This window comes from Microtetraspora malaysiensis, assembly GCF_001528665.1.
Taxonomy (GTDB): domain Bacteria; phylum Actinomycetota; class Actinomycetes; order Streptosporangiales; family Streptosporangiaceae; genus Microtetraspora_A; species Microtetraspora_A malaysiensis.
The window spans coordinates 57,672-114,072 of the sequence record NZ_BBYJ01000016.1 but is presented as its reverse complement, the minus strand read 5'-3'; the positions used below and the strand labels follow the sequence as shown (position 1 = coordinate 114,072).

The following is a 56,401-nucleotide window of genomic DNA, read 5'->3' as shown; positions in this document are numbered from 1 at the left end:
CATGTCAACTGTGGAATGTAGGCTTGGCCCCATGAGCCTTCGCCACGCCATGCTCGGGCTGCTGGCCCGTGGTCCCGCCAGCGGCTACGACCTGTTGAAACTGTTCGAGATCTCGCTGTCCAACGTCTGGCCGGCGACGCAGAGCCAGCTCTACTCCGAGCTGGGCCGGCTCGCCGACACCGGCCTGGTCAAGGTCGTGGCCGAAGGGCCGCGCGGCCGCAAGGAGTATGCCATCACCGACGAGGGGCTGGCCGAGCTGCGGCACTGGATCACCGAGGTGGAGCCGAACCGGTCCCGGCGCAGCGACATGCTGCTCCGCGTGTTCTTCCTGAACACCGTCGAGCCCGAACAGGCGCGGCAGTACCTGCGCGACCGGGCCGCGGCGGCCGTCACCCAGCACGAGGGCCTGACCAGGATCCGGGAATTCATCGCGGACGAGCAGGACGCGCTGTCGGTCTACGGGCGGATCGCGATGGAGTGGGGGCTGCGCTTCAGCGCCATGCAGCAGGAGTGGGCCGAGTGGGCCACCGAGGAGATCGACCGGCTTCCCTCGCCTCCGTCCGACTGACCCGCTATGTCACATAGCAGGATCAAGGTGATGTCGAACCCATAAAGGCATCTTGTCGGCTATACCGGCATCAACGGAGATTTGCCAGAGTCCCCCCAGCCTCTGGAGGCTCTCCGTGTCACAACTACGAGCAGCCCTCATCGCCGCCGCCCTGGTCGCCGTGGCCGCCACCCCCGCCCACGCGGCCGACGGTCCCGCCATCACCGTCGAGCAGGGCCGCACCCAACCGGTCTTCTCGTACACCGACGCCATCCGCGAGCACGTCTACGTCGAATCGGAGATCGACAGCGACGGCGACGGGCGGCTGGACCGGGTCCGGGTCGACATCATCCGCCCCAAGGAGTCCGGCCCCGGCCTCAAGGTGCCGACGATCATCGACGAAAGCCCCTACTACGACAACTCCGGCCGCGGCAACGAGTCCGAACGCAAGGTCTACGACGCGAACGGGAACCTCGCCAAGTTCCCGCTGTTCTACGACAACTACTTCGTACCGCGCGGCTACGCGGTGCTCAACGTCGACATGATCGGCACCACCAAGTCCGACGGCTGCCCCGACGTCGGCGGGCGGGCCGACGTGCTGGGCGGGAAGGCCGTCATCGACTGGCTGAACGGCCGCGCCCCCGCCTACCACGCCGACGGCACTCCGGCGTTCGCCGACTGGAGCACCGGCAAGGCCGCCATGATCGGCAAGTCGTACGACGGCACGCTCGCCAACGCGGTCGCGGCGACCGGCGTACAGGGCCTGGAGACCATCGTCCCGATCTCCGCGATCAGCTCCTGGTACCGGTACCAGCGCTCCAACGGCGTGATTTACAACTACAACTACATGTCCTACCTGGCGAGGGCCGTCGACACCGACCCCGCCGCCAAGTGCGCCGCCGTACGGACTCGGCTGGACGCCGACGCCGACGACAAAACCGGCAACTACAACGCCTTCTGGGCCGAGCGCGACTACGTCAACGGCACCGTCGGCGACGTCTCCAAGGTCCGGGCCAGCGTCTTCGCCGTACACACGGTGAACGACCTGAACGTCAAGCCCGACCACTTCTCCACCTGGTGGGAGGCGCTCGCCGACCGGAACGTGCCGCGCAAGGTCTGGGTCGGCCAGTACCAGCACGTGGACCCCTTCGACTTCGAGGGACGCCGCGACCTGTGGGTGGACACGCTGCACCGCTGGTTCGACCACTGGCTGCTCGGGGTGCGGAACGGCATCATGGACGAGCCCCGCGCCGACGTGCAGGTCGGCCCCACCTCCTGGATCACGCAGCGCGACTGGCCGGCGCCGGCCGCGTCGACCACGTTCCTCCGCCCGGCGGCGGACGGCTCGCTCGGGCTCTCCCCGGGCAAGAACGGCGAGACCGCGACCTTCACCGACGTCCGCCAGTCCGAGGACGCGATGGTGGCCGACATCGGCACCGCCAAGCCCGGACGGGCGGCCTTCACCACCGGTGAGCTGCCCCGGGACCTGCGCCTGTCCGGCACGCCGGTCGTGGACCTGCGCGTCGCGCTCGACAAGCCCACCGCGAACCTGACCGCACTTCTCGTCGACTTCGGCGAGGACACCAGGATCGACTGGCGGCGCGGGCAGGGCATCACCACACTCACCGAGGAGAGCTGCCACGGCGAGAGCACCGCGGCGGACGACGCCTGCTACCGCAAGGTCGTCACCAACGTGGCCACCCGACCGCTGGAGATCGTCGCCCGCGGCTGGATCGACGCACAGAACCGCGACTCGCTCACCGACCCCTCCCCCTTGACCCCCGGGACGTACGCGCAGGTCACGTGGAAGACGCTGCCGCAGGACTACATCTTCAAGAAGGGACACCGGCTGGGCCTGGTGATCGCCGGGACCGACTCCACCTACAGCGGCGAGACCGCCACCGGCGCGAAGGTCACCGTCGACCTGCACAAGAGCAGAGTGCGGGTCCCGTTCGTGCTCGGCGTCGGCCACTCCCTGACCGACGGGGACGTTCCGAAGGGCACGGGCACGTGGCACGGCCCCCGGCAGATCGACCTGCCGGTGCCGGAGAACCACCTCTACTGATCTCCTGAGCACCCCCTGAGCCGCGCCGGGCCAGCGCTCCCGGCGCGGCTCCGCGCTTCCGAAGCCGGCGACTGATCGGCTCGGCGGTCAGCTACGCCTCGGGCAGGTCGGACGGCAGCGTCGGCAGCGGCCACCGGGGATCGATCCGCCAGGTCTCCGCGAACGGGCCCCGCCGCTCCTCGATCAACGCGATCACCTGGTCGCGGGCCTCCTGAATCGCGCGGTGTTCCGCGTCTCCGACGATGCCCAGGCGGCGGCCCTGGCGGTATTCGTCCTCGTCCTTCCACTGGTAACCGGACAGGTCCGGCTCCGCGACGAGGTCCAGTAGCAGGTCGAAGGTGTCGATCCCCCACTCGGTACGCCGGTAGGGGCGCTGGAAGTTCACGTACCAGCGCAGCAGGCGCTGCTCGGCGTCGAAGAAGCGCCCCACGCCGAAGTACTCCCCTGCCTGCTGGCTGCTCGTCCAGAGCGTGTCGCGCCAGGTCCACCGGCCGAGCCGCCACCGGCCGGAGGCGAGATCGGCGGGCATCCGATCCCTCAGGGCGGGATCCCCGGTCTCCAGGGAGGCGATCCATGTACGGGGCGCGAGACTCACGATCCCCGGCCAGTATCCGAGGGCGATCCGATCGCCGTCGTCCGCGAGCACCCGGTGAGGCGAGGCGGTCCAGACTCGCTCCCGGAAGACGTCCCGGCGCACGATGGTCTCGCCCTCACCGAACCGTGATCTGATCCCGGCCATATGCGGCTCCCACACAGCAGATGAGACGACGGGGGTTACGGCAGTCGTGCCCACGGTCCTGGCGGGTGCTCGGTTTTGGGGATCCAGAGCGACGGCTGCGGCTCTCGAACATGTGGTGGCGGGGAGGCAACGCCCGCCGTCCATCCCGGATCAGCCGGGGAATCGCAGGAAAACCGGATCGACCTGATCGGCGAGCCATACGTCGTTGGCGCTGAGCCGGAACTCGTGCCCGGCGGCGTGCATCGCGCCCGCGTCGACGACCAGCACCACCGGAACACCACGGCGGCCGCCCACCCGCTCGGCGGTCTCCCGGTCCACGGACAGGTGGACGTGATGCCGGTTCATCGGCCGCAGGCCCTGTTCCCGGATGGCGGCCAGATGGCGGCCCACGGTCCCGTGGTACAGCGTCGCGGGAGGCTCGGTCACCGGAAGGCCAAGATCCACCGGAACGGAATGCCCCTGACTGGCCCGGATCCGCCTGTCCTGTAACACGTACCGCTTTTTGTCGTTGGCGGCCACGACGTGCGCCAACTCCTCCGGGGCGATAGGGAAGCCGTGCCGGGCGGCGGCCTTCAGGAGGACATCCACCTCGACCCAGCCGCCGTCGTCCAGGGTGATGCCGATCCGCTCAGGCTCGTGGCGCAGGTGCTTGGCCAAATACTTCGACACGCGCACCATCCGCCGCTCGTCCATTTACGTCACTTCCCTCCGCGCTTCTCCGGAACAACCGGAACGCGATGCTTCCCGGTGACCGCGCCCTTCGAGTCTCCCCGGCCTACGGCCCCCGGCGTCAACAGGATTTCGACCATCGGAAGAAGCACCTACAGCCACCCGGAAAGTGATCTTTTGAGTACCCGCGGCGTCGCCGGGCCGGCCCGCGCCGGCCTCGACGACGCCGAGTTGGAACGTCGCAGGGAAGGAGGCACCGGCAGCAGGGGTCCCTTGCCGGATTAGAGAGAAGCGTCCGGCCGCGTACCGCCCTGCCAGCCCCAGTCGAACTGCGCCAAGTGATTCATCAGCCGTGTGATCAGGTCGCGGGTCTGATAGTGCAGCATCCCGATGTTGAGGTCGTTGGTTCCGATGACCGCCAAGACGGCGTCCTCGCCCACCGCGAACACCGCCAGGTAACCGTCGCTACCGCGGGCCACCGCCTCGCGGAACCGCCCGCGGCCCGTCGCCTGGGTGGCCTGACGGGCCAGGCCGAGAGTCGCCGCGATGAGTGCGGCGATCCTGGTCGGCTCCGCCTCGGGAATGTCGCAGCTGATCAGGAACCCGTCGCTCGCGGCGACCATGCTGCCGTGCACGCCGGCCATCTGCGTTCTGAGCTCGCGGAGTTCCGCGCGGACCCGCTTGTCGGGGGTCAGCTCTTCGATGCCCGGCCCGGTCATCCGGTCCCCCCGGCGGATCCGGATCCACCATCGCGGATCTCTCGATTCATCGCACCCCCGTTCATTGGGCCACTGCCCGGAGAAAAGACATGGTGTCGCGCCGCGGGTCGGACAGCGTGTCCGCTGCCCGGGGCATCGGCGAAGCCGAGGTGCCGTCCACCGACAGTAGCCGCAGGGTGATCAGCCGGAAAACTTCGACGGTCGTGCTGAAAACGCTGTGCTCAAGCTCCCACGCGAGGTCGCGCGGCGTGGAGCGTTCGCCCGTCCGGATGAGCAGGGCCCACTGAAACGCGGACACCTGCAGGCCGGGGGCCTCGATGTGCGGATTCCGCACCACCGTCGTGTCGGCCGTAACGGATCCGGACAGTTGCTTCACGATCTCCTGCCGCCGGGTCACCTCGGCAAGCAGCATCGGGAAGGGCATGCCGTTCAATCTGCCGACCGCGGGGGTTTCGAGTTCCCGGAACCGGTGACGCGGTGGATTCCGGGAGCCTCCGGACAGCAGTTCCAGCGCGGCGTCGACGGTGGCCTCCCTGACCGCGAAGCTCCACTCGAGCGAGCCGGCCGTCTCCGCATCGACGGCAGCGGCCTGGCCGCCCCGGGGCGCCTGCGAGCGTGCCGTGCCGGCCTCGCCCGGGTGCCCCTGCGGCTGCACCAACCACTTGGACGGTTCGGGGGTGCGCTTCGACTCCGCGTAGACGACGTCGCCCTCGCTGAGGTAGAAGGCCCCGCCCAGAGCACCCGACACGCGCAATACACCGGTTTGCCCGGAGTCGGCGAGCTTACCCAGCCGAACGATCAGCGGATCCCTGTTGAAGTACACGGTGGTTCCCGTCCTGGCTCAGTGGTCATACCCGCTGAAAGTGATCCGGCAGGCCCGAATCGGGACGGCCGACGAAATTCAGGTCGAAGTCGCGAAGCTCCCGATGGGCCATCGCCAGGTTCGCTTCCGCACGATCCAGGACCACGAGCAGGAGGAACTGCAGCCTCGGGGCCGGGCTGAAATGCCGGATCAGGTGGTAGTGACCGCTCAACGTGATGATCACGTCTTCAAGACCGCCGTTCGCCGCCAGTTCTCCGGCCATGAGGGAGATCACGTTGGCCACGTCGGCGGCACCCGCCGCTGCCACCGGCAGGCGCAGGGTCTCCCGGTCCTGGACGTGACCCAGCACCATGCCGGTCGAGGCGTCGATCAAACACCCGAGCACAAAGCCGTCGATCTGTCTCACCTGAGAGAGCAGAGCTTCGAAGGGAGACTCGGGCATAAAGGGGATCCTTTCCACCAAATAGCGCAGGCCGAGTCTAGGGGACGTACGCGCCGCGGCCCAGTGTTCGGAGGCGATTCCGCGACCGGGCGCCGAGACAGTCTCGGGTCGCCCCCTCCGCCTTCGATGAGGCCGCTGAGCAGGCCGAACCAGCCCCGGGAGAACGTACGCGTCGCCTTCCGGGGAACCGCACCCTGCGACCAACCGACCGGGACGGGCGGTCCCGATGCCTGGTCGTGCTACTTCAACCGCCGGAGACCTTCCAACACCCGCCCCAGGATGTCGGGGTGCACGGGCGCGAACGGTGTCCTGACAACCTCTTCCAGCCCTTGCGGGAGGCTGTCGGATCCGGTGCCGCCGTGCGCCCGATCCCATGTCGTCGCGCCCGGACTGCGGCGTGGCATCAGCCGTACCGCGTCATCCGCGGACTCAGGGGACGGTGCCGTCACCTCCGAAGCGTGGACGGTCGCTTCCGGATCGACGACCCGGGGCAGCTCCTCCGTGTCGTCCCCCGTGTCGTCCTCCGTCTCCGTCTCGTCGACCGCCCATGCGGGCCCGAGCCAGGCGACGCCACTGCTGGACCCGCGCGCGGGCCGGACGTCTTCCCGCTGCGGGGGGACCGCCTCCTCCGGAGCCAGCAGGGTGCACAAACCCGCCCGGACCAGCCCACTCACACTTGCGACGGTGTCGTAAAGCGCGAAGCCGTTTCGCCAGGCCAGTTCCCGGAGGGTGACAACGCCGTCGATCCGGCAGGCGACCATCCACTGCTCGCGTTCCACGATCGCCAGAGGGCCACGCAGGTCGGATGCCTTCGGGCGGCCGTCGAGCGAGACGTCATGCCCGGCCAGCAGCTCGGCCCGTCGTGCGACTTCAGACTGCACGAACTCGACTTCCAACCTGAGCATCGTCCCGGCCCAGGAACGTTCCAATGGCATGAACCGGATGCCGGTGGCAGATGATCCGCCCGCCATCCGGGCCGTCATCGCCGTCATCGCCGTGATCGCGTCCAGGACGACCGAACGCAGAACCTCCAGCATCTCGTCTTTGCCGATGAGGCCCTGTTCGACGAGAAGGGCGCCGAACCCGTCTGCCGGCCGCCTCTCGGCGCGTAGCGTGTTCCATTGTTCGGCCGACAGCCGCCGAGAGCCGATCAGCCTGGCGGCGAGACCGGGAACCCCGGCCGCTTCGGCGAAGGTGAGGTATCCCCGGTCCAGGTAGATGGTTCCACCGGAATCTCCGTCGATCTTCAGGGCACCCGAGGCCCCGTCGCGCGTCAGGGCATGGAGCTCATCGGCGATCCGCGCTTCGCCACCCCTGCCCGGCTTCGTCAGCCGGACTCCGTCCTCCGCCGGGAACACGTGACTGTCAGCTCCCGTTCAGAATCAAGACACCATGGCTTTCAGCTACCAAATCCACCCCATTCGGCTATAGTGCAGCGTAGCGTTCTCGTGGTAGTAGCCGCCAGTGGGGTTTACGGCGCAGGAATCCAGAACAGATTCAATGTCCGTTTTATGCCGAAAATACCCATTTGCGCATAGAGTCTAATTTGCCTGGCTGATGCCCATCAGGGAAGACTCATCGCGTATATACCGCACACATCCTCAATGTGTCATCCTGACCGGATTCCGGTATACCCAGCGCAGAAAGCTCCTGATGAACCTCACGCAAATCGTTACCAATGCCCTGAAGGCGTTCCGCCACGACGTCCCCGACTACATCGGGTCAGGGATCGTCGACATCTCGACAGGCATGCTGCTGGCGGTGGACACCGTCGACAATCACCCCCGCGAGATCCTCGACGTCGTCGCGGCGGCCACCACCGACCTGTTCCAGGGCCGGACCGTGGTGCAGGTCGAGGAACTGTGGAAGCAGAACCGCGGCACGACCGACAACCGGCACTACTTCAACGAGATTCTCGTCAACAGCGAGAACCTGGTCCACCTCTTCATGCGCAGCAAGAGCAACCCCGACATCGTGGCGGTCGTGATCTGCTCGCGCCAGGTGAACATCGGGATGCTCTTCGTCCAGGCTCGCCAGGTGATGCGGCAGCTGGAGAACCCTCGCTGACCTGGTGGTCCCTCACGCCGGGTCCTCCCGTACCGGCCTCATCGAGGTCCAAGCGAGCGAAAGGGGCCGTCGGATGCCATGGCGTCCGACGCCCCCCACGCCATGCGCGGGGCACCGCCGAGACGGTCGGCAAATAGAAAAACCCCAGGTCAGTGGTACCGACCTGGGGTCTTTCATTGGTGCGCCGCCAGGGACTCGAACCCCGGACCCGCTGATTAAGAGTCAGCTGCTCTAACCAACTGAGCTAGCGGCGCGGAAGCAGTAAGAGGTTATCGTACGGCCCAGATCCCTCAAAATCGGGCTACGCTAGAACAACGTTCGGTTCGATCAAGAGGAGCGGCGATGTGGTTCGCCTCGCCTGACGAGGTCCGAGGGCGGCTCGCCTCCGTGGATTACCTTGCCGACGACGGCATCGCCACGTCGGTGTTCCTCGCGGGCGCGCTCGGCAAGCCACTGCTGGCCGAGGGCCCGGCCGGCGTGGGCAAGACCCAGCTCGCCAAGGCGGTGGCGCAGGCGACCGGGGCGCGGCTGATCCGGTTGCAGTGCTACGAGGGCCTGGACGAGGCCCGCGCGCTCTACGAGTGGAACTACAAGAAGCAGCTCCTGCGCATCCAGGCCGACGGCGACGCGTGGGAGGACATCTTCTCCGAGGAGTTCCTGCTGGAGCGTCCGCTCCTCAGAGCGATCAGGAGCGACGAGCCCACGGTGCTGCTCATCGACGAGACGGACAAGGCCGACGTCGAGGTCGAGGGGCTGCTGCTGGAGATCCTCTCCGACTTCCAGGTCACGATCCCGGAGCTCGGGACGATCACCGCGATCCGCCGCCCGTACGTGGTGCTCACGTCGAACGCGACCCGCGAACTTTCGGAGGCGCTGAAGCGGCGCTGCCTCTACCTGCACCTCGGCTATCCGTCACCGGAGCGCGAGCGCGACATCGTGCTCGCGCAGGTGCCGGAGCTGCCCGGCCTGCTGGCCGAGCGGCTCGCCCGTACGGTGGCCACGCTGCGCGGCCTGGAGCTGAAGAAGTCGCCGTCGATCGCCGAGACGGTCGACTGGGCGCGCACGCTGCTGGCGCTGGGCCGTACGGACCTGGACGAGGGCGTGATGGCCGCGACGCTCGGTGTGGTGCTCAAGCACGACTCCGACCAGAGCCGGGCGGCCAAGGAGCTCGGGCTGCCCCGGCCATGAGTGGGCGGTCGGCCGGACACGGCCGGGCCGGTGGAAGGGCCGGTGGAAGGGCCGGTGGAAGGGCCGCACCGATCGAAGCGTACGCGCACTCAGAAAGGTAGGGCGGTGTGAGCGAGCCGCTGCTCGACCGGCATGTGGCGTTCGTGGGCGCGCTGCGGGAGGCGGGGCTGCCGGTGTCCCTGGCCGAGGGCCTCGACGCCGCCCGGGCGCTGACGGTGATCGACCTGGCCGAGCGCGAGACGCTGCGCGAGGCGTACGCGGCGACGCTGGTGAAGCGTCCCCAGCACCGGCCCGGCTTCGACGCGCTGTTCGACCTGTGGTTCCCTCCGGTGATCTCGGACGGTCCGCCGGAACCGGCTCCCGGCCACGCCGAGCGCCCGGTCCTCCCGAACGAGACGGCCGAGCTGCGGGACCGGCTCGCCGATCTGCTCATGGGCGACCCGGACGATCCCGCGTTCCGCGCGTTCGCCCGGTCGATGGTGGGGCGGTTCGGCCGGGTGCCGGCCGCAGGGAACCGGCAGTCGTGGTTCTCGTACCCGGTGCTGCGCGCCCTCTCCCCGCAGACGCTGATCGCGCGGCTGCTGGACGCGATGCTCGCCGAGCGCGGCGGCGTCCCGGAGACGCTCGCCCGAACCCAGATATCCCGAAATATCAGGAAGTTCGAGGAGGCCGTCGTCGCCGACGTCCGCCGCAGGATCGCCGAGGAGTCCGGCATCGAGAAGATCGCCAGGACGTCGGTGCCGCTACCGATCGACCGCGTCGACTTCCTGCGGCTGACGAGGGACGAGCTGGCCCGGCTGCGCCGGGAGGTCCACCCGCTCGCCCGCCGCCTCGCCACCCGGCTCACCGCCCGGCGGAAACTTGGACGGCGGGGGCGGCTCGACGTCCGCCGCACCGTGCGGGCGTCGCTCTCCACCGGCGGCGTGCCGCTCACCCCCCACCTGCGTCCGCGCCGCCCGCACCGGCCGGAGCTGGTCATCCTCTGCGACGCGAGCGGCTCGGTCGCCGCGTTCTCGCACTTCACGCTGCTGCTGACGTTCGCGCTGCGCGAGCAGTTCACCAAGGTGCGGGCGTTCGCGTTCGTGGACACGGTGGACGAGATCACCGCGCACTTCCGCCCCGGTGTGGACGTTCTGGACGCCGTCACCCGGATGACCGAAGAGGCCGACATCGTCAGGTTCGGGCGGACCGACTACGGCCACGTCTTCACCCGGTTCGCCGAGCGGTACGCGGACGCGATCGGGCCCCGGACGTCGCTGCTGATCCTGGGCGACGCCCGCTCCAACTACCAGGCGCCCGCGCTGGACGCGCTGCGGCGGCTCGCCGGGGAGGCCCGGCACGCCCACTGGCTGAACCCGGAACCGCGCCCGCAGTGGGACTCCGGCGACTCCCTCGCCTCGGCGTACGCCGGGATCGTCCCGATGTACGAATGCCGCAACGTCGCCCAGCTCGCGACGTTCGTCGAGGATCTCGCCCAGGTGTACTGACCCCGTGGTTCTTTAGGCTCCTCTCCGTTGTCGGTTGAGACCGCCTTGGAAAGAGGCCCATGGACGTCCTGGAGCACTGGAGTGTCGACTTCTACGATTTCACCGTTCCACCTGAACCCAGCGACGATCCCGCTGTCTTGAAGTTCGGGAACCTGCACGCGAGAGCCGCCCGCAACGGCGCACGGCACGGCACCCCCGTGATCCTCTCGCCGTCGGGTCGACCGGACCCGGGCGGCGCGGTGAAACTCTCGGATCGTCGTACCCGACAGGTTCAATGGAACCGACGAGACGACCGACGGGAGCACCGCGCATGGAGCCAATCTTCTTCTCAAGTCCTGGGGAGTTCCGGGACTGGCTGGAGGAGCACCACGCGACTGCCTCCGAATGTCGGGTGGGCATGTGGAGGAAGGGAGCGGGTAAGCCCACGCCGAGCTGGTCGGAGGCGGTCGACCAGGCCCTGTGCTACGGCTGGATCGACGGCTGGCAGAGCCCGATTGACGACTTCTCCTGGACGATCCGGTTCACTCCGCGCAGGCCGCGCAGCAACTGGAGCCTGGTCAACCTCCGCAAGATCGAGGAGCTGACCGCGCAGGGGCTCATGCGGCCGGCCGGTACCGCGGTGTTCGAAGCCCGTGACCGGGATCGCGAGGAGAAGTCGGTCTTGGAGTTCGAGGCGGCGCAGCTGGCTCGCTTCCAAGCGGAACCGCGGGCGTGGGAGTGGTTCAGCGGGCAGGCGCCGTCCTACCGCAAGTCGGCCATCCACCATGTGATCAGTGCCAAGCTGGACGAGACTCGGGAGCGGCGGTTGGACCAGCTGATCGCCGACAGCCTGGAGGGGGCGCGGCTCAAGCCGTTCCGGCGACCTGGAACCTGAGGGCCCGCTGCAACAGGCCGAGCGCGATCGCGTAGCCCTCCAACTCGGCCGTCCAGCGCGGGACCTGCCGCTCCGGGAACCCCTCGGGCTGGCCTTAGCCGCCCATGGCCCACGGCCCGTGATCGACAGCGCCGCCTACGAGGCGCCAGCCGCCGCCACAACCTGCACCGCCCGTCGCGACCTCGACCCCGGAAGTGCGCCGAGTGCGTGGCGATGCTGGCCCGGCACGAGACGGTCCACCCGCAGCGAGCCAGGCCGGCAGACCCGCCGACTCGTGACCAGGCGACTGCCGGAACGGACAAACCCACCCTATTGAGCGGAACTGTTCTCGAAGCCCTGCCTCGTCCGCTTCAAGACGGGTGAAGGTCTCCGCTGGTGCGCGGCCGGCCGTATCGTTCGACGAGGGCGTTGCCGATCGAGGCCAGGCGGTCTCGGACCCCCGGAGGGCCGGTCACCTCGACCCATTCGACCAGCCCGGAGAGCTCGCCGGCGAGCATGTACTCATTGGGGCCGCGGATCACGACCTCGATGCGGCCGTCGGTCGCGGAACCTCCCACGTCGAGCCGGTCGCCGAGCGCCATCCGGAGTATGCCTATCCCGTCGGGTGTGCATACCGCCTGGACCTCCAGCGGCGTTCGTTTGCGATCGACCTCTTTGGCGATCTCATTCCAGCTCTCGGCAAGGTCGAAGTCCCCGGGTCGGTGCACAGGGTCGCCGGTCGGGTCGGCGGACGACACGCGGTCGATCCGGAAGACCCGTCGGCCGGTCTCGGTGTTGGAGACGAGGTACCACACAGGACCTTTGGCGACGATGCCCAGCGGGTGGACGGTTCTCCGGGTTTCGACGCCTTTGCTGTCGACGTAGCCGAGCGACACCTGGACGCCGCTGATCACCGCGGCCTGGAGTTCGTCGAGGAAGCGAGGCGGCCGGTGCTCGATCCGGCTCGCCCCCCATCGCTGCGGGTCTACGACCAGCGACGCCGCCGCTGCCTCGGCCTGCACCTGGAAGGGCTTCGGTAGAGCATGGACGAGCTTGCGCAGAGCTGCTTTCATCGCCGGCGTCGCATCCGAGGCCGGACCGACAGCCAGGAACAGGGCGCGTGCCTCACTGGCGGTCAACCCGGACAGGTCGGTACGAGCACCGCCCACCAGGCGCCAGCCGCCACCTCGGCCCTGCACGGAGTACACGGGCACCCCGGCCATGGCCAGGGCGTCGAGGTCACGGCGGGCGGTGCGCTCGGAGACGTCCAGCTCTCGGGAGACCTCTGCGGCTGTCACCTGCTCGCGCCGTTGGAGCAAGAGGAGTATGGACACCAGCCGATCGGATCGCATACAGACAAAACTCTCATAAAAACCGGTCATGAGGTGACCGGTTTAGGTAGCAAGCTGGCGACATGACCTCATCGAGGAGGTCGACCGCCAGCGAACGCCCCCAGAGAGGAAAAGCAGTGATCAATCAAGCAGAATTTCCCGAGCCCACCCTCATCCAGGTCGACGGTGTGGAGCTCGAAGTCTTCGAAGCAGGCCGAGAAAACAAGGGCAAGCCCATCGTGCTCTGCCACGGCTGGCCGGAGCACGCCATCACCTGGCGTCACCAGATGCCCGTCCTCGCCGCAGCCGGCTACCACGTCATCGCACCGAACCAGCGGGGATATGGCAACTCATCCCGCCCGACCGAGGTGACGGACTACGACATCGAACACCTGACGGGTGACCTCGTCGCGCTCCTGGACCACTATGGCTACGAGGACGCCACCTTCGTCGGCCACGACTGGGGTGCGTTCGTCGTCTGGAGCCTGGCCCTGTTGCACCCCGACCGGGTGAACAAGCTGATCAACCTGAGCCTGCCTTACATGGAACGCGGAGAAACGCCGTGGATCGAGGTCATGGAAACCTTCCTCGGCGGTGACTTCTATTTCGTCCACTTCAACCGGCAGCCGGGCGTCGCGGACGCCGTGTTCGATGCCAATACCTCCCAGTTCATCCGCAACCTCTACCGGAAGAACGTGCCCCCCGCACCCCCTGAGCCGGGCATGGCATTCATCAATCTCGCCAAGGCGGAAACACCGCTCGGTGACCCCGCCATGACCGAGAGCGACCTCGCCGTCATCATCTCCGCGTTCGAGACGTCGGGATTCACCGGCGGCATCAACTGGTACAGGAACCTCGACCGCAACTGGCACCAGCTGGCGGACGCGGACCCGATCATCAAGCAGCCCGCCCTCATGATCTACGGCGACCGGGACCTTGCGGTCCCGAGGTCCGAGACCCTGACAGAGTTCGTGCCCAACGTGGAAGTGGTCGGCCTGGACTGCGGTCACCGGATCCAGGGGGAAATGCCCGAAGAAACCAACCGCGTGATTTCAGAATGGCTGGACCGGCAGGGCTAGAGTCTCGTGATCCGGTTCGTATCACCTGAAGGCCGAGTTCTCGCATCACACCGATGACAGCCGGACGTGGGGGCGGGCCAGGTCGCGCGGCCTCCTCGTCAGGGCTTCAAGGTCATCTGGTAGCGGGTTTCAGGCTCACCCTGGGGTGGAACCCAACCTCCCCACCGTGGCTCGTCGAGCCCGAGCGACTGACCCAAGCCCCGACAAGTGTCATCCCGACAACCCACTTGCCTAGTGAACGCCGGACACGACCTAGCGGCGGCGCAGGGCGGTACCGCGCAGGATGCGGGCGGCGGTGCGGGCGAGCACCTCGACCTGCTCCTCCGTCAGGGAGCCGTTGGGCTGGGAACGGATCCAGCGGGCCACCCTGTGCGGGTAGGCGACGGTCAGCCCCTCGGCGGTGACCGTCCCTCCCCTGCCCTCGATCTTGCCGCTGTGGGCGGCGAGCACGGGCACGATGGCGACGTCGATGCCGGTCTCGCGGGTGAGGAGCGCGGCCAGCGTCGACGCGGCGTCGATCAGGCCCTTGGCGACCGAGGTGCCGAACTTCTCGTCGAAGAACAGGCGTTCGCCGTACCGGGCGATGTAGGTGTCGGGCGACCACGCCTCGTTGTCCACGATCCAGACGCCGCCGGGCCCGATGACGAGATGGTCGATCGACGCCTCTCCCGGTACGGCCCGGCCGTCCATGACGCGGTAGCCGTGCCGGGTCAGGGCGCGGCGCAGCAGGCGGCCGGTACGGACCTCGCCGCGCCGGCTGCCCCGCCACACTGCCGTACGGGCGAAGGACCGCCAGGCGACCAGGAAGTCGGCGAGCGCGGCCAGGGCGCCGACCACGACCCCGGGCAGCAGGGTGTCGGACCACCCGAACCGGGCCGCGAGCAGACTGCCGCCGGCGAAGCCCGCCACACCGATGACTCCGCGGGTCCACAGGCGGCTCTTGCGGCCCGCGTACCAGAAGGTGACGTAGAGGTTCTGCGGCGACGCGCCGGTAAACTTCTCGTCGCGCGGCACATAGATGGACCCGCTTTGCACCGGATGCTCCCCGAAAGGCCAGGACTGCTCGTCCCACGCTAGACCGAGCAGGGGCCCCAGGTCTCGAAAACGGGGCTCCAGGCCAGGAAAAGTCGCATCTCCGCAACAAAGACCTATATCCGGGCAACACGCGCCGGAACCGACCAGTCGGTATGCTGGTGCGCTGTCTGCAAACGTTGACCGACCCGGCCAAGGCTCGTGGACACCCACCAGCACGGTCGCATCAGGGGAGGGTCGTCATGGCGCGCAGCGGAGTCGCCTCCGAGGAATCCGTACGGCATCGCCTGCTCGCGGAGGCCACGCGCCTGTTCGCCGAGAGAGGCTTCGAGAGCACCTCGGTCCAGGAGATCGTCACGGCGGCCGGGGTCACCAAGGGCGCCATGTACCACTACTTCGCCTCGAAGGACGACCTCCTCCAGGAGATCTACGGCCGGGTCCTGCGGATGCAGATGGAGCGCCTGACCGAGTTCGCCGAAGGGGACCGCCCCGTCGCCGAGCGCCTGCACGCCGCCGCCATGGACGTGGTCACCACCACGATCGAGAACCTCGACGACTCCAAGATCTTCTTCCGGTCGATGCACCAGCTCGCCCCGGACATCCGCCGGACGGTACGGGCCGAACGCCGCCGCTACCACGAGCGCTTCCGCGACCTGGTCGTCGAGGGCCAGCGGTCCGGGGTCTTCCGCGACGACACCCCGGCCGAGATGGTGGTCGACTTCTTCTTCGGCTCGGTCCACCACCTCGGCACCTGGTACCACCCGGACGGGGCGCTCAGCGGCGCGGAGGTCGGCCGCCACTTCGCCGACCTCCTCCTCGCCTCGCTGCGCCCGGCGTCCTGACCCGCCTCAGACGGGAGCGGGGACGTCCACGAGGCCGGCGAGCGCGGCGCGGTGCTCGCCGGGGGCGCCGAAGGCGATCTGATCGGCCTTCGCCCGCTTGAGGTACAGGTGCGCGGGATGCTCCCAGGTCATCCCGATGCCACCGTGGAGCTGGACGCACTCCTCGGCCGCGTGGACCGCCACGTCCGCGCAGTGGGCCTGCGCCACAGCCACAGCCACAGCCACAGCCACCGGCCCTGGCACCGCCGTCCCGGGATCGCCGTCCGCGAGGGCGCCGGCCGCGTTGCGCGCGGCGGCCCGCGCGCCGCCGATCTCCAGCCACAGGTCCGCCAGCCGGTGCTTGACCGCCTGGAACGACCCGACGGGGCGGGCGAACTGGCGGCGCTCCTTGACGTACGCCACGGTGGCGGCCAGGCACCACTCGGCGAGGCCGAGCTGCTCCGAGGCGAGCAGCCCCGCGCCGAACCTGAGAGCCTCCCCGACGATCGAACCGCCCGCGTCCGCCCCCACACCCCGGGCGACGATCCGGCCCCGGGCGGACCCGAGCGACACCATGGCCACCGGCCGGGTCAGGTCCAGCGACGTCACCGGGGTGATCTCGACGCCCCGCTCACCGGTCTCGACGGCGATCAGGGCGCTCTCATCCCGCTCCGGGAGGCGGGCCGGGACCAGCAGCACGTCGGCGATCTCGGCGCCCGCGACGCCCGCCACCCGGCCGCTCACCACCGCCGCGTCGCCGTCCGCCGGCTCGTACGTCACCTCGGCGCCCACCCGCCGGTACGGCGAGGCCGCGAGGGACACGGCGAGGGCCGCGGTGGCCTCCCCGGAGGCGAGCCGCCGCAGCAGGTCGTCAACCACCTCGCCCGGCCCCGCCGTACGCGCGGCGAGCAGGGCGCGGGTGGCGACCACGGCGCTGGTGAGGAACGGGACCGGCGCGACGGCCCGGCCAAGCTCCTCAAGGACCACCGCCGCCTCGCGGGCCGACGCGCCCGCGCCGCCCAGCTCCTCGGGGACGAGCAGCCCCGCCGCGCCGATGTCGCGGGCGAGCGCCTTCCACAGGTCCCCGTCGTACGGCGCGGCCGACTCGATCCGGGCGAGGACGGCCGAGTGGGGGCAGGCGTCGGCGAGCAGGTCCCGGACCGCCGCCCGTAGCTCCTCCTCGACCTCGGTGTAGAGCAGCGTGGTCAACGCGGCACTTCCTTCCAGGGGATGTCCTTGTCGGCGCGCGGCTCGGAGGGAAGGCCGAGCACCCGCTCGGCGATGACGTTGCGGAGGATCTCGGAGGTGCCTCCCTCGATGGAGTTGCCCTTCGCCCGCAGGTAGCGGTAGCCCGCCTCGCGCCCGACGAAGTCGACCGTCTCGGGGCGGCGGAAGGTCCAGTCGTCGTAGGCGAGGCCCTCCTCGCCCAACAGCTCGACCTCCAGCCCGGACAGCTCCTGGTGCAGCCGGGCGAACGACAGCTTCATGCCCGACCCCTCGGGCCCGGGGCGTCCGGCGGCGAGCTGCTCGCGCAGCCGCGCCCCGGTGAGGCGCAGGACCTCGGCCTCCACCCAGAGCCGGAGCAGCCGCTGGTGCAGGTCGTGGGTGCGCAGCTCGGGGCGCGAGCGCCACGTCTCGCAGACCACGTCGATCATGGTGCGCCGGCCGGAGGCCGCGCCGATCGCGACCCGCTCGTTCATCAGCGTCGCCTGCGCGACCCGCCAGCCGTCCCCGATCGCGCCGAGCCGGAGCGAGTCCGGGAGCCGGACGCCGGTGAGGAAGACCTCGTTGAACTCTGCCTCGCCGGTGATCTGCCGGAGCGGCCGCACCTCGACGCCCGGCGCCCGCATGTCGCAGACGAAGTAGGTGAGCCCTCGGTGCTTGGGCACGTCCGGGTCGGTGCGGGCGACCATGATCGCCCAGCGGGCGGTGTGGGCCACGGAGGTCCACACCTTCTGCCCGTCCACAACCCATTCGTCGCCGTCCCTGACCGCGCGCGTGGCGAGCGAGGCGAGGTCGGACCCGGCACCGGGCTCACTGAAGAGCTGGCACCAGACCTCCTCCCCCGTCCAGAGCGGGCGCAGGAAGCGCCTCTTCTGCTCGTCGGTGCCGAAGGCGAGGATCGTCGGCGCCGCCATGCCGAGGCCGATGCCGATCCGGCCGGGCCGGTTGTCCGGTGTCCCCCGCAGCTCACTCTCCACCACGGCCTGCAGCTCGCGCGGCGCGCCGAGGCCGCCGAGCCCCTCGGGGAAGTGGACCCAGGCGAGGCCGGCGTCGAACCGGGCGCGCAGGAAGTCCAGCCGGTCCATCGCCGCGGGGTCGTTGGCGGCGAGGAAGGCGCGGGCGCGCTCCCGCACCGCCGCCTCGTTCCAGGTCGCGTCCGCCGTCATGCTCGGTCCTCCATGTACGTGCGGAGCTCGCGGTACGCCAGGGAGCGCTTGTGCACCTCGTCCGGGCCGTCGGCGAACCGCAGGCTCCGGGCGCCCGCCCACATGGCGGCGAGCGGGAAGTCCTGGCTGAGGCCGCCCGCGCCGTGCGTCTGGATCGCCTTGTCGAGGATCCACTCGACCGTCGCCGGGGTCGCGATCTTGATGGCCTGGATCTCGGTGTGCGCGTTGCGGTTGCCCACGGTGTCCATCAGCCATGCCGTCTTGAGCACGAGCAGGCGGAGCTGCTCGATCCGCACCCGCGACTCGGCGATCCAGTCCTGCACCACGCCCTGCTGGGCGATCGGCTTGCCGAACGCGGTGCGGTCCAGCGCGCGGCGGCACATCATCTCGACCGCCCGCTCGGCCATGCCGATCAGCCGCATGCAGTGGTGGATCCGGCCGGGGCCGAGCCGGGCCTGCGCGATCGCGAAGCCGCCGCCCTCCTCCCCGATCAGGTGGTCGGCGGGCACCCGTACATCCTCGAAGATCATCTCGGCGTGGCCGCCGTGGTCGGCGTCGTCGTAGCCGAAGACGCTCATCCCGCGCCGGACGGTCAGCCCCGGGGTGTCACGCGGCACGAGGATCATGCTCTGCCTGCGGTGCGACGGCGCGGACGGGTCGGTCTTCCCCATCACGATGAAGACGGCGCAGCCGGGGTTCATCGCGCCGGTGATGAACCATTTGCGGCCGTTGACGACGTACTCGTCGCCGTCCCTGACGATCGACGTGGCGATGTTGGTCGCGTCGGAGGAGGCGACGTCCGGCTCGGTCATGGCGAAGGCGGAGCGGATCCGGCCGTCGAGCAGCGGCTCCAGGTATTTCTTGCGCTGCCAGTCGGTGCCGAACTCGGCGAGCAGCTCCATGTTGCCGGTGTCGGGGGCGGCGCAGTTGGTGGCGGCGGGGGCGATGGCCGGGGACCTGCCCATGACCTCGGCGAGCGGAGCGTACCGGAGGTTGGTGAGACCCGCTCCCTCCTCGCCGGGGAGGAAGAGGTTCCACAGGCCGCGGCGGCGGGCCTCGGCCTTGAGCTCCTCCAGCAGCGGCGGCGGGGACCAGCCACCGGCGGCCGCCTGCTCCGCGAAGGCGGGCTCGGCGGGATAGACGCATTCGTCCATGAACGCGGTCAGCCGCTCGCGCAGCTCCAGCGTGACGTCGTCGAACCCGAAATCCATCGGTCAGACCTCCATGAGTCCACGAGCGACCAGCGGGGCCACCTGGTCTCCGACCTCGGCGAAGCCCTCGCCGACCGTGAGCCCCTTGGTGTATCGGAAGTGGATGCCCTCGGCGATCACCGCGAGCTTGAAGCAGGCGAGCCCGACGTACCAGCCGAGCCGGGAGATGTCGCGGCCGGACGCGTCGGCGTAGTGGGCGGCCAACTCCGGCGCGGCGAGCAGCGGGTCGGTGGGCAGCGGGTCGGCCGGCGCCGCGCCGCCCGGGCCGTCGAGCTCGGCGAACTCCCCGTACAGAAGGAACAGCGCGAGGTCGGTGAGCGGGTCGCCGAGGGTGGACATCTCCCAGTCGAGCACCGCCCTGACCCGGCCGTCCGCGATGAGGGTGTTCCCGAGCTTGAAGTCGCCGTGGACGATCGCGGGGCTGCCCGAGCGGGGCACGTCGCGGGCCAGCCGGGCGTACAGGTCGTCGATGCCGGGCACCTCGCGGCTGCGTGAGGCGTCGAGCTGCCGCTTCCACCGGCCGACCTGACGTTCCAGGAAGCCGTCCGGCCGGCCGAAGTCGCCGAGGCCGACCTGATCCGGGTCGATGGAGTGCAGCGTGGCGAGCACGGACACCAGATCGCGGGCGATCTCCGGGGTGAGCGGCGGGTGGCCGCCCTCGACGTACTCCATGACGTAGAAGGGCGCGCCGACGACGTCGGGGTCCTGGCACAGGTGGTACGTGGCGGGCACCGGGACGCCGGTGTCGCGCAGTGCCGTCATGACGCGGTGCTCGCGGCCCATGTCGTGCGCCGTGGCGAGGACGTGCCCGAGCGGGGGCCGGCGCACCACGAGCGTCCGCTCCGCGTCGCGCACGACGTAGGTCAGGTTGGACTTGCCTCCGTGGATCACCTCCGCCCGCAGCGGGCCGCGGGTGAGACCCTCTCGTTCGAGGTGGTGGGAGAGGCGGGCGAGATCCAGGCCGGGCGGGTCTGCGTTCACGCCAGGCAGCGTACCGACCAGACGGTATGTATGTCGACAGCGGCCGCGCGACGCCTCCCGCACCGGCTCCCACTAGCCTTTACGCATGATCGCGAAGATGCCCGAAGCCGTCGTGCTCGACGGCGACGTCGTCCGGCTCGTGCCGCTCGCCCTCGACCACGCCTCCGACCTGTTCACCGCGCTGAACGACGACGAGGAGGTCTGGCGGTGGCGGCCGGGCGCGATGCCCCGCTCGGAGGCCGCGATGCGCGAGGTGGTCGCCGGTCTCCTCGGCAGCCGGGACACCACCCAGTTCGCCGTGATCTTCAAGGAGACCGGGCGCGCGATCGGCTCCACCGGTTTCTGGTACGTGAGCGGCTTCGACGCCTGCGTCGAGATCGGCTCGACCTGGTACGGCCGCGCCTACTGGCGCTCGGGCGTGAACACCGAGTGCAAGGTGCTGCTGCTCGACCATGCCTTCGACGCGCTGGGCCTCACCCGCGTCGTGCTCAAGACCGACATCCTCAACCTGCGCTCGCAGGCGGCGATCGAGCGGATCGGCGGCGTGCGCGAGGGGATCCTGCGGCGCCAGTACCGCCGGGCCGACGGCACCTGGCGGGACAGCCCCTACTACTCGATCCTCGACGACGAGTGGCCCGCGCACCGGGCCCGCCTCACCTCACGCTGACGGCGCCTGGCTGGCGGCACTTCCTGATCTGCCGGAATCTGGCAGATCAGGAATGATCAACACTTGCGCTTCTTGCCACGGCCTCTGCGGCACCCTCGTGAACTGGGGCTGAGTTGGACACGAGGCGCAACCGGTGAGTCCGGGTCCGCATCGGCTCGGCCACCAGAGTGCGCAGCTCCCGCACGCCCACGTCGGCGGGATGACCCGAGTTCAGCACCACCTAGATCGCCCCGAGCGCGCCCTTCCCTGCCATCTCGGTCGCCCTGCCGGACGACAGCTTCCGGCCCGCCCGGCCCCGGGAGAGCAAGCAGTCCTTCGGCCGCCAGCGCGAGGCTCTCCTCAGTCGCGGGCATTTCCGCTCCCGACCGCAGCATGCTAGCTAGCATGCCAACTAGCATGCTGTTTGCATGCTCCTTCATGTCGACCAGGAGTCATCGATGCTCGATGAAGAACTTTCCGAGATCGTTGCGAACCTCCGCGCACTGGGCGGCGACATCTCCGACGTGGAAGTGAAGAAGTCCCAACGCGAGCTGCCGAAGACGACCCGAGAGACGCTCTCGGCTTTCGCCAACACCCATGGTGGAGTGCTCATCCTCGGCTTGGACGAGTCCACGGGCTTCACAGCCACCGGCGTGCAGGATGCCGTGAAGCTCTCCAACAACCTGGCCTCACTCTGTTCCACCGACATGGAGCCCGCGCTGCGGCCGTTGATCCGTGTCCACGAATTCGAAGGCGTGCAGCTCGTCATTGTGGAAGTTCCCGAGCTGGACCCGGCCCAGCGGCCATGTTTCTACAGAGGCGCCGGGATGACCAAAGGCAGTTTCGTCCGCGTCGGTGATGGCGACCGGCGTCTGTCGAGCTACGAGGTTCAGATCATGCTGTCTTCGCGCGGTCAGCCTCGCGAGGACGAACAGGCCGTTCCAGGAACCGGGCTGGAGCTGCTCGACCCGATCGCCCTGGAGTCGTTCATCGCACGGCTCCGAACCACCAGACCATACGCGTTCAAAGATCTTGACCGCGAGAATCTGCTAAGGCGCGCCAAGATACTGGTGACCGGGAACGGTGGTACAGAGACGCTTTCCGTGGCGGCCTTACTCGCGCTCGGTTCCTACCCCCAGGAGCATTTCCCGCAGCTGATGATCAGCTTTGTTCACTACCCCTCGGCCAGCCACGAGCCTCCTGCTACCGGGACCCGCTTTCTGGACAACGTCATCGTTGAGGGCCCCATCCCTGTCATGCTCCGCGACGCACTCGCGGCGATCCGACGGAACATGTCCAGGAGAGCCGTGATCGGAGGAGTCGGGCGAGAGGACGTCTGGGAATACCCTGAGACCTCCCTTCGGGAGGCCGTGGTCAACGCACTCGTACACAGGGACCTCTCCAGTGCCGCCCGTGGCACTCAGATCCAGATCGAGATGTACTCCGACCAACTGACGATCCGGAGCCCCGGCGGACTGTTCGGCCCGGTGACCATCGACAACCTCGCCGAAGAGGGGATCTCTTCCGCACGCAACGCGACCCTTATGAAGATTCTCGAAGACGTTCCCCTGCCGGGCGAGACCCGAACGGTCTGCGAAAACCGCGGCTCGGGAATCCGGGCCATGGCCTCCGCCCTCCGAGCAGCCGGGATGAGCCCACCACAGTTTGAAGACCGAGTCGCGTCATTCACCGTCACCATTCCCAATCACGCCTTGTTGAGTGAGGAGGTCGTGAGATGGATCAAGAGTCTGGATGAAGTAGGCCTCACCGACAGCCAGTGCATCGCGCTGGCGATGCTCCGGCAAGGAGAGATTCTGGACAATCGCTCCTATCGGAGCGTGACCGGCGTCGATTCCCGCGTCGCAACCACCGAACTACAAGATCTGGTAGCGCGTGAACTCGTGCTGCAGACCGGAACCAGGCGATGGGCACGCTACGAACTGTCCCAGCGATCGCGCGGCCGCACCTTCGCGGGGACTCCAGCTACCGCACGGAGCGACCGACGTCCGCAGCTACTGAACGCGCTCAGTGACGAGACGCTCTCCAGGGCCGAGTTGGCCCGCCGCACCGGACTAACCGATGGAACGGTACGGCGCTGGCTCTCGATCATGCGAGAGGAAGGCACGGTGGAATTGATCGGGAGCTCGCCGAGAAGTTCGAGCGCCCGCTACCGCCGAGCCCGTCAGGAATCCCTTTTCCATGACATCTGATCCAGACTAGTGAGACCTCATCCCGGTAAGAGCCACAGCTGCGAACCGGAGCGTTCTCCGACGCCTGCCTTGAGTCCACGACAAGTTGGCCGCGAGAAACCGCAGGTCGACGCACCGTAGATTGCGAGGCGCCTGGCTGGCGGCGCTACTCCGCGGGCGCTCCGGAGAGGACGCCGCGGAGGAACTCGGCGAAGGCCGCGCGCAGGTCGTCGATCGACGGCGCGGCCCCGGCCCCCACGACGGAGTCGAACATGATGCCCTCGAAGAAGGCCACCGCCTGGCGGCCGTGCCGTACGGGATCGGCGGAGCCGGCGGCGGCGAGCAGCGCGGCGGCGGGATCGCGGAAGCCGGCCCCGGCCCGGTCGTAGATCTCGCGCAGCTCCGGCCGGCGGGTCGCCTCCAGGGCCAGCTCGTAGCGGGCGATCGTGACATGCCGGTCGCGGTTGAGCGCGCGGTGCATCACCTGGGCCAGGAGCTCCGTGAGGGCGGCCGGATCTACCGGCCCGTGCGCCGCCGCGCCCCCGGCGTCCGGATCCGGCATGAGGTCGGCGAAGAGGTCGCGCTCCAGCTCGGTGAGGCGGGCCAGGGTGAGCCCGAGCAGCGCGGCCCGGGTGCGGGCGTGGTTGGAGGTCGATCCCGAGGGCAGCCCGGCCGCCTCGTCCACCGCGCGATGCGTGAGCCCGCGCATCCCCCGTTCGGCCAGGATCTCGATGGCCGCGTCCGCGACGCGCGTCACCCGCTGGTTCGACATGCCTGGATACTACAGCCGTAGTCACCCTCGACCGCAGCCGTAGTATGCTCGGACTACAGATGTAGTGAGCGACGGAGGTCGTCATGGGCGATGCGTTGGTGATCGGTGCGGGGATCGGCGGGTTGACGGCGGCGGCCGCCCTGGCCGAGCGGGGCTGGACGGTGACGGTGTGCGAGCGGGCGTCCTCGATCGAGCCGGTCGGCTCCGGCCTGGCGATCGCGCCCAACGCGCTGCGGGCACTGGACACGATCGGCGTCGGCGACCGGGTGCGCGAGCTCGCCGCGCTGCAGGGCGTGGCCGGCATCCGCCGCGCCTCCGGCGGCTGGCTGTCCCGCACCAGCGCCGAGGCCGCCCAGGCGCGGTACGGCGACCCGATCGTGCTGCTGCGCCGCGCGACGGTCATGGAGCTGCTCGCCGGCCTGCTCCCGCCCGGCGCGCTGCGCCTGAACACCGCCGTCCACGACGTGGACGCCTCCTCGGGCCGGGTGAGCACCGACGCGGGCGAGCTGCGCGCGGACCTCGTCGTCGCCGCCGACGGCATCCGCTCGGCGGCCCGCCGCGCCCTCTTCCCCGGTCACCCGGATCCGGTGTACTCGGGCACGACGGCCTGGCGGTTCGTCGTCTCCGGGCGCGGGATCGCGGCGCTCAACGGAGCGGAGTCGTGGGGGCGCGGCGAGGTCTTCGGCGTCATGCCGCTGGCCGGCGACGAGGTGTACTGCTACGCCACCGCGACCGTCCCGTCCGGGCCGGGCCACGCGGACCCGGCGGAGGAGAAGGCCGAGCTGCTGCGGCGGTTCGGGACCTGGCACGCCCCGATCCCCGCGTTGGTGGAGCGCGCCGATCCGGCGGAGGTGATCCGCAGTGACGTCTTCTTCATGGACACGCCGCTGCCCGCGTTCCATCGGGGCCGGGTCGCGCTGCTCGGCGACGCCGCCCACGCGATGACGCCGAACCTGGGCCAGGGGGCCTGCCAGGCGATCGAGGACGCGGTGACCCTGGCGCACCACGTGAGCGCGGGCTCCGTCGAGCGCGGCCTCGCCGCCTACACCCGCGACCGGCTGCCGAGGACCACCGGGATCGTACGGCGCTCCGCCGCGATCAACCGGTTGACCCGGTGGTCGAACCCGGTCGCCGTCGCCGCGCGCGACGGGATGATGTCCCTCGCGGGGCTGGCCGGGCCCACCGCCGCCCTGCGGCAGGCGGACGCGACGTTCAACTGGTGGCCGCCGGCGTGACCGGGACGGGGGCCGCGGCCGGCTTGGTGGAGTGGTCCGGCGTCAGCCGGCCCAGTGTGATCGTGCCGCCGGCGAGCACGGCCGCCGCCAGCAGGGCCGGGATCACCTGCCCGGCGCCGGTCGGCAGCGACTCGCCGAGAAGGATCGCGCCCGCGAGCACGGACGTGATCGGGTCGACCACCTGCACCCCGGCGTACGCGATGCCGAAGTAGCCCACGGCGTACGACTTCTGCAGCAGGACCACGGCGCAGATGAGCAGCACGGGGATGGCCAGGGTGAACCAGTGCAGCAGCTTGGACAGATCGCCGTGCAGCCCGCCGCCGACGACGCGGACGAACGTGGACACGGTGGCGGTGACCGACCCGGCGCCGACCGCCATCGCCAGCGCCTTGCCCGGGCCGCGCAGGAACCGCGCCACGCTGAAGCTCACCGCGACGATCACGGCGACGCACCCGATCAGGCCGAGGGCGGCCCCGTCGGAGAGTGACGGCGTGACGTTGTGCGCCGGCACCAGCAGCATCAGGCCGAGCAGCCCGGCCGCCACCGCGATGGAGCCGAGGATCTCGGCCCGGTGCGGCCGGCGGCCGTGCAGCATGGCGGCCAGCGGCACCGCGAAGACCAACGTGGCGACGCTGACCGGCTGCACCGCGACCAGCGGCGCCATGCTCAGCGCCACCGCGTGCAGGCTGGCGCCGGTGAAGCCGATGATCCCGCCGAGCCACCAGCGCGGCCGCTTGACCAGCTGGAGGGTGGCGCCGTCACGAACGGCCTCGAACTGCTGCAGGGCCGCGCCCAGCGCGTATCCGAGCGCGCCGACCAGGGCGATGACCACACCCACCCAGATCATGGGCACCGGCCGGGGAGTCGTTCATCGAGGGATCTCACCACGTCAGCTTAGGGACAAAATCCACCGCCCCCGTCACTGACGCGGACGAGATCATCACCTTTCCGGGCAGACGCAGAACAGGTGACCCTCGGGGTCGGCGAGGACGACCCAGCTGTCGCCCGGCTGGAACTCCGGCTTGGTCGCCCCCAGCTCCAGGTACTCCTCCACGGCCTTCGCCACGTCGGGGACGCGGAAGTCGAGGTGGAACTGCTTGTCCGGGCCGGGCCAGGAGCCGGGCCTGCGCTCGGCCACCCGCTGGAAGTAGATGCTGGTGGTGCCGTCCCCGATCCCGGCGTACTCCTGCTCGGCGTACTGGACCTCGAAGCCGGTGATCTGGGCATAGAACTCGGCGAGCCGCTTCGGCTCGGCGCAGTCGATGGTGAAGGCGATCAGTTTCGCGATGGTTGTCATGGGCCCTAATCTGCCCGCCATACCTGTCAGGGCGTGTCATGAATATTTCGCACTCGAAAGATCGTTGGGTTTGAATGGCTCGGGGAACCGGACAAACGAAACCCGGTCCGGCGAACTACCTTTTGGAGCGGGCATGGCCTGGGTGCCGCAGATGATCAGACGCCTCCTGGACAAGCCGGGAAGCGTGGACCTGACCCGGTTCCAGGCGACGGTCGCCGAGGCCGCCCGGCTGGAGTCCGAGGTGCGGGCGCGACCCGAGCTGCTCCCTCCGGCGGAGGCCGCCGTCGGCACCGCCGAGTTCTGCGCGGTGGTACGCGAGGCGGCCGTGCGGACCCTCGGGCAGCGGCCGTACGACGTGCAGCTCGTGGGGACGCTCGCGCTGCTCCACGGCCACGTGGCCGAGATGGCCACCGGCGAGGGCAAGACCCTGTCGGGGGCGCTCGCCGCCGCCGGGTTCGCGCTGCGCGGCAGGCGGGTCCACGTGATCTCGGTCAACGACTACCTGGCCCGGCGGGACGCCGAGTGGATGGCCCCGCTCTATCAGGCCCTCGGCCTCACCGTCGGCTGGATCGGGCAGGGCTCCACGCCCGAGGAACGGCGCGCGGCCTACTCAAGGGACGTGACGTACGCGGCGGTCAGCGAGCTGGGGTTCGACGTGCTGCGCGACCGGCTGCGGACCGACCCGGCGGACCTGCTGGTCCCGGCGCCGGAGGTCGCGCTGGTCGACGAGGCCGACTCGGTGCTGGTGGACGAGGCCCGGGTGCCGTTGATCCTGGCCGGGGCCGCCGACCCGGGCCGGGCGGCGCCGGAGATGGCGGCGCTGGTCCGGCGGCTGTCCCGGGGCTACCACTTCGAGGTCGACGACGAGGGGCGCAACGTCTTCCTCACCGCCAAGGGCACCGACACGGTCGAGACGGCGCTCGGCATCTCCCTCTACGACCATCCCGGCACGGTGGCCGAGGTCAACCTGGCGCTGCACGCGCACGCGCTGCTCACCCGGGACGTGGACTACATCGTCAGGGACGGCCGGGTCCACCTGATCAACCCGTCGCGCGGCCGGGTCGCGCTGCTGCAGCGCTGGCCGGACGGTCTGCACGCCGCCGTCGAGGCCAAGGAGCGGCTCGCGCCGTCGGAGACCGGGGAGATCCTCGACTCCATCACGATCCAAGGCCTCCTCACCCGTTATCCCGAAATATGCGGCATGACGGGGACGGCGGTGGCCGTCGGCGACCAGCTCCGCGAGTTCTACAAGCGGGAAGTGGCGGTCATCCCGCCCAACCGGCCCTGCGTACGCGTGGACGAGCCCGACCGGATCTTCGCCGCCGCCGACGACAAGGTCGCCGCCGTCGTCGAGGAGATCGCCGCCCAGCACGCCACCGGCCGTCCGGTCCTGGTCGGCACCCTGGACGTCGCCGAGTCCGAGCGCCTCGACCTCCGGCTGCGCGCCCGGGGGCTCGCGCCCGTCGTCCTCAACGCCAAGAACGACGCCGAGGAAGCGTCGATCATCGCGCGGGCCGGGGCCCGTGGCGCGATCACCGTGTCCACCCAGATGGCCGGGCGCGGCACCGACATCCGCCTCGGCGGCGCCGCGGAGGAGGACGGCGACGACGCCGAGGAAGCGGTCAGGCGGCTCGGCGGCCTGTACGTGATCGGCACCGGCCGCCACGACAGCAGCCGCCTCGACGACCAGCTCCGGGGCCGCGCCGGACGGCAGGGCGACCCCGGCGGCTCGGTGTTCTTCGTCAGCGGCGAGGACGTCCTGCTCACCGCGTACGCCCCCGACGCCTCCCTGCCCGACGCCGACGCCGACGGCGTCGTACGGAATCCGCAGGCCGCCTCGACGGTAGGGCACGCGCAGCGGGTCGCCGAGGGCGCCAACCTGGAGATCCACCGCAACACGTGGCGCTACACGCGGCTGCTCGAACGGCAGCGGGACGAGCTGCTCGAACGGCGCGACCGGATCCTGCACGAGGACACGGGCGCCCGCGCGCTGGAGGACGCCTGCCCCGAGCGGTACGCCGAGCTGCGCGAGTCGGCCGGGGAGGCGGCCGTCGAGCGGGCCGCCCGCCAGATCGTGCTCTTCCACCTGGACCGCTGCTGGACCGAGCACCTCGCCCACATGGCGGACGTCCGTGAGGGCATCCACCTGCGGGCGCTGGGGCGGCTCAACCCGCTCGACGAGTTCAACCGCGAGGCGGTGCCCGCGTACCGGCACCTGCTCGACGAGATCGGGCGGCGCTCCAAGGAGACGTTCGAGAGCGTGGACGTCACCGGCGACCTGGCCGGGCAGGGGCTGGCCCGCCCGACCGCGACCTGGACCTACCTGGTGCAGGAGAACCCGTTCGGCTCGGAGTGGGACCGGGTGCTCTCCCGCGTCGCCGCCGCGCTGAAGGGCGGGCGGCGCCGGCGCTGACGCTCAGGGCGGGTCGCGCAGCAGCGCGGCGGGCACGGGGATCGCGGGGAACGGGTTGTCCGGCGGCATGACGAGGCGGCGGGACTCGCTCGCCCGTCCGGCCGCGTCCAGGTGCAGCAGCGCGGCGCCGATCCCGGCCGCGCCGACCATGTAGCCGGTGTCGGCGGTCACCTCCCACGGCCGCAGCCGCCGGTACGCCTGGTACCACCGGTAGCCCCGCCCGTCGTGGCCGGTGGCGCGGGCGACGAGGTCGTCGGCGAGGGACCTGGCGAACGCGAGGTGCGCCTCGCGTCCCGTGGCCGCCCACAGGCCGACGAACAGCTCCACGAGCCCCGCCGCGCCGCAGCACTGGCAGGCCACGTTCCAGTACCCGGCGGTCTGCCGTCCCGGCACGCCGCTCTGGACGACGCCGTGCGCCAGCCGCTCGACCCAGTCGAGGTCGCCGGGGTCCCCGGTCACACGGTGCAGCTCGTAGAACATCCGGGCCACACCCGCCGACCCCGAGCAGAAGCCGAGGTAGTGCAGGCCGCGCCCCTGCGGGACGTGGTGCGGGACGAGCGCGCACCTCTCGGTGACCAGGCTGACGGTGCGGACGAAGTCGGCTCCCCTGCGCGCGGCGACGAGGAAGCGCTCCTCGCGCGTGAGGCCGTACAGGCGGGCCAGCAGGAACGCGGTCCCTGCGGTGCCGGACAGGAATCCGGGGGTGACGGCGTCGGTGGGCAGGTCCGGGCAGGAGTCGCCGCCGAACCGGTGCCCCGGCACCGCCATCCCGGCGATGCGCTCGCCCGCCGCCACGGCGATCTCCTCGTACAGCGGCACGCCGAGCATCCCCGCCGCGTGCAGCAGCCCGAGGACGATGCCGCCGTCGCCGCGCTGGGCGGGATCGCCGGTCCATCCGACGCCCCCGTCCATCGGGCGTACGGCACGGGCGAGGTGGTCGGCGCCCGCCCGCGCCGCCTCGCACAGCCGGTCGTCGCCGGTCGCCCATCCGGCCTCTGCCAGGGCGAAGACCACGCCCGCGAGCCCGTGGTGGAGGGAGAGGTCGGACCGGCCGCGCCAGTTCGCGGCGAGGTGGCGGGCTCCGGCGCGGGCGTCCTCCAGGTATTCCTCATGGCCGGTCGCGGCGGCGAGTTCGAGGAAGAAGAGGACGATCCCGGCGGACCCGGAGTACAGCGAGAACCGGTCACCGGCCATCGCGGAGCGTCCGCGCGGATCCGGGTTCGGCTCCCAGTGCCGGCCCCGATCGGGGCCCCGCCCGTGGTCGACCGCGGCCGACCTCACCCATCGCGCCGCCATGACGGCGGCGGTGATCGGCGTCTCGGCGCGCGGCCCTGGGCTCACTGGCGCACCATCCTCTCGCGACGGCCTCTCGCGACGGCGACCATTTCTGACAAATCCCTACCAGGATAGTCATAAATCCCGCGCGACGTGCGGGATTCAGCAGTCTACGGACGGCGGGATCAGCCGGCCCACCCATTGGAGAGACGGCTCGGCCACTCTCTGTGAGAACATTTGGGCGCCATGCGTGCCCGTCTCCCCCTGCGTCTCGCCCGCGCCGCCGCCTTCTCGGTCGTCTGCGTGGGTCTCGGCGTGTTCGCGCACAGGTTCGCGGGAGGGACCGGGCCGACGCCGGGCGCGCTCGCCGTCGGCGGCGCCGTCGTCATGGCGGTCTCGGCCGTACTGGCCGGGCGCGAGCGGTCGCGCGCGACCATCACCGGCCTCCTCGCGGCGGCGCAGCTCTTCCTGCACCTGCTGCTCGGCCGCGCCGCCCTGCCGGACGGCCTCCCGGTGCCGCAGCACACGCACCGCCTCGGCGTGGACGCCGGCATGATCGCCGCCCACCTCGTCGCCACGCTGGTCACCGGATGGTGGCTGGCGCGCGGCGAGACGGCGGTGTGGTCCCTGCTGCGCCGGCTCGGCGCGTCCGCGCTGCGCCTGCTGACCCCGGCGCCCGCACCCGCCGCGCCGCACGTCCCGCTCCCCCGCGCCGCGGCGGCGCCCGCGCCCCTGACCGGCCGGACGCTCCGGCACGCGCTCGTACGACGTGGCCCACCGGTTCTCCCCGCCTTCTGACATCCCCTGACCGTTCACGAAGACGACCGGAGAACCTCCCATGACCACGACCACAGTTCGCCGCGCCGCCGCCGTCACCGCCGGTGCGCTCGCGCTCACGCTCGGCCTCGCCGTACCCGCCCTCGCCCACGTCTCCGTCAACCCCGGGACCGCGGTGAAGGGCTCATGGACCAAGCTCGCCTTCCGCGTTCCGAACGAGCGGGACAACGCCTCCACCACGAAGGTCGAGGTGGAGTTCCCGACCGACAACCCGCTGCCCTTCGTCTCGGTCCGGCCGGTCCCCGGCTGGGACGTGAAGGTGACCCAGGGCAAGCTCCCCGCCCCCGTGGTGTCCGACTCGGGTGACACCATCACCGAGTCCGTCCTGAAGATCACCTGGACCGGCGGCAAGATCGGGCCGGGTCAGTTCGAGGAGTTCGAGGCGTCGGTCGGCCCGCTGCCCACCAAGGTGGACGAGCTGACCTTCCCGACCGTCCAAACCTACTCGGGCGGCGAGGTCGTGAAGTGGGCCGACCCGGCCAAGCCCGACGGCTCCGAGCCGGACCACCCGGCGCCGGCCCTCAAGCTGGTCGCGGCCGGCGACGACACGGCGAGCGGCACCGGGGCGGCGTCCCCGTCCACCGCGCCGCCCACCGGGCCGTCCGTCGCCGCGGCGAGCGAGGGCGACTCCTCGGACGGCACGGCCCGGCTGATCGGCGCGGCCGGGGTCGTCATCGGCGTCGTGGGGACCGCCGTCGGCGTGGCCGGGCTGCGCCGCCGTACCCAGTGAAAGCGCCGGCTTCTCGGCCCTGAACAGGACGGCCCGCGTGGAGTGTCCGCGCGGGCCGTTCCGCGATCAGGCGGGCGCCGCGTCCGACCGGCTGAGCCGGACGACGACGCTCTTGGACGTCGGCGTGCCCGAGGTCTCGGCGACCGAGTCCAGCGGCACCAGCACGTTCGTCTCGGGGAAGTACGCGGCGCAGCAGCCGCGCGCGGTCGGGTAGGCGACGGCGCGGAACGCCTCGGCGTGGCGCTCGCCGTCGGGCCACTCACTGGTCAGGTCCACCAGGTCGCCGTCGGCCAGGCCGCGCTCGGCCAGGTCGTCGGGGTGGACGAAGACGACCCGCCGCCCGCCGCGCACCCCCCGGTACCGGTCGTCCATGCCGTAGATCGTGGTGTTGTACTGGTCGTGGCTGCGCACGGTCTGCAGCAGCAGCCGGCCCTCGGGGACGCGCAGCACCTCCAGGGCGTTCACGGTGAAGTTGGCCCGGCCGGTGGCGGTGGGGAAGCGCCGCTCGTCGCGTGGCGCGTTCGGCAGCGCGAACCCCTCAAGGGCGCGCGCGTTGAAGTCCTGGAAGCCGGGGACCACCCGCGCGATCCGGTCCCGGATCGCGCCGTAGTCGGCCGCGAACTCCTCCCACGGCAGGTGGTCGTCCGGGCCGAGCAGCTCGCGGGCCAGCCGGCAGACGATGTCCACCTCCGACAGCAGGTGCGGCGAGGCGGGCCGCAGCCGCCCGCGCGAGGCGTGGACCAGGCCCATGGAGTCCTCGACGGTGACGAACCTGTCGCCGTCCTGTTCCGTACGGCCCAGCGTGGGCAGGATCAGCGCCTCCTCGCCGCACACGGCGTGCGAGCGGTTCAGCTTGGTGGACACCTGGACGGTGAGCCGGGCGCGGCGCATCGCGGCCTCGGTCACCTCCGTGTCGGGGGTCGCCGCGACGAAGTTGCCGCCCATGGCGAAGAACACCTTGGCCTGCCCGTCGCGCAGCGCCCGGATCGCCTCGACGGTGTCGAACCCGTGGTCGCGGGGCGGCTCGAAGCCGAACTCGTCCCTGATCGCGTCGAGGAACGCCGCCCCCGGCTTCTCGTTGATGCCCATGGTGCGGTCGCCCTGGACGTTGGAGTGCCCGCGCACCGGGCAGACGCCCGCGCCCGGCCGGCCGACGTTGCCGCGCAGCAGCAGGAAGTTGACCACTTCGCGGATCGTGGGGACGGAGTTCTTGTGCTGGGTGAGGCCCATCGCCCAGCAGACGATCACGGACTCGGCCGCCAGCACGTCGCGGACGGTCTCCTCGATCGCCGAGCGCTCCAGCCCGGTCGCCTCGGTCACCGTGTCCCAGTCGAGGTCACGCAGGCTCGCCGCCCACTCCTCGAAGCCGTGCGTGTGCTCCTCGACGAACTCCCGGTCCACGACGGTGCCGGGCGCGGCGTCCTCGGCGTCGAGCAGCAGCCGGGACAGCGCCTGGAAGAGCGCGAGGTCGCCGTTGAGCCGGATCTGCAGGAAGCGGTCGGTCAGCGTCGTGCCGCGCCCGACCACGCCCGCCGCGCGCTGCGGGTTCTTGAAGCGGAGCAGCCCGGCCTCGGGGAGCGGGTTCACCGCGATGATCCGGGCGCCGTTCCGCTTGGCCTTCTCCAGCGCCGACAGCATGCGCGGGTGGTTGGTGCCGGGGTTCTGCCCGACCACGAAGACGAGGTCGGCGCGGTGCAGGTCGGCGAGCGACACCGTCCCCTTGCCGATGCCCAGGGTCTCGTTGAGCGCGGATCCGCTGGACTCGTGGCACATGTTGGAGCAGTCGGGCAGGTTGTTCGTGCCGAACCGGCGGACCAGCAGCTGGTAGACGAACGCCGCCTCGTTGGAGGTGCGGCCGGAGGTGTAGAAGAGCGCCTCGTCGGGGCTCGCCAGCGCGCGCAGCTCGCGCGCGATGACGGCGAACGCCTCGTCCCAGCCCACCGGGCGGTAGTGGTCGGATCCCGCCGGCTTGTACATCGGCTCGGTGAGCCGTCCCTGCTGGCCGAGCCAGTATTCGGTGCGCCCGGCCAGCTCACGTACCGAGTGGGCGGCGAAGAACTCGGGGGTGACCCTGCGGGTGGTGGCCTCCTCCGCGACCGCCTTCGCGCCGTTCTCGCAGAACTCGGCGGGGCTGCGGTGGTCGCCCTCGGGCCAGGCGCAGCCGGGGCAGTCGAAGCCGTGCTTCTGGTTGACCCTGGCCAGGGTGAGCAGGGTGCGCCCGGCGCCCATCTGGTCGTACGACATGCGCAGCGAGTTCGCCACGGCGGTGACCCCGGCGGCCCAGTCCTTCGGGGGGCCGACCGTGAGGTCCTTCTCGCTGACGTCCTCGTCCGGGGCCTTCCTCGCCACGTCGCGCCTCCTTGCCGTCCCGAATGCGCCCGACATTCCGTTTATTGTCCACTACGCCCTATATCGCGGCCAAGTATGGGCAGGGCCCAGCCGTCGACGCGTACGCGCAGGTCGGCGTGGTGGGCCGTGCGGCCGACCAGTGCCGCGTTGCGTTCGTCACTGCCGGTAGCCCACAGCCGCGCCTGCTCAGGAGCCTTGCCGAAGGCCGCGTGCCGTGCGGTGAGGCGGTCGAGCCTGAGCGCGTCGGCGACCTCCACGTACCAGATCTCGTCCAGGAGCGCGCGGACCCGCCGCCACGGCTCCTCGTCCAGCAGCAGGTAGTTGCCCTCGGTAACGACCAGCGCGGTCTCCCTGGGGACGGGGACCGCCCCCGCGACCGGCTCCTCGATGGCCCGGTCGAACGTCGGGGCGTACACGACGGGCTCGCGCCCGCCCCTGATCCGCTCCAGGAGGGCGAGGTATCCCCAGGCGTCGAACGTCTCCGGCGCGCCCTTGCGGTCACGCAGCCCCAGGCGGGTCAGCACCTCGTTGCTCAGGTGGAACCCGTCCATGGGGGCGAGCACCGCGACGCCGGGCCGCTCGGCGTTCAGCGCCTCGGTGAGCGCGGCGGCGAGCGTCGACTTGCCCGCTCCCGGCTTGCCGGCGATCCCGAGTACGGCGGTACGGCCCGTGGCGGAGGACCGCGCGGCCAGCACCCCGGCCCGGCGCACCAGCCCGGCCCACTCGTCCGCGCCGTACGCGCCGCCGGGTCGGTCTGCGACGTCCATGGCCACCTCTCCGGTTCGTCGGGGTGCCTCGCAGGCTAGTGCCCCTCCCGTGATTCCCCCATCGCGCGCCCTCCCGTTTCGCGGGACAACACTAGACGTCCTTTAGGACGGTTTTTGTCCTAACTTCCCGCCTAATGGGAACTCCCCCTCGGGGTGCCACCGCTCGCCGTCGAAGACCTCCAGCGACACCGAGCGGGCGTGAGCGACCACCGGTAGGCGGGCCGCGACCTCCCGCTCGACCGCGTCCAGGTCCTCGCCGTCCGCCACGGTCAGGTGCGGGATCACCTCGTCGAACTGGCCCCGGTACGGCGGGGCCTCCGGCCAGCGCGCCGCGACCGCCTCGGTCAGCGCCACGAACCGCGCCTCCGGCTCGGGGACGAGGTACAGGATGCCGGGGAAGCGCCCGCACCGGGCGAACCGCGCCTCGAACGACGCGTGCCCGGCGAACAGCCCCCGCAGCTCCGCCACCACCCGGGCGTCGATCCTGGCATGTTCAAGGAACGGGTACAGGATCGTGACGTGGGCGGGCACGCCGTACGCCGCCGACGGGTCGAAGCGCTCGCGCCAGGGGCTGACGATCGGCTCCGCCTCGGGCAACTTGACGATGAGGGAGGTCTCCCCCGCCGCGAACGGCGACGGCGTCCTGCTGGTGGTCACATCGGTCCTCGGAGATACGACGGCACGCGCCCGGCGCCCAGAGAGCAACGATAGAAAGAAACAGGGACGCCGTCATGTCCACTCTCCAGGACGACCCCGGGACATGCGTCACGGCCCCGGATGGCTTCCGTGCAGGAGCGAGCGCAGTTCGGCGGTGTCGATGATGTGGGCCACTCTCGGGAAAACGCTGGTCATCAGGGTCTGATGGGCTTGCGGGTCCGGGTCGGTGACGCCGTCGGAGAGGACGTAGAGCTGGTAGTCGCGGTCGGCGGCGTCAGTGACGGTGGACAGTACGACGCCGCTGGTGGTGATGCCGGCGATGACCAGGGTGGTGATGCCGCGATCCCGCAGCTGCCGGTCCAGGTCTGTCGTGGACAGCGCGCCGTAGCGGGTCTTGCGGACGGTGATGTCGCCGGGCTCGGGAGCGAGCTGACGGTGGACGTCTGTGGCGGGATCCGCGTGGTGCATGAGGCGCTGCTGCCCGAGGAAGGAGAAAGTCTTGTTGGCCGGCGGGATCGCCGCCCAGTCGGCTTCGGTGAATCCGACTCGCACGTAGGCAATGGCGGCGCCGTGTGCTCGCATGTCGGCGATGGCGCCGGCCACCCGTGACAGCAGTGCTTCCGGGTCGGCCGAGCCGGGGAGCGAGGCCAGGATTCCCTGCTGGTAATCCATGACGAGCAGCGCGGCCGTCCGGGGGTCCAGCGCCGGGGTCGTGACGGTCATTTTCTCTCCTTGGGTGATGAAAGCGCCCTGACACGCGAGATCGCACGCCGGGGCCGGCTACACGTTGGGCACGTGAGCCACGATCTCCGGCTCGGCGAGGGGCGCCGCGGCGCGTCGGGGGAGCAGCAGCGGGGTCGCCAGCAGGAGCACGCCGGCCAGGCCGATGGCCGTACGCGGGCCGAGCAGGCCGCCCAGCGCGCCCCATGCGGCCGTCAGGAGCGCGGTCGAGACCTTGGTCGTCACCGACCAGGCAGACAGCGTGCGGGTGACCCGCTCGGTCGCGGTGCGCTCGAGGCGGTAGGAGGCGTAGACGGGGTTGAAGACCCCGCAGCAGAAGATCAGCCCGAGCTCGACGCCCATCACCAGCAGCAGCCCTCCGGTCCCCGGCCCCACGAAGGCCAGCCCGACGGGCCAGATCACGCGCAGCACCCCGGCCACGACCAGGACCCGGTGCTGCCCGAACCGGGTGACGAGCGGTCGGGCCAGCCGCGAACCGAGCAGCCCGCCGATCGCGGGCGCGGCGAAGGCGAGACCGTACTGCCACGGCGCGAACCCGAGCCGGCCGAGCATCAGGACGGCCAGCAGCGCATCGGTGGCCATCAGCAGGCCGTTGAACAAGGCGGTGTTGAAGAACAGTGGACGCAGCGTCGCGTCGGCGAGGATGTACCGCCAACCGTCGAGCAGGTCCCCGGCCCGCATGCGCGCGGCCTCCCGGCGCTCGGGCCGCGGCTCCTGGCCGCCCGTCGCGCGGATGCCCAGGGCCGAGAGCAGGTAGCTGACCGCGTCGGCCACCACCGTCGCCACCGGACCGAGGATCCCGATCGCGGCGCCGCCCAGCGGCGGTCCGATGATCGTGGTCGTCCAGGTCGTGGACTCGAATCGGGCGTTGGCGACGAGCAGGTCCTCGGCCGGCAGCAGCGTCTTCAGGTACGCGCCGGAGGCGGCGCGGAACGTGATGTCGGCGGCCGCGACGACGACCGAGACCAGCAGGAGCTGGACGAAGGAGAGCACACCGAGCGCGAACGCGGCGGGGATCGTCAGCAGCGCCGCGAACCGCACCAGGTCCATCCCGATCAGCACCGGCCGCTTGCGGCGGAACTCCACCCACGGACCCAGTGGCACCGCCAGGGCCGCGCCCGCCAGAGCCCCCACAGAGGACAACGCCGCGACCTCCGCCGGCCCGGCGTGCACCACCTCGATGGCGATCAGCGGGAACGCGCCGAAGGCGAGCCAGGTGCCGAGCGCGCTGGTCCCGTACGCTCCCCAGAGCCACCCGAACTGCCGCCCCAACCGGTGCCCGCTCCGCATGCTCGACGCCCCTCGTCACTCACTCGCACAACCGATCCGCGATCGGAAGCATCAAAGCGAGCACCATGCCCAGGGATCAAACAACGGCAGGACCGCCCGGCCACAACCAAGGGTTGTATCCATAGGGTGTCCGCATGGACCTCGACATCGTCCGGACCTTCGTCGCCGCCGCCGACGCGGGGCAGTTCCAGGAGGCCGCCGCCGAGCTGGCGATCACCCAGCAGGCCGTCTCCAAGCGCATCGCCGCGCTGGAGCGCGACGTCGGCGTCCGGCTGTTCACCCGCACGCCGCGCGGCGCCGAGCTCACCATCGACGGGCAGGCGTTCCTGCCCCACGCCCGGGAGCTGCTGCGCGTCGCCGAGCGCGCGGTGACGTCCGTGTGCACCGGCCGCCGTCCGCTGCGCGTCGACATGCTCGCCTCGCGCAGCGCGGCGTCGGGCCTGATGCGCGGCTTCCACCGCGCGCACCCCGAGATCGACCTCGACGTGGTGATGCTGTTCGACATCGAGAAGGCCGTCGCCGCCATCCGGTCCGGTGCGATCGACGCGTCCTTCCGCGCCGTCGCCATGCCCGGCCGGCCCCTTCCCGAGGACATCGAGTCCGTCCGGGTACTCGACGAGCCGCTGCAGCTCCTCGTCGGCCCCGCCCACGCGCTGGCGTCCGCCCGGTCGGTGACCGTCGCTCAGCTCGCCGGGCACCGGATCTGGATGCCCGGCCTCGCCCCCGGAACCGAGTGGACCGCCTACTACGACGACCTCGTCGCCGAGTTCGGCCTCACCATCGAGGCGACCGGCCCCAACTTCGGCTCCGACGCGCTCCTCGACACCATCGCCGACACCCCGGCCCTGGCCACCTTCATGGGCGGGCGGACCCGCCTCGTCTGGCCCGCCGGCCACGGCCTGCGCCGCATCCCGGTGACCGACCCCACACCCGTCTACCCGCACTCGCTCCTGTGGCGCCGCGACAACCCGCACCCCGCGCTGGCCACCCTCCGCGCCCACCTCGCCGCCACGGCGGCCGGCCACGGCGCCGCCGGGACCTGGGCGCCGGACTGGGTGATCCCGCGCTGAACGCCGCCGCCCCGGCGGACCGGGAGGCGGGAGCATGGGAAACGCGCGCCCCGGGCGGCTGAGACGCCCCCCGGACATCCCCACTCGCGGCGCTCGCCGAAGTCAGCGGCGAGCACCGCGTACGGAAGGGGGGTCGCCGAGAACGTCAGGCCCGGCGGGCCACGGCGGCGATGAGGGGCTGGACCAGGCGAGCGGCCAGCGGGCCGAACGCCGCCAGGATCAGAACGTAGGCCGCGGCGAGCGGCCCGAGATCGGGATGTGCCCCGGCTGCGACCGCGAGACCGGCGATCACGATGTTGAACTCACCGCGTGGGATGAGCGCGATGCCGGCCCGTACCCGGCCTTCCCGTGCGATGCCCGCCTTCCGGGCCGCGTACGCACCGGTGGCCAGCTTGGTGATCATGCTGACGACGGCGAGCAGCGCGGCCAGCCCGGCGACCGGCCAGATCGCGGCCGGGTCGGTCTGCAGGCCGAAGAACACGAAGAACACCGCGGCGAACAGGTCGCGGAGCGGGGAGAGCAGCGCGCGGGCGTCCTCGGCCAGCTCGCCGGACAGGGCGATGCCCACCAGGAAGGCGCCGACGGCGGCCGAGACCTGCAGCTTCTGGGCGAGGCCGGCGACCAGCAGCGCCAGGCCGACCACCTTGAGCAGCAGGACCTCGGAGTTGGGGCTGCGCACGAACGCCTCGATCACGCGGCCGTACTTCAGGGCGACCAGCAGGACGACGCTGACGGTGGCGAGCGCGATGGCGACGGTGACGGCGCCCCCGATGAAGCCGACGCCGGCGAGCACGGCGGTGAGGATCGGCAGGTACAGCGCCATCGTGAGGTCTTCGAAGACCAGCAGCGACAGCACGACCGGGGTCTCCCGGTTACCGATCCAGCCGAGGTCGGACAGGACCTTGGCCGTGATGCCGGACGACGTCGCGTACGTGACGCCGGCCATGGCGATCGCCGCGACCGGGCCCCAGCCGAGCAGCAGGGCCGCCACCGCGCCGGGGGCGGCGTTGAGGACCAGGTCGACCAGCCCGCCCTTGGCGTTGCCGCGCAGGCTGGTGACCAGTTCGTCCGCGTTGTACTCGAGGCCGAGGGTGAGCAGTAGGAGGATGACGCCCAGTTCGGCGCCGACCGAGATGAAGTCTTCGCTGGTCGCGAGGGGCAGGATGCCGCCGGTGCCGAAGGCGAGACCGGCGATCAGATAGAGAGGGATGGGAGAGATACCGACGCGGAGGGCGAATGCTCCGAGCACGCCCAACGCGAGAACGACACCACCGAGTTCGACGAAGAGGATCGCTGTGTGCACCCGCTGCCCTACCCGTTCGCCATGATCTCGGCGACGGCCTCGGTGCCTTCTGAGCTTCCTACCACGACCACCACGTCTCCTGCCTGAAGCACGAACTCCGGTCCCGGGCTCGCGATCACTTGTCCGGCCCGCACCACGGCGACGATGGACGTCCCGGTACGGGTGCGCACCCGCGCGTCTCCCATCGGCCGCCCCGCGTACGGCGTGCCGGGCGCGATCGGGAGCTGCTCGCTGACGAGCCCCTCGACCTCCCGGTGAAGGGCGTTGAGCCGCTGTACGATCCGCGGCGCGCCCAGCAACTCGGCCAGGGCGTCCGACTCCTCGTCGTTCAGCTTGATCGCCTCGCATGCGCGGTCGGGATCAAGGCGGTCGTACACGATCAGGTCGCGGCGTCCTGTTCGGTGTGACACCACACCGATGCGCCTGCCCGCCTGCGTGACGAACTCGTGACGCAGCCCGATGCCGGGCAGCGCTGTCTGTTCGACCTCCACCGGTCTCCTCACTTCCTGTCTGTCCGGGGCCTTTACCGTACCAATCCGGACAGCCTTCCTCGGTTGCACATTCGCCAGAAACGGAATCTTCCTCTGGAGCGGCCGTCTGGCTAGGCTGCGGCGCATGCCCCCCAACCAGGCGTCCACCCACGAACCCGAGATCACCGCGCCGATCGATCTCTGCACCGCGGACGGGCGGCTCAACCCGGCCGCCGTCGGCTGGTCCCGCACCCCGCTGCACCGCTGCAACCTGCGCGGATGGGGCCGGACCAAGCGGTGGGAGTACTGGTGCGTGACGACGCCGACGCACCTGATCGCCGTCACCGTCAGCGACATCGACTATCTCGCGCTGAGCAGCGTCTACTTCCTGGAGTACGGCGGGCGCGAGTACGGCAAGACCGGCATGGTCCCGTTCGCCCGCGGGGTACGGCTGCCGGAGAGCCTGCTCGACGGCGACCTGGCGGTGCGCGGCGCGGTGTCCGCCGAGATCCGCCACGAGGAGGGCGGCACCCGGCTGCGGGCCCGCTGCGCCACGCCGGACGGGCCGCTGGAGGCCGACCTGCTGGTCGCGCTGCCGCCGGGGCACGAGACGCTCAGCGTGGTGATCCCGTGGAGCGAGCGCCGCTTCCAGTACACGTCCAAGCACACGGCGCGCCGCGCCGAGGGGACGGTCCGGATCGGCGCGGAGACGATCGACTTCACCGGCTGGGGCGTGCTCGACCACGGCCGGGGCCGCTGGCCGTACGACACCCTGTGGAACTGGGGCGCGGCCTCCGGGGAGACCGACGGGCACGTGGTGGGCCTGCAGTTCGGCGGCAAGTGGACCGCGGGCACCGGCATGACCGAGAACGCGCTGTGCGTGGACGGCCGGCTCACCAAGATCGGCGAGGAGCTGGAGTGGACGTACTCCACCGCCGACTACCTCGCCCCGTGGACGCTGCGGACGTCGGGCTCCGACCGGGTGGACCTGACGTTCACGCCGTTCCACGAGCGGGCCGACCGGACCAACGCCGGGCTGATCGCGACCGAGGGCCACCAGTGCTTCGGCCACTACAGCGGCGTGGTCCGGCCCGAGGGAGGTGCGCCGATCCGGGTGGACGGCCTGCTCGGGTGGGCGGAGCAGGTCCGCATGCGCTGGTAGGTCACGCCGGAGGTATGTCCTGTTTAGGAAGCTGTGACCGATGAGCAATCTCCAGTAACTACTCTCCCACCCATGTCATCACACGTACGGCGGGCGCTCACGGTCGGCGCCGCCGCCCTGGCGGCCCTCGGCCTCGCCACCCCCGCGGCCCTCGCCACCCCCGACCACACGGTGAAGATCACCGTGATGGCCAGCTCCGACATCCATGGAAACGCCCTCAACTGGGACTACTTCAAGGACGCCGAGTACGACGACAGCGCGCACAACGACATCGGCCTGGCGAAGATCTCCACGCTGGTCAAGGGGATCCGGGCCGATCGGGGCGCGGACCACACGCTGCTCTTCGACTCCGGCGACACCCTCCAGGGCACACCGCTCGACTACTACTACGCCAAGGTCGAGCCGATCACGGAGTCCCGCGAGATCCACCCGATGGCCAAGGCCATGAACGCCATCGGGTACGACGCGGTGACCCTCGGTAACCACGAGTTCAACTACGGCCTGCCGCTGCTGGCCACCTGGATCAAGCAGATGAAGGCCCCGGTGCTGGGCGCGAACGCGGTGTCGGCGACGACCGGCCAGCCCGCGTACCAGCCGTTCATCATCAAGACGATGAACGTCAAGGGCGACAAGCCGATCAAGGTGGGCGTCCTCGGGCTGACCAACCCCGGCGTGGCCATCTGGGACAAGGCGAACGTCGAGGGCGAGCTGAAGTTCCTCGACCTGGTCGCCACCGCGAAGAAGTGGGTGCCGGTCATCCGCGACCAGGGTGCCGACGTGGTCCTGGTCACCGCGCACGCGGGCGACAGCGGCCTGTCCTCCTACGGCTCCGACCTCCCGGTGGAGAACGCCGCCGCCCTGGTCGCCGAGGAGGTGCCCGGGATCGACGCGGTCCTCTTCGGCCACGCCCACAACGAGGTGCCGCAGCGCTTCGTCGTCAACAAGGCCACCGGCAAGCAGGTGCTGCTGACCGAGCCGAGCAAGTGGGGCCAGCGGCTGTCCGTGGTGGACTTCACGCTGACCAAGCAGCGCGGCCAGTGGTCCGTCACGACCAAGTCGTCCACCACGCTCAACGCGAACACGGTGGCCGAGGACCCGACGATCGTCACGCTGATGAAGCCCCAGCACGACGCGACCGTGGGCTACGTCAACCAGGTGATCGCCCAGTCCAAGGAGGAGCTGTCCGCGGCGGAGTCGCCGTACAAGGACACCGCGATCCTGGACTACATCCAGAAGGTGCAGACCGACCTGGTGAGCAAGGCGATCGCGGGCACCCCCGAGGCGTCGCTGCCGGTGCTGTCGATCGCCGCGCCGTTCAGCCGCACGGCCGTCTTCCCCGCCGGCCCGGTGAGCGTCCGCGACATGGCCGGCCTGTACGTCTACGACAACACCCTGCTCGGCGTCACGATGACCGGCGCCCAGATCAAGGACTTCCTGGAGTACTCCGCCAGATACTTCGCCCAGGTGGCCCCCGGCGCGCCCGTGGACGTGGCCACGCTCACCAACGCGGGCGGCACGCCGGACTACAACTACGACCAGCTCTCGGGTGTCACATACGACATCGACATCTCCAAGCCGGTCGGGCAGCGCATCGCCGGCCTGTCGTACCAGGGACAGCCGGTCGCCGCCGACCAGCGCTTCGTGGTGGCGATCAACAACTACCGGCAGTCCGGCGGCGGCGGCTTCCCGCACGTCACCACCGCTCCGGTGGTCTACAACGCGCAGGTGGAGATCCGGCAGGCGCTGATCGAGTACGCCACCGCGTCCGGCACGATCGACCCGGCGACCTTCGCCGAGGCGAACTGGAAGCTGGTCCGCGAGGGCGTTCCGGTCTTCTGACCGGCCCCGGGCCTACGGCAGGACGCCGGCCTCGTCGAGGATGACCTGGGCGAGCGCGTCCGCGGCGTCGAGGCGGCCAAGTGACTTGGCCGCCCACGCCATCGCGGCGCGGTCGCCCGGGTTGCCCAGCAGGGCGTTCAGCTCGGTGAGCAGCAGGTCCGACCCCGGCCGGTCCTCCAGGATGGCCCGAGCGGCGCCCGACTCGGCCAGATAGCGGGCGTTCTGCCGCTGCTCGTCCCCGGCGGACGGCACCAGCGGGATGAGCACGGACGGCTTGCCCACGGCGGTCAGCTCGGCGATCGTGCCCGCCCCGCTGCGGGAGACCACGATGTCGGCGGCGGCGAACACGTCCGCCAGCTCGCCCCCGATGTACGGCACCGGGTGGTAGCGCCGCCGCAGCTCGGCGGGGAGGCGCGCGGCGGCCTGCGAGAGCTGGTCGATCCAGCCCGCACCGCACTGGTGCAGCACCTGGGACCGGGTGAGCAGCGAGGGCAGGATCTCCTCGATCATCGTGTTGATCTGGCGGCTGCCCTGGGCGCCGCCGGTGACGTAGATGAGCGGCAGGCCCGGTGTGAGGCCGAAGTGCTCCCACACGGAGGCGGCGTCACCGTGCACGAGGTGCTGCCGGATCGGGTTGCCGGTGACCACGGCGCGCTCGCGGGCCCGCCGCGGCAGGTGGTCGATCGAGGACGGGTGGGTGAGCGCGATCCGCGAGGCGAACCTGGCCAGGATCCGGTTGGCCAGGCCGAGCGCGGTGATCTGCTCGTGCATCACCAGCGGCCGGCCGAGCATCCGGGAGGCCAGGCCGATCGGCACGCACACGTACCCGCCGGTGGACAGCACGACGTCCGGCCGGTAGCGGGCCGCGATGACGGCGGCCTGGGTCAGGCCCACCGGGATCCGGAACATGTCGGCGAGGTTCGACGCCAGCTCGCGGATGTTGGGTCGGCGGCGCAACTTGCCCGCCTTGATCGCCCGGAACGGGATGCCGTTCTCGGCACTGACCCGGGCCTCCAGGCCGTCGGCCGTGCCCACCCACAGCACGTCGAGGTCGTATCCCGCCGCCGTGGCACGTTCCCGGACCGCCCCGATGGTGGTCAGCGCCGGGTAGGTGTGCCCGCCGGTCCCGCCCCCGGTGACGAGCAGCCGCAGGCTTCGTCGGTCTCCGGCCATCATCCCGTTTGTCCTCTCAACGGTGTCCACAATTGCGGTGCACCACTTTTCCACGAATGCGGCCATGCCCCGACATCAGAAACCGACGGCCCCCGTAAGCACCACGTTCAGCTGGGGTCATCGCACTAACATTGCCCGGAAAATCACATTTCGGGGAGGCACCCATGGCGACCGAGGCGGACCTGCGGCATCTGCACCGCTGCGTGGAGCTGGCGGCCGAGGCGCTGGAGAAGGGCGACGAGCCGTTCGGCTCGGTGCTCGTCGCGGGCGACGGAACCGCGCTGGCCGAGGATCACAACCGGGTCGCCGGGGGCGACCACACCCGGCACCCTGAGTTCGAGCTGGCGCGCTGGGCCGCCGCGAACATGACTCCCGAGGAGCGGGCGGCGGCGACGGTCTACACCTCGGGCGAGCACTGCCCGATGTGCGCGGCCGCACACGGCTGGGTCGGCCTGGGCCGCATCGTGTACGTGGCCTCGTCCGCGCAGCTCGTCTCCTGGCTGGCCGAACTGGGCGTCCCGGCGGCTCCGGTGCGGGCCCTCCCGATCCGGGAGGTCGCCCCCGGCGTCGTGGTGGAGGGCCCGGTCCCCGAGCTCGAAGAGCGGGTGCACGACCTGCACCGCCGCTTCCACATCGCACGCTGAACAGGGCCGCGCCACCGGTACGGTCGGCGCGGCCCCGGAAAAACGGGCGGGCGGCGGTCAGGAGTCGGTGCGGTACCGCTCGACCTCCGACCACGGCCCCCACATGCCGGCGAGGACCCGGTCGAACACCTCGCCGTGCCGGACGTACGCCTCGCGGGCGGGGCCGGGGCGCACGCAGAGGTCGTCCTCGTCGTTGACCGACCACGGCGCGACGTCGTGGCCGAGCGCGGCGGGCAGCAGCGACGCGACACCGCGCGCGCCCAGCTCGCTGGTGAGCTGGCGGCGAACCGAACGGCCGAGCACGTCGGCGAAGATCTGCGCCCACACCTCGGACCTGGCGCCGCCTCCGGCGAGCCGCCACGGGCGGTCGCCGACGTCGGCGCCGCTGGCCAGGACCCGGTCGAGCTGCACCCGGTGGTACTGCGCGACGCCCTCGATGACCGCGCGGGTGAGGTGGCCGCGACGGTGCATGCCCGAGATGCCGAGAAACGTCCCGGAAGCCGCGGGGTGCTCGGGGGCGCCGTTCACGAAGGGCAGGAACAGCAGGCCGTCCGAGCCCGGCGACACCGTGGCCGCCTCCGCCAGGAGCTCCGTGGCCGGGACGCCCCCGACCTGGCCGTGCGGCACCGACGAGGACGACAGCCATTCGAGGTTGGCGGCCGAGGTCGGAGCGACCTCCATGGCCAGCATCGTGGCCGTGTCGGGCATCAGCGCGCTGAGGGTGACCTCGGGCGCCGGGGTGCCCGCGGGGACGACCACGCCGTTGATGGCCCACGTGCCGACGATGATCGTCACGTCGCCGAGCGCGCGGCCTCCGGCGCCCAGTGTCGCCGCCACGCAGTCCATGCAGCCCGCGATGATCGGCAGCCCCTCGGGCAGGCCGGTCAGTTCGGCCGCCCGCGCGCTCAGCCCGGCGACGATCTCGCCGGACTCGCGCAGCGGCGGGAACCGCTCCAGGTCGCTCGCGGGCAGCCCGACCAGCTCAAGCGCGGTCGCGCTGTACTCGCGGGTGTCCAGGGCCACCATGCCGAACGCGCTCGCGTCGCTGTAGTCGGCGCTCGGCACACCGGTGAGCTGGCAGGTCACCCAGTCCTTGCACGACAGCGCCCAGCGGGTGGCGGCGTACGCCTCCGGCTCGGCGTCGCGCAGCCAGCGCAGCAGCACGCTGGGCTGGGCCGCCCACGGGATGGATCCGGTCTCGCGGGCCAGGCGGAGCGCGTCCTCTTCGGCGATCTCCTCCACGATGTGCTGGGCCCGGCTGTCCGACGAAGCGATCGCCGGGGCGACCGGCCGCAGGGACGCGTCCACCGGGTACAGCCCGTTGCCGTGCGCGGCCACGCCGATGCCGGCCGGGACGTACCCGTCGGCGGCCAGCTTGCCGGCCAGATCGGCGAGCAGCGACATGACGGTGTCGGCGAGCGCGACCATGTCCACGTCGTGCCGGTGCGCGGTCACCGCGGTGCGTGGCGTGCGGGCGTGGACCACGCCGATCTCGTTGCCCTCGGCGTCGAAGGCGGCGGCCTTCGACGCGGTGAGGCCGACGTCCACGCCGATGTAGCAGGGGGTCGGGTCGGTCACGGGGTCCTCCTGTCGCTGCCGCTGGATGTCGAGGTGGCCAGGACTCGGGGGCGGAAGCGGCGCAGCTCCGCCTCGTAGTCGGCGACCTCGGCGCGCGCCCGCGCCTCGTCCCACCCGAGATGCCGTACGGCGACGTCGGCGCAGGCGGGGGCGGCCGACAGGCCCATGTCCGCGCCGAGCCCGACAAGGATACGTCGGAGCAGGATGTCACCCAACGTCACGGCCCCCTCCTCGCGGACGGCCATGACGACCTCGGCGGCCAGGGCGCCGGTCTCGGCGTCCACGACCTGCGCCAGCGACGGGTCCTCGGCGGCGAGTTCGAGCACCCGGCGGGCGCGCACGCCGTAGAGGGTGAGCAGGCGGCGCGACTGCCGGCCGGAGAGCGGCGAAGAGCGGATGAAGTCCTGGGCGAACGCCTTCCAGTCGGAGGTGTCCGCGCCGGGGAACGACCGCTCCCGGGTGAGGCACCGCCGCGGGCGGCGGCCGAGCACGCGCAGCACCTCGTCGGTGACGTCCTCGGCGAGCGCGCGGTGGGTGGTCAGCTTGCCGCCGATGACGGTGAGCAGCCCCTCGTACGCGGGGGCGTGGTTGAGCACCGTGTGCCCCCGGCTGATCTTGGCGTTGTCCGACACCCCCTCCGTGTACGGCAGCGGCCGCACCCCGGCGATGCTGTACAGCACGTCGGACGGCGCGAGCCGGGCGTCGGGGAAGATCCGGTTGGTCTCCGCGAGCAGGTACTCGATCTCGGCGTCGCTGGCGACGACCTCGTCCAGGTCGCCCTCGTAGGTGAGGTCGGTGCTGCCCATGACGTACCGGCCCTGCCAGGGGAAGACGAAGATCGGCCGCTGGTCGGAGGCGGCCTCGAAAAAGATGCAGGTGTCGGGGGCGCCGGGGAACGGGTCCACGACGATGTGGCTGCCCTTGGTGCCGCCGTTGAGGCGGCGGCTCTTCACCTGGCCGTCGAGGATGCGGTCGATCCACGGCCCGGCCGCGTTGACGGTGATGGCGGCCCGGACCTCGCTCCGCTCGCCGGTGGCGTTGTCCTCGATCCGCAGGCCGCGGACCTGGTCGCCCTCGACGATCAGCCCGGTGACCGTGGTGTAGGTGAGCACGCGCGCGCCGAGCCGCTGGGCGTCGAGCAGCAGCTCGACGCAGAGCCGCTCGGCCCATGGCACCTGCGCGTCGTGGAACAGGGCCGCGCCTCGCAGCCCCTTGCGGGACAGCGTGGGCCAGCGGCGGGCGACCTTGCGCACGGAGACGCTGCGGCTGATGCCGCGCCCGCGGTTCATGGCCATGACGTCGAACGCCGCCAGGCCGAGCCTGATCAGGGGGCCGGGCCTGCTGTCCCCCTTGTAGGAGGGGATGAGCATCGGGTAGTCCCGGACGAGGTGCGGCGCGGTGCGGAACAGCAGGTGCCGCTCGCGGATGGACTCGTGCACGAGCGTGAAGTCGTAGCGTTCGAGGTACTTCAGGCCGCCGTGGATCAGCCTGCTCGACGTGCTAGACGTGCCCGCGCCCACGTCGGCGCGGTCGACGACGACGACGCGCAACCCGCGGGCGGCGGCGTCTCGGGCTACGGCGAGCCCGTTGATACCGGCTCCGATGACGGCGAGGTCGACGACGTCGTCACGTCCGGCGTGGTGGTGCGGCATGGGGTTGCTCCCGGGAATGGCGGGCGCGGGTCCCCGCCGCGGCACTGCCGATGCCGCCCGGGGACCCGCGCCCTGGAAGGGTCAGGACGCTGCGGTGCCGGCTGCCGAGCGCTCCTTGAAGAGCTCCAGGGCCTCTTCCGGCTTCAGACCGTCGTGAACGACCGCGCGCACGGCGGCGAGCATGGCGGCGGGGTGCTCGCTCTGGAAGATGTTGCGGCCCATGTCCACGCCGGCGGCGCCCTCCTGGATGGAGCGGTACGCCATGGTCAGCGCGTCCAGCTCGGGCAGCTTCTTGCCGCCGGCCACGATGATCGGCACCGGGCAGCTCGCGGTGACGGTCTCGAAGCCCTCCGAGACGTAGTACGTCTTGACGATGTGCGCGCCCATCTCGGCGGTGATCCGGGTCGCCAGCCGGAAGTAGCGGGCGTCGCGGACCATGTCCTTGCCGACGGCGGTGACGCCGAGGACGGGGACGCCGTGCCGCTGGCCGGCGTCCACGAGCTTGGCCAGGTTGGCGACCGAGCGGGACTCGTGCTCGCCGCCGACGAACACCTGGATGGCCAGGGCGTCCGCGTTGAGACGGACCGCGTCCTCGATGTCGAGCGCGATGTGCTCGTCGGACAGCTCGCGCAGGATGCTCGGGCCGCCGCTGGCGCGCAGCACGATGCCGGCGCCGGTGGTGGAGGGGATGCTGGTGCGCAGCGCGCCCCGCGTCATCATGATCGCGTCGGCGTCGGGGACGAGCGGCGCGATGTTGAGGTCGAGGCGCTCCAGGCCCGCCATCGGCCCGACGAAGTAGCCGTGGTCGAACGCCAGCATGACCGTCCGCCCGGTGTCCGGCCGGAAGATGCGGGACAGCCGGTTCTGCAGCCCCCAGTCCTGCGCGTGCGCGCCCTTCACGTGGAAGCCGCCCGCCGGGGCCGCGGACGTCCCGAAGTCGCGGGCGTCGATCAGGCCGTCGGTGTCAGCCATGAGTGTTGTCTCCTGTTGTTGTGGTGGTCGCGGCCGCCGGTCGCGGCCGTCTTCTGAATCGGGAGGCCGTGCCCCCGGCACGGTCACCCCCGCCGGCGAGGAAGAGGACGAAGAGCACCAGGCCGCCCTTCAGCAGGTTCTGCGCGGCCGTGCTCCAGCCCACGAGGTTGACCAGGCCGTCGAGCAGGATGAAGAAGAGACCCGCTCCCCACACGCCCACCGGCACGGCCCGGCCGCCGGAGATGAGCGTGCCGCCGATGACGACGACGGCGACGGAGTCGAGCAGGTAGCGCGTGCCGAGGTCGGCGGAGGGCGCGATGTAGGCCGCGAGCAGGGCGCCCGTCAGTCCGGCGAGCGCGCCGCTCACGAGGTACGTGGTCGCGATGACGCGCGCGACCGGGATGCCGGCCCGCTCCGCGGCCCGGCGGTTCTGCCCGACCGCGAGCAGGGAGCGGCCGTAGACCGTACGGCGCAGCAGCACGATGACCAGCCCGGTCAGGGCCGCGACGGCCACGGCGAGGACGGGGATGCCCGCCGGGCGCACGTTGAGGAGCTGCCGCAGGCCGGGGTCGGGCACCGCGGTGAAGCCGTTCGCGAGGGACAGCGTGACCGACGAGGCGACGAGCCCGGCGGCCAGCGTGGCGATGATCGGCGGCACGGACAGGCCGAGGATGGCCACGGTGCTGATGGTGGCGACGAGGACGCCGACGCCGATGCCGGCGAGGATGCCGACGGTCGCCGACCCGGTCGAGGCGGCCACCCCGACCGAGACGAACCCGGCCAGCGAGATGATCGACGCCACCGACACGTCGATGTTGCCGGGGCCGGCCGTGATGACGAGCATCTGCCCGAGCCCGACGACGACGAGGTACGGCGCCAGGGACAGCGCGAGCGACACCGTCTGGCCGCCGCCCTGGCCCGAGATGGCCATGATGATCGCCCAGACGAGCACCGCCGCGGCGAAGCCCCAGATCCACGGGCGCGAGACGATCGCGCGGATGTTCATCGCAGCACCTTCCCGACCACGACGCGGCCGGCGAGCACGGCCAGGACGATCACGCCTTGCACGGCGGACTGCATGTTCGACGGCACGTCGAGCAGACTGAGGACGACGCTGACCAGTCCGAGCGTCACGCCGCCGATGGCCACGCCCCAGGGCACGGCGCTCCCGCCGAAGAAGGAGCCGCCGCCGAGGATCACCGCGGCCACGGTCATGAGCTGGTAGCTGGTGGCCGACGACACGTCCCCGCCTCCCGTCTGGGAGGCCAGGACGAGGCCGGAGAGCACGCCGAGCGCGCCCGCCATCGTGTACGCGATGACGCGGGAGGCGAGCGGCCGCATCCCGGCCCGCTCGAGCGCCACCGGGTTGCTGCCCAGGCCGCGCATCCGCACGCCGAGCCCGCTGCGCGAGCTGAGCAGGTACACCACCAGGGAGACGACCAGGATCGGCAGCAGCGGCGCGGGGAACCCGGCGGGCGCCCACGAGCCGAACGACGCCAGCCACTCGGGGGTCGAGCCGCCGGGCGTCGGCAGGATGAACAGGCCGAGCCCCAGCCAGACGAACGAGGCGCCCAGGGTCGCGATCAGCGACGGCACCCGGCGCAGGTGGATGAGCGCGCCCAGCACCGCGTACGCGGCGATGAGGCCGGCCAGGGTCAGGACGCCGAGCAGCGGCGACGTCACCAGCGTGGTGGCCGACACGACCGTGACCAGGCCGACGAAGGTGCCGATCCCGAGGTCGATGTCGCCGACCGACATGAGCGTCATCTGGGCCTGGGCCGCGATGACGAGCGGCACGGTCGCCGACAGCACGAGCGTCAGGCCGCCCACGCTCAGCACGTCCGACTGCAGCGAGGCGCAGACCGCGACCATCGCGGCGAGGGCGACGGCGCTGACCACGGCGGGCGCCGTGCGGCGCATCCTGGCCCGGGACGGCAGGGCCGACGCGAGGAGCTCACTCATTGCTCTGCTCTCCATCCGACTCGGACTCGGCGAAGGAGACGGCGATGATCCGTTCCTCGGAGATCTCTTCGCCGACCAGTTCGGCGACCACCCGGCCGGCGCGGAACACGTAGACCCGGTCGCAGTGGGCCATCTCCGCGTTCTCGCTGGAGTACCAGACGACGCTCCGGCCCTGTGCCGCCTCCTGCCGGATCAGTCCGTACAGGTCGGTTTTGGTATGGACGTCCACGCCGCGGAAGGGGTCGTCGAGCAGCACCAGCTCCGCCGTGGAGGCGAACGCCCGGGCGACGATGACCTTCTGCTGGTTGCCGCCGCTCAGCTCGGTGATGCCGGCGTCCGCGCCGCCGCGGATCGCCAGCCGCTCGACCCAGTCGCCGACGGCCGCGCGCTCCTCGGCCGGGCGGCGCAGGCCCTGGCGTGCGAGGCCGCGCATGGCGGTGACGATGAGGTTCTCGGCGACGCTCCACAGGGGCAGCACGCCGGAGCGCTGCCGGTCGCCGGGCACGTACGCGCGGGTGCCGACCACCGTGGTGTCGCGCCGGACAGGGCGCCACAGGCGTTCGAGCACCTCCTGCTGGCCCTGCCCGGCCAGCCCGGCGAGGCCCACGACCTCGCCGGCGCCGACCCGCAGGGAGACCTCGCGCAGGCCGGGTCCGGTGGCGCCGCGCAGCTCGGCCACGACCGGCCGGTCGGCGCCGTCTCCGGCGGCTCGGGCGGCGGTGCGCTCCCGATCCGAGGGGACCGCGACATGCGCGCCCATCAGTTCCAGCACGTCCTGCTCGCCCAGCCCCTCGGCGAACCGCTCGGCGGTGACCGCGCCGTCGCGCAGCACGGCGACGCGGTCGGCCACCGAGAGGACCTCCCGGATGCGGTGCGAGATGAGCAGCACGGCGGTGCCCGCCGCGGTCAGCGTGCGGACGTAGTCGTACAGCGAACGCGCCGCGTCGGGGCCGAGCGACTCGGTCGGCTCGTCCAGGATCAGCAGGTCGAGCCGGTCCACCAGGCTGGCCCGGGTGATCTCGACCATCTGGCGCTGGGCCAGCGACAGGTCCTCGACCCGGTCGCGCGGCGTCACGCCGTGGCCGGGGAACATCTCGTCGAGGCGACGGCGTACGGCGTCGCTCGCGGCCCGCCGCCAGCCCAGACGCGGGAGGCAGTGCCGCGACGACACCCAGATGTTCTCCGCCACCGTGAGGTCGGGGCAGAGCGAGGTCTCCTGGTAGGCCATCCGCACCGCGCGGAAGTTCTCCGCGCGCGGTCCGGCCGCGCCCGAGACCTCGTTCCCGTGCACCAGGACCGCGCCCTCGTCGCAGGCCTCCAGCCCGGCGAGCACGCGCATCAGCGTGCTCTTGCCGGCTCCGTTGTGGCCGACGAGCCCGAGCACCTCGCCCGCGCGGACCTCCAGGTCCACGCCGGTGAGCGCCCGGGTGCGCCCGTACGTCTTGGTCACGCCCTTGGCGATGACGACGGGCTCGCCGGCCCGCGGTCCCCGGTTGTCCACGTGCATGCCCTCCTGTGGTTGCGCCAGGTCAGCCCGCGGCCGTCGGGATCGGCGGCTGCACCGGCTGGCCGCCGGTCTTCACGGCCTCGACCTGCTGCTGGAACAGGTCGCGGGTCCACGGCCACGCGGCGTACTCGTCGGGCTTGAGCGCGGCGGCCCAGGCGTCGCGGTCCTTCTGCTCCACGAGGACGATCGGGAAGGTCAGCTGCTTCGGCACGTCCTTGCCGTCGAGCAGGTCGAGGGCCTCCCAGAGGGCGGCGACGGACTGGCCCGGGTCGGACATGACCGCGACCGAACCGTTGTCGATCTTGTTGTCCTTCCAGTAGTTCAGGGCGCGGCCGTTGGTCTCGAAGGTCACGGCGGGCACCGGCTTGCCGGCGGTGGCGAACGCCTGGGCGACGCCGTAGCCGTCGCCGCAGCCGATGACGCCGTCCACCTTGGGCACGCTGGACAGCACGCCGAGCACGGCCTTCTGCGCGGTGGCGCCGTCACACATGCCGGTCACCGTCGCGGCGGTCTTCACGTCGGCGTACTCGCCGAGGATCTTCTTGGTGGTGTCGAACATCTCGGCCTCGGGCTGGGAGCCGACGACACCGCGGCTCACGATGACGTTGCCCTTGCCGCCGATGCCCTCAAGCAGCGGCTTCGCGGCATAGGTGGCCCAGTCGACGAAGCTGTTCTGCAGCACGTACGCGCACGGGGCGTCGATCGCGGAGTCGAACACCACGACCTTGACGCCGGCGTCGCAGGCCTGCTGGATGACCGGCTTGAGCGCGGTCGGCGAGGACGGGTCGATCAGCAGCGCGTCCGGCTTCTGCAGGAGCAGGCTCTTGATCTGCGCGACCTGCTCGGTGGCCGAGTTCTCACCGGGCGCGTTGACGACCTTGTACTTGCTGATCAGGCCGTCCTGCTGCGCCTGCGTGGCCGCCGCCTCGAACTTGGCGATCATCGTCTGCCGCCAGCCGTTGCCGATGAAGCCGTTGCTCAGCGCGATGAACGGCTTGTCGCCGCTGCCGCCGGAGCTCGCCTTGTCACCGGAGGCGTTGTCGCCGGAGCCACAGCCCGTGGCCAGAACCGCGAGGGCGGCGATGGTCGCCGCGGAGGCCGCGCGCCAGGGCCGGCGAGAGGTACGGATACGCATCGTGTCTCCAGAGAGAGCAGGTCCGCCGTAGCGGGAGAAGTCGAAAGCCGCGGGAACGCATCACTCGCGAGAGAGCGGGATGTCATTACAGGCCTGTAGTGACAAGCAAACTAAGCCGACGTTACGGAGCTGTCAAGAGAGTGTTTCCTGGGCCACACGAGCTGGGCAATGCAGGATAATCTTCACGACAGGTTCGACAACCTGTCACGACAGGCTGCCGGGCATGGCATGCTTCCAGAAGCTTGCCTCCAAGGAGGGGACCCGTGACGATCACCTATCCGCGCCTCAACCGCGACGGGGCGGAACCGCTGTGGATGCAGCTCATGCGGGCCTTACGGGCGGAGATCGACAGCGGCGAGCTGGGCCCGGACCAGCCACTTCCGTCCGAGGCCGAGCTGAGCGACATGTTCAGCGTGTCCCGCACCGTCGTACGCGAAGCCCTGCGGGAACTCGTGCAGCAGCGCCTCATCTACAAGATCAAAGGGCGCGGCGCCTTCGTCTCACCGCGCAAGACGGAGCTGCGGTTCGTCGGAACGACGTCCGGCTCGGCCGACGATCTGCGGGAGTCCGGACGCCGGGTGACCACGCAGACCATCCACCAGTCGCTGGGCCAGGCGGACGAGCGGGAGGCCGCCCTCCTCCGGATCCCGCGCGGCGAGGAGGTCGTCCGGCTGCGCCGGCTCCGCTGCGTGGACGGCCAGCCGTGGCTGCTCGTCGACACCGCGCTGCCCGCCCGCCTGGTCCCCGGCCTGGAGCGCGCCGTCCTGGAGAACCAGTCCCTGTACGACGTGCTGCGGCGGCGGTACGGCATCGAGCCGGCGGCCGCGGACCGCTGGATCGAGGCGGTCTTCCCCGACTCCGAGGACGCGGCGCTGCTGGAGGTCTCCACCTCGACGCCGCTGCTCGGCATCGAGTCGGTCGCCTGGCTGGACGACAACACCCGGTTCGAGGCGTACTACGCGCTGCACCGCAGCGACCAGACCCGGTTCTACGTCGGCATCCGGTGAGGGGCGTTCGGCCGGGTCACTCCACCTCCACCCAGCCGAGCGCCCGCTCCACGGCCTTCTTCCACCCGGCGTAGCCCTCCGCGCGCTGCTCGTCCGTCCAGGTCGGCAGCCAGCGGCGGGCCTCGTGCCAGTTCTTCCTCAGGTCCTCGGTCGAGCTCCAGAAGCCCACGGCCAGCCCCGCGGCGTACGCGGCTCCGAGCGCGGTGGTCTCGGCCACGACCGGCTTGGACACCGGCACGCCGAGGATGTCCGCCTGGAGCTGCATGCACAGGTTGTTGGCGGTCACGCCCCCGTCCACGCGCAGCACGTCGAGGGCCACCCCCGAGTCACGCTCCATCGCCTCGACGATGTCGCGCGTCTGGTAGCAGATCGCCTCCAGGGCGGCGCGCGCGATGTGCGCGTTCGTGTTGAAGCGGGACAGCCCGACGATCACGCCGCGCGCGTCCGAACGCCAGTACGGCGCGAAGAGGCCGGAGAAGGCGGGCACGAAGTAGACGCCTCCGTTGTCGCTCACCTGCCGGGCCAGCGCCTCGCTCTGCGCCGCCCCCGAGATGATGCCGAGCTGGTCGCGCAGCCACTGCACGGCCGAGCCGGTCACCGCGATCGACCCCTCCAGCGCGTACACCGGCGGCTCGGCGCCGAAACGGTAGCCGACCGTGGTGAGCAGGCCGTGCCGCGACCGCACCGGGTCCCCGCCGGTGTTGAGCAGCAGGAAGTTGCCCGTGCCGTAGGTGTTCTTGGCCTCGCCGGGATCGAAGCAGACCTGGCCCACGGTCGCCGCCTGCTGGTCGCCGAGGTCGCCGGACAGCGGCACCTCCCCGGCGAGCGGCCCCCAGCGCCGGGTCATGCCGTACGCGTCCGGGTTGGACGACGGGAGGATGCGCGGCAGCATCTCGCGCGGCACGCCGAAGAACGACAGGAGCTCCTCGTCCCAGTCCAGCGTCTCCAGATCCATCAGCATCGTGCGGCTGGCGTTCGTGGGGTCGGTGACGTGCGCGCCGCCGTCGGTCCCGCCGGTGAGGTTCCACAGCAACCAGGTGTCGGCGGTGCCGAAGATCGCCTCACCCGACCGGGCGTCCTCGCGCACGCCCTCGACGTTCTCCAGGATCCACTGGATCTTCGCGCCGGAGAAGTACGTCGCCGGGGGCAGCCCGGCCCGGCGCCGGATCACGTCACCCCTGCCGTCGCGGTCCAGCGCGGCCGCGATGCGGTCGGTCCGGGTGTCCTGCCACACGATCGCGTTGTAGTACGGCCGCCCCGTCCGCCGGTTCCAGACCAGCGTCGT

General features: G+C 71.1%; 51 protein-coding genes and 1 tRNA gene (1 of these 52 running past the window's edge). 19 read left to right on the top strand and 33 right to left on the bottom strand.

Annotation, left to right across the window (positions count from 1 at the left end; all coding sequences use genetic code 11):
- Nucleotides 1-31: 31 nt before the first annotated feature.
- On the top strand, nucleotides 32-568 hold the full coding sequence (locus AWQ71_RS21110; RefSeq protein WP_067135806.1) for a PadR family transcriptional regulator: 537 nt from the start codon (nucleotides 32-34) through the stop codon (nucleotides 566-568).
- Between the two features lie 115 nt (nucleotides 569-683).
- Nucleotides 684-2,612, top strand: a complete 1,929-nt coding sequence (locus tag AWQ71_RS21105; protein ID WP_067135804.1) for a Xaa-Pro dipeptidyl-peptidase — start codon at nucleotides 684-686, stop codon at nucleotides 2,610-2,612.
- A 91-nt stretch (nucleotides 2,613-2,703) separates the two neighbouring features.
- Here the strand turns inward: AWQ71_RS21105 and AWQ71_RS21100 are convergent, their stop codons facing one another.
- The 6 genes from AWQ71_RS21100 to AWQ71_RS21075 all read right to left on the bottom strand — a co-directional run bounded on the left by AWQ71_RS21100 (nucleotide 2,704) and on the right by AWQ71_RS21075 (nucleotide 7,362).
- Nucleotides 2,704-3,351, bottom strand: coding sequence for a ribonuclease FAU-1 family protein (locus tag AWQ71_RS21100; RefSeq protein ID WP_067135802.1), 648 nt, complete (start codon nucleotides 3,349-3,351; stop codon nucleotides 2,704-2,706).
- Between the two features lie 150 nt (nucleotides 3,352-3,501).
- Nucleotides 3,502-4,044: an RNA 2'-phosphotransferase gene (locus AWQ71_RS21095; protein WP_067135800.1), complete on the bottom strand. Its 543-nt coding sequence runs from the start codon at nucleotides 4,042-4,044 to the stop codon at nucleotides 3,502-3,504.
- A 257-nt stretch (nucleotides 4,045-4,301) separates the two neighbouring features.
- Nucleotides 4,302-4,739, bottom strand: coding sequence for a roadblock/LC7 domain-containing protein (locus tag AWQ71_RS21090; RefSeq protein ID WP_067135798.1), 438 nt, complete (start codon nucleotides 4,737-4,739; stop codon nucleotides 4,302-4,304).
- 61 nt (nucleotides 4,740-4,800) lie between these two features.
- Entirely contained in the window at nucleotides 4,801-5,562 is a 762-nt protein-coding gene (locus AWQ71_RS21085) for a hypothetical protein (RefSeq protein ID WP_067135796.1), read from the bottom strand.
- 25 nt (nucleotides 5,563-5,587) lie between these two features.
- Nucleotides 5,588-5,968, bottom strand: a complete 381-nt coding sequence (locus tag AWQ71_RS21080) for a hypothetical protein (RefSeq protein ID WP_157570465.1) — start codon at nucleotides 5,966-5,968, stop codon at nucleotides 5,588-5,590.
- Nucleotides 5,969-6,243: 275 nt separating this feature from the next.
- Entirely contained in the window at nucleotides 6,244-7,362 is a 1,119-nt protein-coding gene (locus AWQ71_RS21075) for a DUF4388 domain-containing protein (RefSeq protein ID WP_067135792.1), read from the bottom strand.
- Nucleotides 7,363-7,657: 295 nt separating this feature from the next.
- On the opposite strand from AWQ71_RS21075, the gene AWQ71_RS21070 reads away from it, so the two are divergent.
- Complete coding sequence (locus tag AWQ71_RS21070; protein WP_067135790.1) at nucleotides 7,658-8,071, top strand: roadblock/LC7 domain-containing protein; 414 nt, start codon at nucleotides 7,658-7,660, stop codon at nucleotides 8,069-8,071.
- A gap of 177 nt (nucleotides 8,072-8,248) precedes the next feature.
- Here the strand turns inward: AWQ71_RS21070 and AWQ71_RS21065 are convergent.
- A tRNA-Lys gene (locus AWQ71_RS21065) sits at nucleotides 8,249-8,325 on the bottom strand.
- Between the two features lie 88 nt (nucleotides 8,326-8,413).
- Between AWQ71_RS21065 and AWQ71_RS21060 the strand changes: the two genes are divergently transcribed.
- From AWQ71_RS21060 to AWQ71_RS21050, 3 genes are all read left to right on the top strand, one after another.
- Nucleotides 8,414-9,259: an AAA family ATPase gene (locus AWQ71_RS21060; RefSeq protein ID WP_067135788.1), complete on the top strand. Its 846-nt coding sequence runs from the start codon at nucleotides 8,414-8,416 to the stop codon at nucleotides 9,257-9,259.
- A gap of 107 nt (nucleotides 9,260-9,366) precedes the next feature.
- Nucleotides 9,367-10,746 carry a vWA domain-containing protein gene (locus tag AWQ71_RS21055; RefSeq protein WP_084259110.1) on the top strand — a complete coding sequence of 460 codons (1,380 nt, stop codon included), beginning with the start codon at nucleotides 9,367-9,369 and terminating at the stop codon, nucleotides 10,744-10,746.
- A 310-nt stretch (nucleotides 10,747-11,056) separates the two neighbouring features.
- Nucleotides 11,057-11,620, top strand: coding sequence for a YdeI/OmpD-associated family protein (locus AWQ71_RS21050; RefSeq protein ID WP_067135786.1), 564 nt, complete (start codon nucleotides 11,057-11,059; stop codon nucleotides 11,618-11,620).
- Between the two features lie 350 nt (nucleotides 11,621-11,970).
- Here the strand turns inward: AWQ71_RS21050 and AWQ71_RS21045 are convergent, their stop codons facing one another.
- Nucleotides 11,971-12,933, bottom strand: a complete 963-nt coding sequence (locus AWQ71_RS21045; protein ID WP_245658392.1) for a helix-turn-helix transcriptional regulator — start codon at nucleotides 12,931-12,933, stop codon at nucleotides 11,971-11,973.
- A 134-nt stretch (nucleotides 12,934-13,067) separates the two neighbouring features.
- Here AWQ71_RS21045 and AWQ71_RS21040 point away from each other — a divergent pair, with 134 nt between their 5' ends.
- The gene (locus tag AWQ71_RS21040) at nucleotides 13,068-14,009 is read left to right on the top strand and encodes an alpha/beta fold hydrolase (RefSeq protein WP_067135783.1); all 942 of its coding nucleotides are present in this window, start codon (nucleotides 13,068-13,070) and stop codon (nucleotides 14,007-14,009) included.
- Between the two features lie 252 nt (nucleotides 14,010-14,261).
- Here the strand turns inward: AWQ71_RS21040 and AWQ71_RS21035 are convergent, their stop codons facing one another.
- Entirely contained in the window at nucleotides 14,262-15,044 is a 783-nt protein-coding gene (locus AWQ71_RS21035) for a nuclease-related domain-containing protein (RefSeq protein ID WP_067135781.1), read from the bottom strand.
- 239 nt (nucleotides 15,045-15,283) lie between these two features.
- Between AWQ71_RS21035 and AWQ71_RS21030 the strand changes: the two genes are divergently transcribed.
- On the top strand, nucleotides 15,284-15,883 hold the full coding sequence (locus AWQ71_RS21030) for a TetR/AcrR family transcriptional regulator (protein WP_067135779.1): 600 nt from the start codon (nucleotides 15,284-15,286) through the stop codon (nucleotides 15,881-15,883).
- A gap of 6 nt (nucleotides 15,884-15,889) precedes the next feature.
- On the opposite strand, the gene AWQ71_RS21025 is transcribed toward AWQ71_RS21030, so the two are convergent.
- The 4 genes from AWQ71_RS21025 to AWQ71_RS21010 are packed head-to-tail and all read right to left on the bottom strand — an operon-like array spanning nucleotide 15,890 to nucleotide 20,444.
- Entirely contained in the window at nucleotides 15,890-17,071 is a 1,182-nt protein-coding gene (locus tag AWQ71_RS21025; protein WP_084259109.1) for an acyl-CoA dehydrogenase family protein, read from the bottom strand.
- Nucleotides 17,068-18,252, bottom strand: coding sequence for an acyl-CoA dehydrogenase family protein (locus AWQ71_RS21020; RefSeq protein ID WP_067135777.1), 1,185 nt, complete (start codon nucleotides 18,250-18,252; stop codon nucleotides 17,068-17,070). Before AWQ71_RS21020 ends, AWQ71_RS21025 begins: the two co-directional genes overlap by 4 nt.
- Entirely contained in the window at nucleotides 18,249-19,463 is a 1,215-nt protein-coding gene (locus AWQ71_RS21015; RefSeq protein ID WP_067135775.1) for an acyl-CoA dehydrogenase family protein, read from the bottom strand. The genes AWQ71_RS21020 and AWQ71_RS21015 overlap by 4 nt, the downstream gene beginning before the upstream one ends.
- A gap of 3 nt (nucleotides 19,464-19,466) precedes the next feature.
- Complete coding sequence (locus tag AWQ71_RS21010) at nucleotides 19,467-20,444, bottom strand: phosphotransferase family protein (protein WP_067135773.1); 978 nt, start codon at nucleotides 20,442-20,444, stop codon at nucleotides 19,467-19,469.
- Nucleotides 20,445-20,529: 85 nt separating this feature from the next.
- Between AWQ71_RS21010 and AWQ71_RS21005 the strand changes: the two genes are divergently transcribed.
- Together AWQ71_RS21005 and AWQ71_RS21000 are read left to right on the top strand one after the other, a co-directional pair.
- Nucleotides 20,530-21,111, top strand: a complete 582-nt coding sequence (locus tag AWQ71_RS21005; RefSeq protein WP_067135772.1) for a GNAT family N-acetyltransferase — start codon at nucleotides 20,530-20,532, stop codon at nucleotides 21,109-21,111.
- 437 nt (nucleotides 21,112-21,548) lie between these two features.
- Nucleotides 21,549-23,300, top strand: coding sequence for an ATP-binding protein (locus AWQ71_RS21000; protein ID WP_067135770.1), 1,752 nt, complete (start codon nucleotides 21,549-21,551; stop codon nucleotides 23,298-23,300).
- 145 nt (nucleotides 23,301-23,445) lie between these two features.
- Here the strand turns inward: AWQ71_RS21000 and AWQ71_RS20995 are convergent, their stop codons facing one another.
- On the bottom strand, nucleotides 23,446-24,051 hold the full coding sequence (locus AWQ71_RS20995) for a TetR/AcrR family transcriptional regulator (protein WP_067135765.1): 606 nt from the start codon (nucleotides 24,049-24,051) through the stop codon (nucleotides 23,446-23,448).
- A gap of 83 nt (nucleotides 24,052-24,134) precedes the next feature.
- Between AWQ71_RS20995 and AWQ71_RS20990 the strand changes: the two genes are divergently transcribed.
- Entirely contained in the window at nucleotides 24,135-25,286 is a 1,152-nt protein-coding gene (locus tag AWQ71_RS20990; RefSeq protein WP_067135763.1) for an FAD-dependent monooxygenase, read from the top strand.
- On the opposite strand, the gene AWQ71_RS20985 is transcribed toward AWQ71_RS20990, so the two are convergent.
- Complete coding sequence (locus AWQ71_RS20985) at nucleotides 25,264-26,133, bottom strand: DMT family transporter (protein ID WP_067135762.1); 870 nt, start codon at nucleotides 26,131-26,133, stop codon at nucleotides 25,264-25,266. The two genes, AWQ71_RS20990 and AWQ71_RS20985, sit on opposite strands and share 23 nt — an antisense overlap.
- Nucleotides 26,134-26,226: 93 nt before the next feature.
- On the bottom strand, nucleotides 26,227-26,583 hold the full coding sequence (locus AWQ71_RS20980; protein ID WP_067135760.1) for a VOC family protein: 357 nt from the start codon (nucleotides 26,581-26,583) through the stop codon (nucleotides 26,227-26,229).
- A 151-nt stretch (nucleotides 26,584-26,734) separates the two neighbouring features.
- On the opposite strand from AWQ71_RS20980, the gene secA2 reads away from it, so the two are divergent.
- Complete coding sequence (secA2, locus tag AWQ71_RS20975; protein ID WP_439650373.1) at nucleotides 26,735-28,996, top strand: accessory Sec system translocase SecA2; 2,262 nt, start codon at nucleotides 26,735-26,737, stop codon at nucleotides 28,994-28,996.
- 3 nt (nucleotides 28,997-28,999) lie between these two features.
- Here the strand turns inward: secA2 and AWQ71_RS20970 are convergent, their stop codons facing one another.
- A complete protein-coding gene (locus AWQ71_RS20970; protein WP_067135756.1) occupies nucleotides 29,000-30,337 on the bottom strand; it encodes a lanthionine synthetase LanC family protein in 1,338 nt (445 codons plus the stop codon).
- A 180-nt stretch (nucleotides 30,338-30,517) separates the two neighbouring features.
- Here AWQ71_RS20970 and AWQ71_RS20965 point away from each other — a divergent pair, with 180 nt between their 5' ends.
- Nucleotides 30,518-31,069, top strand: coding sequence for a hypothetical protein (locus tag AWQ71_RS20965; RefSeq protein WP_067135974.1), 552 nt, complete (start codon nucleotides 30,518-30,520; stop codon nucleotides 31,067-31,069).
- 40 nt (nucleotides 31,070-31,109) lie between these two features.
- Complete coding sequence (locus tag AWQ71_RS20960; RefSeq protein ID WP_067135754.1) at nucleotides 31,110-31,838, top strand: YcnI family copper-binding membrane protein; 729 nt, start codon at nucleotides 31,110-31,112, stop codon at nucleotides 31,836-31,838.
- Nucleotides 31,839-31,904: 66 nt separating this feature from the next.
- Here AWQ71_RS20960 and AWQ71_RS20955 read toward each other — a convergent pair whose 3' ends face one another.
- The 5 genes from AWQ71_RS20955 to AWQ71_RS20935 all read right to left on the bottom strand — a co-directional run bounded on the left by AWQ71_RS20955 (nucleotide 31,905) and on the right by AWQ71_RS20935 (nucleotide 37,642).
- Entirely contained in the window at nucleotides 31,905-34,223 is a 2,319-nt protein-coding gene (locus AWQ71_RS20955) for an FdhF/YdeP family oxidoreductase (protein ID WP_084259108.1), read from the bottom strand.
- A gap of 5 nt (nucleotides 34,224-34,228) precedes the next feature.
- Complete coding sequence (locus AWQ71_RS20950; protein WP_067135972.1) at nucleotides 34,229-34,954, bottom strand: nucleoside/nucleotide kinase family protein; 726 nt, start codon at nucleotides 34,952-34,954, stop codon at nucleotides 34,229-34,231.
- A gap of 102 nt (nucleotides 34,955-35,056) precedes the next feature.
- A complete protein-coding gene (locus AWQ71_RS20945; RefSeq protein ID WP_067135750.1) occupies nucleotides 35,057-35,611 on the bottom strand; it encodes a 2'-5' RNA ligase family protein in 555 nt (184 codons plus the stop codon).
- Between the two features lie 108 nt (nucleotides 35,612-35,719).
- Nucleotides 35,720-36,334, bottom strand: a complete 615-nt coding sequence (locus AWQ71_RS20940; RefSeq protein ID WP_067135748.1) for a cysteine hydrolase family protein — start codon at nucleotides 36,332-36,334, stop codon at nucleotides 35,720-35,722.
- 57 nt (nucleotides 36,335-36,391) lie between these two features.
- Entirely contained in the window at nucleotides 36,392-37,642 is a 1,251-nt protein-coding gene (locus tag AWQ71_RS20935) for an MFS transporter (RefSeq protein ID WP_067135746.1), read from the bottom strand.
- A gap of 134 nt (nucleotides 37,643-37,776) precedes the next feature.
- On the opposite strand from AWQ71_RS20935, the gene AWQ71_RS20930 reads away from it, so the two are divergent.
- Nucleotides 37,777-38,712, top strand: coding sequence for a LysR family transcriptional regulator (locus AWQ71_RS20930; protein WP_067135744.1), 936 nt, complete (start codon nucleotides 37,777-37,779; stop codon nucleotides 38,710-38,712).
- Between the two features lie 145 nt (nucleotides 38,713-38,857).
- Here the strand turns inward: AWQ71_RS20930 and AWQ71_RS20925 are convergent, their stop codons facing one another.
- Nucleotides 38,858-40,015, bottom strand: coding sequence for a cation:proton antiporter (locus AWQ71_RS20925; RefSeq protein ID WP_067135742.1), 1,158 nt, complete (start codon nucleotides 40,013-40,015; stop codon nucleotides 38,858-38,860).
- Nucleotides 40,016-40,023: 8 nt separating this feature from the next.
- Nucleotides 40,024-40,506 (bottom strand): cation:proton antiporter regulatory subunit, encoded by a 483-nt coding sequence (locus AWQ71_RS20920; RefSeq protein WP_067135740.1) that lies wholly within the window; start codon nucleotides 40,504-40,506, stop codon nucleotides 40,024-40,026.
- Nucleotides 40,507-40,630: 124 nt separating this feature from the next.
- On the opposite strand from AWQ71_RS20920, the gene AWQ71_RS20915 reads away from it, so the two are divergent.
- Both AWQ71_RS20915 and AWQ71_RS20910 read left to right on the top strand, forming a co-directional pair.
- Complete coding sequence (locus AWQ71_RS20915) at nucleotides 40,631-41,647, top strand: DUF2804 domain-containing protein (protein ID WP_067135738.1); 1,017 nt, start codon at nucleotides 40,631-40,633, stop codon at nucleotides 41,645-41,647.
- Between the two features lie 72 nt (nucleotides 41,648-41,719).
- A complete protein-coding gene (locus tag AWQ71_RS20910) occupies nucleotides 41,720-43,486 on the top strand; it encodes a bifunctional metallophosphatase/5'-nucleotidase (RefSeq protein WP_067135736.1) in 1,767 nt (588 codons plus the stop codon).
- A gap of 12 nt (nucleotides 43,487-43,498) precedes the next feature.
- Here the strand turns inward: AWQ71_RS20910 and AWQ71_RS20905 are convergent, their stop codons facing one another.
- Nucleotides 43,499-44,662 carry a UDP-N-acetylglucosamine--N-acetylmuramyl-(pentapeptide) pyrophosphoryl-undecaprenol N-acetylglucosamine transferase gene (locus AWQ71_RS20905; protein ID WP_067135734.1) on the bottom strand — a complete coding sequence of 388 codons (1,164 nt, stop codon included), beginning with the start codon at nucleotides 44,660-44,662 and terminating at the stop codon, nucleotides 43,499-43,501.
- Between the two features lie 161 nt (nucleotides 44,663-44,823).
- Between AWQ71_RS20905 and AWQ71_RS20900 the strand changes: the two genes are divergently transcribed.
- Nucleotides 44,824-45,303, top strand: coding sequence for a nucleoside deaminase (locus AWQ71_RS20900; protein ID WP_067135732.1), 480 nt, complete (start codon nucleotides 44,824-44,826; stop codon nucleotides 45,301-45,303).
- Between the two features lie 57 nt (nucleotides 45,304-45,360).
- On the opposite strand, the gene AWQ71_RS20895 is transcribed toward AWQ71_RS20900, so the two are convergent.
- The 7 genes from AWQ71_RS20895 to AWQ71_RS20865 all read right to left on the bottom strand — a co-directional run bounded on the left by AWQ71_RS20895 (nucleotide 45,361) and on the right by AWQ71_RS20865 (nucleotide 54,109).
- A complete protein-coding gene (locus tag AWQ71_RS20895; RefSeq protein WP_067135730.1) occupies nucleotides 45,361-46,881 on the bottom strand; it encodes an FGGY-family carbohydrate kinase in 1,521 nt (506 codons plus the stop codon).
- A complete protein-coding gene (locus tag AWQ71_RS20890) occupies nucleotides 46,878-48,533 on the bottom strand; it encodes a glycerol-3-phosphate dehydrogenase/oxidase (protein WP_067135728.1) in 1,656 nt (551 codons plus the stop codon). Before AWQ71_RS20890 ends, AWQ71_RS20895 begins: the two co-directional genes overlap by 4 nt.
- An 81-nt stretch (nucleotides 48,534-48,614) precedes the next feature.
- Nucleotides 48,615-49,505 carry a 3-hydroxy-5-phosphonooxypentane-2,4-dione thiolase gene (gene lsrF, locus AWQ71_RS20885; RefSeq protein ID WP_067135726.1) on the bottom strand — a complete coding sequence of 297 codons (891 nt, stop codon included), beginning with the start codon at nucleotides 49,503-49,505 and terminating at the stop codon, nucleotides 48,615-48,617.
- Nucleotides 49,498-50,511 carry an ABC transporter permease gene (locus tag AWQ71_RS20880; RefSeq protein ID WP_067135724.1) on the bottom strand — a complete coding sequence of 338 codons (1,014 nt, stop codon included), beginning with the start codon at nucleotides 50,509-50,511 and terminating at the stop codon, nucleotides 49,498-49,500. Before AWQ71_RS20880 ends, lsrF begins: the two co-directional genes overlap by 8 nt.
- Nucleotides 50,508-51,467, bottom strand: a complete 960-nt coding sequence (locus AWQ71_RS20875; protein ID WP_067135722.1) for an ABC transporter permease — start codon at nucleotides 51,465-51,467, stop codon at nucleotides 50,508-50,510. The genes AWQ71_RS20880 and AWQ71_RS20875 overlap by 4 nt, the downstream gene beginning before the upstream one ends.
- Complete coding sequence (locus AWQ71_RS20870; RefSeq protein WP_067135720.1) at nucleotides 51,460-52,974, bottom strand: sugar ABC transporter ATP-binding protein; 1,515 nt, start codon at nucleotides 52,972-52,974, stop codon at nucleotides 51,460-51,462. Before AWQ71_RS20870 ends, AWQ71_RS20875 begins: the two co-directional genes overlap by 8 nt.
- A 22-nt stretch (nucleotides 52,975-52,996) precedes the next feature.
- Nucleotides 52,997-54,109, bottom strand: coding sequence for an ABC transporter substrate-binding protein (locus tag AWQ71_RS20865; protein WP_067135718.1), 1,113 nt, complete (start codon nucleotides 54,107-54,109; stop codon nucleotides 52,997-52,999).
- A 263-nt stretch (nucleotides 54,110-54,372) separates the two neighbouring features.
- Here AWQ71_RS20865 and AWQ71_RS20860 point away from each other — a divergent pair, with 263 nt between their 5' ends.
- A complete protein-coding gene (locus tag AWQ71_RS20860) occupies nucleotides 54,373-55,116 on the top strand; it encodes a GntR family transcriptional regulator (RefSeq protein ID WP_084259107.1) in 744 nt (247 codons plus the stop codon).
- A 16-nt stretch (nucleotides 55,117-55,132) separates the two neighbouring features.
- Here the strand turns inward: AWQ71_RS20860 and glpK are convergent, their stop codons facing one another.
- Nucleotides 55,133-56,401: the 3' portion of a glycerol kinase GlpK gene (gene glpK / locus AWQ71_RS20855; RefSeq protein ID WP_067135716.1), read on the bottom strand. It continues 249 nt past the right edge of the window; 1,269 of the gene's 1,518 nt are visible here — the last part of the coding sequence; its start codon lies off the right edge, out of view; the stop codon is at nucleotides 55,133-55,135.

Coding starts and splice junctions, on each gene's coding strand:
- AWQ71_RS21110 (WP_067135806.1), top strand. CDS start 32: ATGAGCCTTCGCCACGCCATGCTCGGGCTGCTGGCCCGTGGTCCCGCC.
- AWQ71_RS21100 (WP_067135802.1), bottom strand. CDS start 3,351: ATGGCCGGGATCAGATCACGGTTCGGTGAGGGCGAGACCATCGTGCGC.
- AWQ71_RS21095 (WP_067135800.1), bottom strand. CDS start 4,044: ATGGACGAGCGGCGGATGGTGCGCGTGTCGAAGTATTTGGCCAAGCAC.
- AWQ71_RS21090 (WP_067135798.1), bottom strand. CDS start 4,739: ATGACCGGGCCGGGCATCGAAGAGCTGACCCCCGACAAGCGGGTCCGC.
- AWQ71_RS21070 (WP_067135790.1), top strand. CDS start 7,658: ATGAACCTCACGCAAATCGTTACCAATGCCCTGAAGGCGTTCCGCCAC.
- AWQ71_RS21060 (WP_067135788.1), top strand. CDS start 8,414: ATGTGGTTCGCCTCGCCTGACGAGGTCCGAGGGCGGCTCGCCTCCGTG.
- AWQ71_RS21050 (WP_067135786.1), top strand. CDS start 11,057: ATGGAGCCAATCTTCTTCTCAAGTCCTGGGGAGTTCCGGGACTGGCTG.
- AWQ71_RS21030 (WP_067135779.1), top strand. CDS start 15,284: ATGGCGCGCAGCGGAGTCGCCTCCGAGGAATCCGTACGGCATCGCCTG.
- AWQ71_RS21020 (WP_067135777.1), bottom strand. CDS start 18,252: ATGACGGCGGACGCGACCTGGAACGAGGCGGCGGTGCGGGAGCGCGCC.
- AWQ71_RS21015 (WP_067135775.1), bottom strand. CDS start 19,463: ATGGATTTCGGGTTCGACGACGTCACGCTGGAGCTGCGCGAGCGGCTG.
- AWQ71_RS21005 (WP_067135772.1), top strand. CDS start 20,530: ATGATCGCGAAGATGCCCGAAGCCGTCGTGCTCGACGGCGACGTCGTC.
- AWQ71_RS21000 (WP_067135770.1), top strand. CDS start 21,549: ATGCTCGATGAAGAACTTTCCGAGATCGTTGCGAACCTCCGCGCACTG.
- AWQ71_RS20995 (WP_067135765.1), bottom strand. CDS start 24,051: ATGTCGAACCAGCGGGTGACGCGCGTCGCGGACGCGGCCATCGAGATC.
- AWQ71_RS20990 (WP_067135763.1), top strand. CDS start 24,135: ATGGGCGATGCGTTGGTGATCGGTGCGGGGATCGGCGGGTTGACGGCG.
- AWQ71_RS20985 (WP_067135762.1), bottom strand. CDS start 26,133: ATGATCTGGGTGGGTGTGGTCATCGCCCTGGTCGGCGCGCTCGGATAC.
- AWQ71_RS20980 (WP_067135760.1), bottom strand. CDS start 26,583: ATGACAACCATCGCGAAACTGATCGCCTTCACCATCGACTGCGCCGAG.
- secA2 (WP_439650373.1), top strand. CDS start 26,735: ATGATCAGACGCCTCCTGGACAAGCCGGGAAGCGTGGACCTGACCCGG.
- AWQ71_RS20965 (WP_067135974.1), top strand. CDS start 30,518: ATGCGTGCCCGTCTCCCCCTGCGTCTCGCCCGCGCCGCCGCCTTCTCG.
- AWQ71_RS20960 (WP_067135754.1), top strand. CDS start 31,110: ATGACCACGACCACAGTTCGCCGCGCCGCCGCCGTCACCGCCGGTGCG.
- AWQ71_RS20955 (WP_084259108.1), bottom strand. CDS start 34,223: ATGTCGGGCGCATTCGGGACGGCAAGGAGGCGCGACGTGGCGAGGAAG.
- AWQ71_RS20950 (WP_067135972.1), bottom strand. CDS start 34,954: ATGGACGTCGCAGACCGACCCGGCGGCGCGTACGGCGCGGACGAGTGG.
- AWQ71_RS20940 (WP_067135748.1), bottom strand. CDS start 36,334: ATGACCGTCACGACCCCGGCGCTGGACCCCCGGACGGCCGCGCTGCTC.
- AWQ71_RS20935 (WP_067135746.1), bottom strand. CDS start 37,642: ATGCGGAGCGGGCACCGGTTGGGGCGGCAGTTCGGGTGGCTCTGGGGA.
- AWQ71_RS20930 (WP_067135744.1), top strand. CDS start 37,777: ATGGACCTCGACATCGTCCGGACCTTCGTCGCCGCCGCCGACGCGGGG.
- AWQ71_RS20915 (WP_067135738.1), top strand. CDS start 40,631: ATGCCCCCCAACCAGGCGTCCACCCACGAACCCGAGATCACCGCGCCG.
- AWQ71_RS20910 (WP_067135736.1), top strand. CDS start 41,720: ATGTCATCACACGTACGGCGGGCGCTCACGGTCGGCGCCGCCGCCCTG.
- AWQ71_RS20905 (WP_067135734.1), bottom strand. CDS start 44,662: ATGATGGCCGGAGACCGACGAAGCCTGCGGCTGCTCGTCACCGGGGGC.
- AWQ71_RS20900 (WP_067135732.1), top strand. CDS start 44,824: ATGGCGACCGAGGCGGACCTGCGGCATCTGCACCGCTGCGTGGAGCTG.
- AWQ71_RS20890 (WP_067135728.1), bottom strand. CDS start 48,533: ATGCCGCACCACCACGCCGGACGTGACGACGTCGTCGACCTCGCCGTC.
- lsrF (WP_067135726.1), bottom strand. CDS start 49,505: ATGGCTGACACCGACGGCCTGATCGACGCCCGCGACTTCGGGACGTCC.
- AWQ71_RS20880 (WP_067135724.1), bottom strand. CDS start 50,511: ATGAACATCCGCGCGATCGTCTCGCGCCCGTGGATCTGGGGCTTCGCC.
- AWQ71_RS20875 (WP_067135722.1), bottom strand. CDS start 51,467: ATGAGTGAGCTCCTCGCGTCGGCCCTGCCGTCCCGGGCCAGGATGCGC.
- AWQ71_RS20870 (WP_067135720.1), bottom strand. CDS start 52,974: ATGCACGTGGACAACCGGGGACCGCGGGCCGGCGAGCCCGTCGTCATC.
- AWQ71_RS20865 (WP_067135718.1), bottom strand. CDS start 54,109: ATGCGTATCCGTACCTCTCGCCGGCCCTGGCGCGCGGCCTCCGCGGCG.